General features: G+C 72.6%; 36 protein-coding genes, 1 tRNA gene, 1 pseudogene and 1 riboswitch. Of the genes and pseudogenes, 15 read left to right on the top strand and 23 right to left on the bottom strand.

Annotation, left to right across the window (positions count from 1 at the left end; all coding sequences use genetic code 11):
• The first annotated feature begins 606 nt into the window (after window positions 1-606).
• Complete coding sequence (gene glf, locus OERS_RS15225) at window positions 607-1,755, top strand: UDP-galactopyranose mutase (RefSeq protein ID WP_068626712.1); 1,149 nt, start codon at window positions 607-609, stop codon at window positions 1,753-1,755.
• A 15-nt stretch (window positions 1,756-1,770) separates the two neighbouring features.
• Here the strand turns inward: glf and OERS_RS15220 are convergent, their stop codons facing one another.
• The 6 genes from OERS_RS15220 to OERS_RS15195 all read right to left on the bottom strand — a co-directional run bounded on the left by OERS_RS15220 (window position 1,771) and on the right by OERS_RS15195 (window position 11,448).
• Entirely contained in the window at window positions 1,771-3,060 is a 1,290-nt protein-coding gene (locus OERS_RS15220) for a hypothetical protein (RefSeq protein WP_083201513.1), read from the bottom strand.
• A gap of 184 nt (window positions 3,061-3,244) precedes the next feature.
• The gene (locus OERS_RS15215; protein ID WP_068626710.1) at window positions 3,245-4,513 is read right to left on the bottom strand and encodes a hypothetical protein; all 1,269 of its coding nucleotides are present in this window, start codon (window positions 4,511-4,513) and stop codon (window positions 3,245-3,247) included.
• Window positions 4,514-4,539: 26 nt separating this feature from the next.
• A complete protein-coding gene (locus OERS_RS15210; protein WP_068626708.1) occupies window positions 4,540-5,544 on the bottom strand; it encodes a TIM barrel protein in 1,005 nt (334 codons plus the stop codon).
• Between the two features lie 59 nt (window positions 5,545-5,603).
• On the bottom strand, window positions 5,604-9,008 hold the full coding sequence (locus tag OERS_RS15205) for a PQQ-dependent sugar dehydrogenase (RefSeq protein ID WP_068626706.1): 3,405 nt from the start codon (window positions 9,006-9,008) through the stop codon (window positions 5,604-5,606).
• A gap of 458 nt (window positions 9,009-9,466) precedes the next feature.
• Window positions 9,467-10,132 (bottom strand): response regulator transcription factor, encoded by a 666-nt coding sequence (locus OERS_RS15200; protein WP_068626705.1) that lies wholly within the window; start codon window positions 10,130-10,132, stop codon window positions 9,467-9,469.
• The gene (locus OERS_RS15195) at window positions 10,129-11,448 is read right to left on the bottom strand and encodes a sensor histidine kinase (RefSeq protein ID WP_068626703.1); all 1,320 of its coding nucleotides are present in this window, start codon (window positions 11,446-11,448) and stop codon (window positions 10,129-10,131) included. Before OERS_RS15195 ends, OERS_RS15200 begins: the two co-directional genes overlap by 4 nt.
• A gap of 231 nt (window positions 11,449-11,679) precedes the next feature.
• Between OERS_RS15195 and OERS_RS15190 the strand changes: the two genes are divergently transcribed.
• The gene (locus tag OERS_RS15190; RefSeq protein WP_248948605.1) at window positions 11,680-12,828 is read left to right on the top strand and encodes a PrsW family glutamic-type intramembrane protease; all 1,149 of its coding nucleotides are present in this window, start codon (window positions 11,680-11,682) and stop codon (window positions 12,826-12,828) included.
• 30 nt (window positions 12,829-12,858) lie between these two features.
• Window positions 12,859-13,443 carry a P-loop NTPase family protein gene (locus OERS_RS15185; RefSeq protein WP_231907577.1) on the top strand — a complete coding sequence of 195 codons (585 nt, stop codon included), beginning with the start codon at window positions 12,859-12,861 and terminating at the stop codon, window positions 13,441-13,443.
• On the opposite strand, the gene OERS_RS15180 is transcribed toward OERS_RS15185, so the two are convergent.
• The 7 genes from OERS_RS15180 to OERS_RS15150 all read right to left on the bottom strand — a co-directional run bounded on the left by OERS_RS15180 (window position 13,412) and on the right by OERS_RS15150 (window position 23,300).
• A complete protein-coding gene (locus OERS_RS15180; RefSeq protein WP_056648005.1) occupies window positions 13,412-13,840 on the bottom strand; it encodes a (deoxy)nucleoside triphosphate pyrophosphohydrolase in 429 nt (142 codons plus the stop codon). The two genes, OERS_RS15185 and OERS_RS15180, sit on opposite strands and share 32 nt — an antisense overlap.
• Before the next feature lie 151 nt (window positions 13,841-13,991).
• Entirely contained in the window at window positions 13,992-14,234 is a 243-nt protein-coding gene (locus OERS_RS15175) for a helix-turn-helix domain-containing protein (protein ID WP_068626700.1), read from the bottom strand.
• A gap of 445 nt (window positions 14,235-14,679) precedes the next feature.
• Window positions 14,680-15,051 (bottom strand): glycine cleavage system protein GcvH, encoded by a 372-nt coding sequence (gcvH, locus tag OERS_RS15170; protein ID WP_056648015.1) that lies wholly within the window; start codon window positions 15,049-15,051, stop codon window positions 14,680-14,682.
• Between the two features lie 92 nt (window positions 15,052-15,143).
• A complete protein-coding gene (gene gcvT, locus OERS_RS15165) occupies window positions 15,144-16,316 on the bottom strand; it encodes a glycine cleavage system aminomethyltransferase GcvT (RefSeq protein WP_068626696.1) in 1,173 nt (390 codons plus the stop codon).
• A 134-nt stretch (window positions 16,317-16,450) separates the two neighbouring features.
• The gene (gene gcvP / locus OERS_RS15160; protein ID WP_083201510.1) at window positions 16,451-19,351 is read right to left on the bottom strand and encodes an aminomethyl-transferring glycine dehydrogenase; all 2,901 of its coding nucleotides are present in this window, start codon (window positions 19,349-19,351) and stop codon (window positions 16,451-16,453) included.
• Window positions 19,352-19,560: 209 nt separating this feature from the next.
• Window positions 19,561-19,661, bottom strand: a riboswitch (glycine riboswitch).
• A gap of 37 nt (window positions 19,662-19,698) precedes the next feature.
• Window positions 19,699-21,219 carry a lactate/malate family dehydrogenase gene (locus tag OERS_RS15155; RefSeq protein ID WP_068626694.1) on the bottom strand — a complete coding sequence of 507 codons (1,521 nt, stop codon included), beginning with the start codon at window positions 21,217-21,219 and terminating at the stop codon, window positions 19,699-19,701.
• 59 nt (window positions 21,220-21,278) lie between these two features.
• Entirely contained in the window at window positions 21,279-23,300 is a 2,022-nt protein-coding gene (locus OERS_RS15150; protein ID WP_068626692.1) for an MSCRAMM family protein, read from the bottom strand.
• 202 nt (window positions 23,301-23,502) lie between these two features.
• Here OERS_RS15150 and OERS_RS15145 point away from each other — a divergent pair, with 202 nt between their 5' ends.
• Complete coding sequence (locus OERS_RS15145; RefSeq protein WP_068626690.1) at window positions 23,503-23,706, top strand: hypothetical protein; 204 nt, start codon at window positions 23,503-23,505, stop codon at window positions 23,704-23,706.
• Between the two features lie 39 nt (window positions 23,707-23,745).
• Here OERS_RS15145 and OERS_RS15140 read toward each other — a convergent pair whose 3' ends face one another.
• Window positions 23,746-24,651: a LysR family transcriptional regulator gene (locus OERS_RS15140; protein WP_056648030.1), complete on the bottom strand. Its 906-nt coding sequence runs from the start codon at window positions 24,649-24,651 to the stop codon at window positions 23,746-23,748.
• A 195-nt stretch (window positions 24,652-24,846) separates the two neighbouring features.
• On the opposite strand from OERS_RS15140, the gene OERS_RS15135 reads away from it, so the two are divergent.
• Window positions 24,847-25,188 carry a CBU_0592 family membrane protein gene (locus OERS_RS15135; protein WP_068626688.1) on the top strand — a complete coding sequence of 114 codons (342 nt, stop codon included), beginning with the start codon at window positions 24,847-24,849 and terminating at the stop codon, window positions 25,186-25,188.
• Window positions 25,189-25,301: 113 nt separating this feature from the next.
• On the opposite strand, the gene OERS_RS15130 is transcribed toward OERS_RS15135, so the two are convergent.
• The gene (locus OERS_RS15130; RefSeq protein ID WP_068626685.1) at window positions 25,302-26,495 is read right to left on the bottom strand and encodes an aminotransferase class I/II-fold pyridoxal phosphate-dependent enzyme; all 1,194 of its coding nucleotides are present in this window, start codon (window positions 26,493-26,495) and stop codon (window positions 25,302-25,304) included.
• A 172-nt stretch (window positions 26,496-26,667) separates the two neighbouring features.
• Between OERS_RS15130 and OERS_RS15125 the strand changes: the two genes are divergently transcribed.
• The gene (locus OERS_RS15125; protein WP_231907579.1) at window positions 26,668-26,979 is read left to right on the top strand and encodes an STAS domain-containing protein; all 312 of its coding nucleotides are present in this window, start codon (window positions 26,668-26,670) and stop codon (window positions 26,977-26,979) included.
• 97 nt (window positions 26,980-27,076) lie between these two features.
• Window positions 27,077-27,547 carry an ATP-binding protein gene (locus OERS_RS15120; RefSeq protein WP_068626683.1) on the top strand — a complete coding sequence of 157 codons (471 nt, stop codon included), beginning with the start codon at window positions 27,077-27,079 and terminating at the stop codon, window positions 27,545-27,547.
• A 78-nt stretch (window positions 27,548-27,625) separates the two neighbouring features.
• Here OERS_RS15120 and OERS_RS15115 read toward each other — a convergent pair whose 3' ends face one another.
• The gene (locus OERS_RS15115; protein WP_068626682.1) at window positions 27,626-29,911 is read right to left on the bottom strand and encodes a SpoIIE family protein phosphatase; all 2,286 of its coding nucleotides are present in this window, start codon (window positions 29,909-29,911) and stop codon (window positions 27,626-27,628) included.
• A gap of 255 nt (window positions 29,912-30,166) precedes the next feature.
• On the opposite strand from OERS_RS15115, the gene OERS_RS15110 reads away from it, so the two are divergent.
• Window positions 30,167-30,820, top strand: coding sequence for a DnaJ family domain-containing protein (locus tag OERS_RS15110; RefSeq protein WP_083201509.1), 654 nt, complete (start codon window positions 30,167-30,169; stop codon window positions 30,818-30,820).
• Between the two features lie 50 nt (window positions 30,821-30,870).
• Complete coding sequence (locus tag OERS_RS15105; protein WP_068709465.1) at window positions 30,871-32,046, top strand: alpha/beta hydrolase; 1,176 nt, start codon at window positions 30,871-30,873, stop codon at window positions 32,044-32,046.
• On the opposite strand, the gene OERS_RS15100 is transcribed toward OERS_RS15105, so the two are convergent.
• Complete coding sequence (locus OERS_RS15100) at window positions 32,037-32,540, bottom strand: low molecular weight protein-tyrosine-phosphatase (RefSeq protein ID WP_068626714.1); 504 nt, start codon at window positions 32,538-32,540, stop codon at window positions 32,037-32,039. The genes OERS_RS15105 and OERS_RS15100 overlap by 10 nt on opposite strands.
• A gap of 170 nt (window positions 32,541-32,710) precedes the next feature.
• Between OERS_RS15100 and OERS_RS15095 the strand changes: the two genes are divergently transcribed.
• The gene (locus OERS_RS15095) at window positions 32,711-33,622 is read left to right on the top strand and encodes an SDR family oxidoreductase (RefSeq protein ID WP_068626676.1); all 912 of its coding nucleotides are present in this window, start codon (window positions 32,711-32,713) and stop codon (window positions 33,620-33,622) included.
• Between the two features lie 48 nt (window positions 33,623-33,670).
• Window positions 33,671-35,410, top strand: coding sequence for a DHA2 family efflux MFS transporter permease subunit (locus OERS_RS15090; RefSeq protein WP_083201508.1), 1,740 nt, complete (start codon window positions 33,671-33,673; stop codon window positions 35,408-35,410).
• Window positions 35,411-35,790: 380 nt separating this feature from the next.
• Here OERS_RS15090 and OERS_RS15085 read toward each other — a convergent pair whose 3' ends face one another.
• On the bottom strand, window positions 35,791-36,612 hold the full coding sequence (locus OERS_RS15085; RefSeq protein WP_056648045.1) for a class I SAM-dependent methyltransferase: 822 nt from the start codon (window positions 36,610-36,612) through the stop codon (window positions 35,791-35,793).
• Window positions 36,613-36,751: 139 nt separating this feature from the next.
• Here OERS_RS15085 and OERS_RS15080 point away from each other — a divergent pair, with 139 nt between their 5' ends.
• Window positions 36,752-37,507, top strand: coding sequence for a hypothetical protein (locus OERS_RS15080; RefSeq protein ID WP_068626674.1), 756 nt, complete (start codon window positions 36,752-36,754; stop codon window positions 37,505-37,507).
• Between the two features lie 76 nt (window positions 37,508-37,583).
• Here OERS_RS15080 and idi read toward each other — a convergent pair whose 3' ends face one another.
• The 4 genes from idi to OERS_RS15060 all read right to left on the bottom strand — a co-directional run bounded on the left by idi (window position 37,584) and on the right by OERS_RS15060 (window position 41,139).
• Window positions 37,584-38,183, bottom strand: a complete 600-nt coding sequence (gene idi, locus OERS_RS15075) for an isopentenyl-diphosphate Delta-isomerase (RefSeq protein WP_068626673.1) — start codon at window positions 38,181-38,183, stop codon at window positions 37,584-37,586.
• Between the two features lie 161 nt (window positions 38,184-38,344).
• Window positions 38,345-39,319, bottom strand: coding sequence for a squalene cyclase (locus OERS_RS15070; protein ID WP_068626671.1), 975 nt, complete (start codon window positions 39,317-39,319; stop codon window positions 38,345-38,347).
• A gap of 96 nt (window positions 39,320-39,415) precedes the next feature.
• Window positions 39,416-40,768, bottom strand: a complete 1,353-nt coding sequence (locus OERS_RS15065) for a permease prefix domain 1-containing protein (RefSeq protein WP_056648134.1) — start codon at window positions 40,766-40,768, stop codon at window positions 39,416-39,418.
• A complete protein-coding gene (locus OERS_RS15060; protein WP_068626669.1) occupies window positions 40,768-41,139 on the bottom strand; it encodes a PadR family transcriptional regulator in 372 nt (123 codons plus the stop codon). The genes OERS_RS15065 and OERS_RS15060 overlap by 1 nt, the downstream gene beginning before the upstream one ends.
• Window positions 41,140-41,230: 91 nt before the next feature.
• Between OERS_RS15060 and OERS_RS15055 the strand changes: the two genes are divergently transcribed.
• Window positions 41,231-41,869: a hypothetical protein gene (locus tag OERS_RS15055; RefSeq protein ID WP_139107867.1), complete on the top strand. Its 639-nt coding sequence runs from the start codon at window positions 41,231-41,233 to the stop codon at window positions 41,867-41,869.
• Window positions 41,870-41,893: 24 nt separating this feature from the next.
• Here the strand turns inward: OERS_RS15055 and OERS_RS15050 are convergent.
• Window positions 41,894-41,976, bottom strand: a tRNA-Leu gene (locus tag OERS_RS15050).
• A gap of 292 nt (window positions 41,977-42,268) precedes the next feature.
• Here OERS_RS15050 and OERS_RS15045 point away from each other — a divergent pair.
• Window positions 42,269-42,973, top strand: coding sequence for an FhaA domain-containing protein (locus OERS_RS15045; protein WP_056648059.1), 705 nt, complete (start codon window positions 42,269-42,271; stop codon window positions 42,971-42,973).
• Between the two features lie 10 nt (window positions 42,974-42,983).
• A pseudogene (locus tag OERS_RS22070) lies at window positions 42,984-43,194 on the top strand (FHA domain-containing protein FhaB/FipA); the annotation flags it as partial.

Here is a 43,194-nt window from a genome sequence, read left to right as displayed (position 1 = left end):
GAACGCCGGCATCAACGCCAGCTGCAACACCGTCACACCATTGCTCAACACGAAGAACACCACGAACTGAGCCAACCCCGGCCGACGCTCCGCGAACGACGACCACCCCACCCGCAACCGACCGAACGGGGACCGAGGGCTCGTGGTCGGCGATGGTGCCGTGGGGGGAGTGCTCACTGCGTTGTGCTCCTTGCTGACAGGACGCCGAGGACGAGTCGTCCGTGCGCCTGATCGGACACGAGGGCCGCGACTGCTGCGGTCGACCCCTCGACGTGGGGACTGCGGCGACACCCGTCCGCGGGGACGGGGCGTCGTCGGCAGTCAAGCACCGGATCACCGGGCCCTCACGGCCCTGTGCACAACCTGTCGCTCGGGGCGCATGATCTGTCGTCGGACGACCCCCGGTCCGGCCCGCGCGACGATCCCACCGCACCCTGCGGATCGTCCCGGACGGATGCTCAGAAGAGCGCTATATGCTGCAGTCCATTCGAGCTCGTCGGCGCCCGTGACCTCGATCCTGAGCCTGAGGTGGAGCACCCAGGCCCAGGGGCGCCCCTCGGCGCAGGTGCGCCGAGCGACGCGACGACCCGTGCAGCTGGGAGCAAGATGACGGACCTCGTGGTGGTGGGAGCAGGCCTCTTCGGTCTGACGGTGGCCGAGAGGATGGCGACGCAGCACGGCCTCGAGGTGCTCGTGATCGACCGGCGATCCCACATCGGAGGGAACGCCTACAGCGCCGTCGAGCCCGAGACCGGCATCGAGGTGCACCAGTACGGCGCTCATCTGTTCCACACCTCGAACGAACGCGTGTGGGAGTACGTCAACCGGTTCACCCGGTTCACGTCGTACGTGCACCGGGTCTACAGCACGCACCGGGGCGAGGTGTACCCGTTGCCGATCAACCTGGGCACGATCAACCAGTTCTTCCGCAGCGCCCTGGGACCCGCGGCTGCCCGCGCGCTCATCCGGGAGCAGGCGGCCGAGCTCGGGGGAAGGACCCCCCGGAACCTCGACGAGCAGGGGGTCAACCTCATCGGTCGTCCGCTCTACGAGGCGTTCGTGCGCGACTACACGGCCAAGCAGTGGCAGACGGACCCCCGCGAGCTGCCGGCGTCGATCATCTCCCGGCTCCCGGTCCGGTACACCTACGACAACCGCTACTTCTCCGACACGTACGAGGGCCTTCCCGTCGACGGGTACACGGCGTGGCTCGAGCGCATGGCCGATCACCCGAAGATCACGGTCCGGCTCGCCACCGACTTCTTCGACCCCTCGCAACCGGTCAGCAAGCAGGCGGTCGTGGGGCAGGTCCCGGTCGTGTACACGGGCCCGGTCGACCGGTACTTCGACCATTCCGAGGGTGAGCTCTCCTGGCGCACGCTCGACTTCGAGCAGGAGGTGCTGGCCGTGGGCGACTTCCAGGGAACGTCGGTCATGAACTACCCCGACGCCGACGTCCCGTACACCCGGATCCACGAGTTCCGGCACTTCCATCCGGAGCGCGACTACCCGGACGACCGGACCGTCATCATGCGGGAGTTCTCCCGCTTCGCCGGGCGGTCCGACGAGCCCTACTACCCGGTCAACACCGCGACCGACCGGGACCGCCTCGCCGCCTACCGACGCCTGGTCGAGGGCGAGCCGGGCGTCTTCTTCGGAGGGCGCCTGGGCACCTACCAGTACCTCGACATGCACATGGCGATCGCAGCGGCTCTCTCGACGGTCGACAACAGGCTCGGAGCGCTCTTCTCCTGACCGCTGCCGCCCGCCTCAGACGACGGGCTGCTCGTCGCGTTCCTTGAGCGCCTGGGCCACGGCCTCGGCGACCTTGCGCTCGTCGCTCGCGTGCCGTCGTCGGGCACCGCGCCGCTGCAGGACGACGCCCCCGACCACCAGGACGAGCAGCGCGAGCGCGGACCACGGCACGGCGATGGTGGACGCGGAACCCGTGGCGGGGGCGACCGGCAGGGGCGCGGCGTCGGCCGCGCCGATCGCTGTCACGACCTCCGCGGAGACCGTGACCGAGCCCTTGACCCGGCCCAGGGGCCAGACGCCGTCGACCGTCACGGTCCGCGTCAGCGACGTGCCGGGGAGCATCTCGGGGAGGTCGACGCGCGGTGCGCTCTGCGCGCCCGCACCCCACGGCCCGGCGACGCGCACGGACTGGCCCGGGGCCAGACGCGTGTTGCCGTCGTTCGTGACCGTGAACGTGACGACCGCGCTGCCCGCGGCGAAGGGGTTGAGGGTGCCGTCGTAGGTGACCGACACGTCGTCGACCACGACGGCCGGGACCAGGTCGCCCGCGACGCGCAGGTGCATGCGCGAGCCGAGGCGGCGGTCGACGCTCACGCCCTCGGCGTTCTCGACGAGCAGCGAGGACACGACGCCCGCCGCGTAGTCGCCCGGCGTCGCGTCGGCGGGGACGGTCACGGTGAAGGGCACGACCGCGGTGCCGCCGCCCTCGATCGTGACGTCCTCGGCCTCGAACGTGACCCACGAGCCGAGCGCCTGCGACTCCTCGCCCGCGGGCAGCAGGTCGAGCTCGCCGGCCTCGGTCATGTACCCGTCGGCCGCGTAGACGCGGAACGTCAGCGGCCCCTCGGTGTAGTTGGAGACGATGATCGCGTCGTCGAGGCTCGTCCCGGGGTCGAGGCCGTAGGCGTAGTTGGGGCGGTCGGTGCCGTGCACGGTGTCGGCGGGGCGCACGCCCCAGGTGACCGGGGTGGTCACCGCGGGGGCGTCGGGCTCGGCGGGGGCGTCCGGCGCGGGCGCGGCGGGATCCACCTGCCCGACGGCGGCGCTCACCGCGTGCGGGAGCGCGGCGGTCCGCGCGGGGGCGGACGAGACGACGGCCGAGGCGGTCGGGGCGACCAGCGAGACGAGCAGGCCCACGACCAGGGTCACGGCCAGCACGGCGAGGAGCCACAGGGCGTGGCTGTGGCCGTTCTCCCGCTGGTGGGCACGCGCGTTGCGCTGTGCCGAGCGCGGGTCCTGCGTCGCCTGCGCGGCCGGGCTCGCGCCGTCGCGCGCGCCCGGGAGGGAGAGGTGCTGGGTCGCCATGGTCGTGCCTGCTTTCGTGGGTTCCGACCGAGAGTAGCCGGACGGTCCGTCGCGTCGGGACGGCCGTCCGTGCCCCTCAGGAGAGCTGCCCGTCAGGAGGGCGGCCGGTCAGGAGAGCTGTCGAACGGTGGTGCCGGCCGGCCCGCGGAGAAACGGGCCGGCCGGCACCACGATCACTCCGCGACTAGCTGAGCGCCGTGAGCGTCAGCGTCGCGTTGTACGTCCCCTCGTTCACCGTGAGCGGGAGCTTCAGGTCGAGCTCCGCCCCGATGACCGCGGAGCCGCGGGCGTGCCCGGCCTCCGCGCTGCCCAGGGTGCGGGCGACGGACAGGCCGTCACCCTCGACGAAGCCCGAGGCGACGGCCGCACCCGCGACCGCTCCGCCGTCGTTCTCCTGGAGCGCGGGCGTCCAGCCGAGGTACTTGCCGGACACCGTCTCGCCGCCCGCGACGAAGTCGCCGACCTGTGCGGACACCGACCACGCCGGGGCGTTGATGCGGGTGTCCGTGACGCGGACCGGGACGAGGTCGCCCGAGGCCGCGAAGTGGTCGCCCTGCTCCTCGGCCACGCCCAGGTCGACGAGGCCCGAGGAACCCTCGAGGCTCCACGTGAGCTCGCCCGGACGGGGCTCGGGGATCACGACGGCGACCGACTGGTCGCCCGCCGCGAGCGCACCGGGTGCCGTGCCGGTGAGGTCGCCCTCGACCGAGCCCGCGGTGTTGCCCGGACCGAAGTTCGCGGCCGGCGCGTTGTCCGCGAGGCGCACGGCCCCGTGGACCGTGGTGCCCGCGACCTGGAGGTTCGCGGTGTTGCCGGTCAGGACGAGGTCCCCACCCACCGTGTTGCCCCACTGGTCTGCCGACCCGTCGCTCGTCGCGCCGACCAGCGCGTCGCGCGAGGTGCCCGTCACGGACAGGCTGCCCCCGACGACCGCTCCGCCGACGCTCACGCCGAAGTCGCTGTCACCGAGCGTCACGTCGCCGTTCACGCTCGTGCGCAGCAGGTCGACGTACGTCGCGGCCTGCGTCGAGAGGTTGCCCGCGATCTTCGAGTCCGAGATCTCGACGTCGACCCCGCCCGCCGCGACGCTGCCGGCCACGCGCAGGTCGTACAGGTAGAGGAACCCGACGCGCGAACCGGCGGTGTACGAGCTGATGTCGCCGCCCACGCTCGCCCCGTCGATCAGGACGCCGTACGCGTCGGTCGCGACGACGTCACCCTCGATGACTGCCTCGGTCGCGTCGAGCCACGCGTCGTCGCCGACCGTGATCGAGCCCTGGACCGTGGTCCCGCCGAGGACGCAGGTCGCTCCCGCGGGGACGACCAGGTCACCCGCGATGACCGTGTCGTCGAGCTCGGTCGTGCAGCTCGTGACGGCGGCGTGCGCTGCTGGTGCACCGACCGCGATCAGCGCGAACGCTGCGGCAGCGGCTGCTGAAACCTTCCACTTCATGGCGAATCTCCTGTTTTCTCGGTGGTTCAGCCGCGAAGGCCGTAGATGGAGGTGTAGCTGCGCCGTGCGTTGCCCAGGGAGTTCAGTGGGTTCGGCGGCGCGGCGACCGAGCTGGCGTTGTCCTGCTCGAACAGGCCGAAGTGCTGGCCGCGCGTGCGCAGCTGCGACAGGAAGGCCTGGTAGTCGATGTTGCCCTCGCCGAACTCGATGATGTCGTAGCCGTTGGCGCTGCCCGTGTTGGTCTTGCCGTCCTTGAGGTGGAGCATCGGGAAGCGGCGCGGGTCGCGCTTGATGTAGTCGATGGGCTCGAACCCGGGGTACTTGTGCTTGCCGACGTGCGCCCAGAAGACGTCCATCTCGAAGAAGACGAGCTCGGGGTCGAACTCGTCCCACAGCAGGTCGTACACGCGGCGCGTCGGGTCGTCCGTGGTGAAGCGGAACTCGCCGTCGTGGTTGTGCGCGTAGAGCTTGAGGCCTGCGGCCTTGGTCTTGACGCCCATCTGGTTCCACGTGTTCGCCGCGGCGGTCCACGCAGCGACGGTCGGGGTGTTGTTGATGGGGCCACCCTGGCCGATGTGCGGCATCCCGAGGATGAGCGCCTTCTCGATCTCGGCGTCGATGTTGCCCGGGTTGAGGGTCGCGTGCGTCCCGACGGCCCGCAGGCCGTTGTCGTCGAGCAGCTGGCGGATCTCCGGGATGGTGATCGGGCCGACGTTGCCCTGCGTGTAGCCCGCGAACTCGACCTCGGAGTAGCCGATGTCGGCGAGCTCCTCGAACACGGCCCGGAAGCCGAGCGAGCTGACCTTGTCGCGCACCGTGTAGAGCTGGATGCCGATGCGGTTGACGGGGACGAGGCGGTTGCGGCCGCTGCTCGGTGCTGCGGCGACGCCGCCCAGGGCGGACGCCGCGGTCGGGCCGATCGCCGCGCCCACACCGACGGCGACCGTCGAGGCCGCGAGGGCCTTGAGCAGGTTCCGCCGGCTCATCGGGCGAGCCGGGATGGACTCGTGGTGGTGCTCGTGTGAACTCATGTCTCTCCTTCGAGGTGAGGTTCGGTGGCCCGGGGCGCGAGCCCCGGGCCACCACGTGCCTAGTTGCGGACGGTGAGGTTGAGCGACGTCGCGCTCTTGGTGACGCCGGTCGAGCCCTGGTAGGCGATCTCGACCTTGTAGGTGCCGACCTCGGGGAGCTTCGGGAGCGTCACGACGACGTTGCCCTCGGCGTCGAGCGTCCCGGTGCGGGTAGCGACCGTGGCGTTGTTGCGCTTGACCGTGACCGTGACGTCGCCCGTGGCGACGACACCGGTCGAGCTCTCGACCGAGATGGTCGCCTTGGCGGCGATCGACGGCTTGACCGGGTTGGGCGAGACCGAGCCCGAGACGGTCGAGGACGCCGCGGCGACCGTGAGGCGCACGGTCGACGAGGACTTCTTGAAGACCTGGTCGGCCTGGTAGCTCGCCTTGAGGGTGTGCGTCCCGACGGCGAGCGACGGGTCGAGCGCGACCGTGGCCACGCCGTCGACGAGGGTCCCGCGACCGACCTCGGTGTCGCCCGAGGTGAGGACGACGTCGCCGGTCGGCGTGCCACCCTCGCCCGTGACGGTGACCGTGGCCTCGCCCGGTGCCCCGTACGAGACGCGGGCTGCCGGCACGGCGACCTTGGTGACCGACGAGACCGTGGGCTCGTTCGGCGCCGCGAGGTCGATCGTGAAGGAGACCGACCCGACCGTGGAGACGTTGCCGCCCGTGTCGGTCGCGCGGTACTGCAGGTTCCGCACGCCGTTGGTCGTGAAGTTGACGCTGTACGCGCCGCTGGCCGCGGCCACGTTCGTCCAGGACTGGCCGTTGTTGGTCGAGTACTGGACGCTCGCGAGAGCGCCGTCGTCCTTGACGTCGAGGTTCATGCGCACGGCCTTGTTGTAGACGCCGCCGACGCCCGTGGGCGCTGCCGGGTCGAGCGTGTGCTTGATCGTCGGCGCCTTGACGTCACCGACGCCCACGCCCTGGAAGTCGAACGAGTCGACGGCCAGCTCGTTGGCCGAGGTCACGAACAGCGTGCCCGAACCCTGCGGGGCGTTCGTGAACGGCACCGTGACCTCCTTCCAGCCTGCGCCTGCGGGGATCTGGGCCGTGGCGAACGGCGCGGCGTCGGCCGCACCCCAGCGGAGCTGGAGCTGTCCGCCACCGTTGGCGACGACCTTGACACCCGTGATCCCGGCGAAGTTCACCGGGCTGTAGGACAGGTGGTCGCCGTTGCCGAGGCCGCGGATCGCCTGACCGGCACCCGCCGTCTCGTCCTCGTACGCCACGACGCCCTTGCTCTTGGCGTGCTCGGCCTGCTGGACGAACGGGTTCAGCTGGACGGTCGCCTCACCGGGAGCGGCGGGCAGGCCGTTGTGGCCGTTGTCGGTGTAGGAGACGACGACGGCGCCGTAGATGTGCGCGCCCTCACCGTGCTGCGGCGAGTCGGGCGACGTCTTCCAGGCGCCCGTGCAGCCCGTGCCCGAGACCTCGGGGTGGGCGTGCTCGTCGTGGCCCAGACCGTAGGTCCATGCGACGCGGTTGCAGGCCGTCGCGGTGCCGTCCTCGGCGTCCTGCGTGGAGACCTTGAAGGGAACTGCCTGGCCCCAGCTGAAGAACGAGCCGTCACCGGGGTAGTCGACCGTGACCACGGGGGCCTGGTTGCCGACCGAGATGACCTTGGAGGTCAGCGTGAACTTGCCCTTGGCGTCGGTGACGCGCAGGCGGGCGTTGTACTGACCGAGGGTCGTGTAGGTGTGGCTCGCGGTGATCCCCGTGGCGTCGAACGTGCCGTTGCCGTCGAAGTCCCACTGGTAGGTGAGGGCGTCGCCGTCGGGGTCGCTCGAGGTGCTCGCGTCGAAGGCCGCGGTGAGCGGGGCCTCGGACGACGAGGTGGGGGTCGCGGTGAAGCGGGCCTGGGGCGCCTTGTTGCCCTCGGCGTAGGACACCTTGTAGAGGCCGGCGTCCGGGTTGGCGCGGAAGAAGCCGTCGCCGTAGTCGAGCACGTAGAGCGAGCCGTCGGGCCCGAACTCCATGTCGATCATGTTGTCGTTGAGCGGCTGCGCGTTCTTGGCGAGCTGGGCGTTGGGCGTGAAGTCCTCGATGTGCGTGACCTCGTAGGTCTCCCAGTCGACCGTGAAGGCCGCGAGGTAGTCCTGCGAGAACTCGCCGAAGAACGCCTTGTTGTCCCAGTACTCGGGGAGCTTGGACGTCGAGGGGTTCTCGGCGTCGTAGTGGTAGACGGGGGCTCCCATGGGGGCCTGGCCGCTGCCGGTGCCGAAGTTCACGAGCTCGTCCCACGGCTGGTCGCCGGGGCGGTCACCGTAGTAGAGCGTCGCGGCGCGGGCCGGGGGCAGGTCGACGAGGCCCGTGTTCCAGCGCGAGTTGTTCTTGAGCGCGGCCGGGTCGAAGAACGCCCCGGGGGTGCTCGTCGCGAAGTTCCACTCGTTGTAGGGCGCGTTGGGGCCGTGCACGTAGGGCCAACCCGCGTTGTGCGGGTCGTCGAGGCTCACGGTGTTCCACTCGACATAGCCCATGGGGCCACGGTTCGGGTCGGCGTTGGCCGCGTCGGGACCGTAGTCGCCCCACGAGAGGCTGTTCGTCTCGGGGTCCACGTCGATGCGGAAGGGGTTGCGGACGCCCATCACGAAGATCTCGGGGCGGGTCTTCTCGGTACCGACCGGGAAGAGGTTGCCCTCGGGGATCGTGTACGTGCCGTCGTCCTGGACCTTGATCCGGAGGATCTTGCCGCGCAGGTCGTTTGTGTTGCCCGCACCGCGACGCGAGTCCAGGCCGGGGTTCATCCCCGGAGCGTCGTTGTTGGGCGCGAAGCCGTTGGCCCCGGGCGCGCTCGCGGGGGTGTTGTCACCGCTCGACAGGTAGAGGTTGCCGTCGGCGTCCCAGTCCATGTCCGCGCCGACGTGGCAGCACTGACCGCGCTGGACCTCGATGTCGATGATCTTCTGCTCGGAGGCCAGGTCGAGACCCGTGCCCGTCCACTTGAACCGGGAGAGCCGGTTGACGCCCTTCCACTGGTCCCAGTAGCTCTCGTCGGCGCCTGCCGGGAGGGTGTTGGGAGCCGAGCCGGTCGGGGTCCCGCTGAGCGGTGCGTAGGAGAGGTAGACCCAGCCGTTCTCCGCGAAGCTCGGGTCGATCCCGATGCCCTGGAGACCGTCCTCCGAGTTCGCGTACACGGGGATCTTGTTGGTGACGGAGGTGATGCCGGTCTCGGGGTCGGTGAGCCGGACGTCGCCGTTGCGGGCGGTGTGCAGGATCTTGCCGTCAGGCAGGATCGCCAGGTCGATGGGCTCGCCGACGTCCTTGGTCAGCAGGATCTTCTCGTAGTTGGACCAGTCGAGCGCGGCCTCCGCGCCGGGCTCTGCGCCGTGGTCGACGCCGTCGTGTGCCGTCGCCGGGCCTGTTGCGGCCGCGAGCCCCGTCAGGGCCAGGACGCCCGCGAGAGACGCGGCGACCACCCTGGATCTCGCGGTCCTTCGTGCAGGAATAGACTTCACAGTGATGCAGCTCCTCATGGGGGTTCATCGCCGGACCGGGCCACCGCTCGCTGCTGAGACAGCGGGATCACGGGTGGTCCGGTCTTTTTGTGTCTCGTGGAGGTGGCTCCCCGGGCACTCCCGCCCTCGCCACCGTCGTCGTCCTCCCCTCGCCGTCGAGTGGTGGTGTTCTCCGTCATCGCTGACAGGTGGCACCGACTGGTCACCGGTCGCCCGGCAGGATGAGCGCTCACACTGCTCGAGCGATCCGGAAGATCCTGGAATGCGATGTATCTACCTGCTACTACGGCGGTCTTCCTCGACCACCTGGTAGGAATCTAGGCCGACTTCTATCGCCTGTCAATCAAAAGTTGAAACCTACCGCTCAGTAGTAGTGCACAGTTCCCCCCGGCCTGCACGCCGAGAAGGTCCGTTCGCTCTCAGGCCTCGCCCGTGACGAGCCCGGACCGGTACGCGAGGACCACGAGCTGGGCCCGGTCACGGGCCCCGAGCTTCGACATCGCACGGTTCACGTGCGTCTTGGCCGTGAGCGGCGTGACGTGCAGCCTCACCGAGATGTCGTCGTTGCTCATCCCCTCCGCGACCAGCAGGACGACCTCGCGCTCACGGTCGGTGAGCGACCGGAACGCCTCACCGTCGACGCTGGGACGCGGCTCGGTCGTGACCGCCCGCGCGATCAGGCTCCGGGTGGCCTGCGGGGACAGGAGCGAGTCACCCGCCGCGACGGTGCGCACCGCGTCCACGAGGACCTGCGGGCGCACGCCCTTGCCCAGGAACCCGGCAGCCCCGGCACGCAGCGCACCGATCACGTGCTCGTCGTCCTCGAACGTCGTCAGGACGAGCACGTGCACGCCAGCGAGCCCGGGGTCGCCGACGATCTGCGCGGTCGCGGAGATCCCGTCCGTCCCCGGCATCCGGAGGTCCATCACGACGACGTCGGGTCGCAGGTCTCGCGCCAGCTCGACCGCCCGGGCCCCGTCGGCCGCCTCCCCCACGACCTCGATCCCCTCGCTCACCCCGAGCAGCGCGGCGAAGCCCGCCCGGATGAGCTCCTGGTCGTCGACGACGAGCACACGGACGGTCACGGGGCCTCCTGGGTGGCGGGTCGCACGGCATCGGTGGCGCCTGCCCGAGCGGGTCGGTCTGCGGTCGCCGCAGGCACGGGCAGCGAGACCCGGACGATCCAGGAACCCTCGCGCGAGCCCGTCTCGACCGTGCCGCCGACCGCGGCGACCCGCTCGCGGAGCCCCACGAGCCCCAACCCGCTCCCGTGCGCGGCGACAGGGCCGGACGCGCCGGCCGCACGCTTCTGGCCGGCCGCGCCCTCGGAGCCGACCGCCGTCCGCGACGGCAGGGGGTTGACCACCTCGACGACGACCGAGTCCGCACCGTGCACCACGCTCAGCTCCGCCCGCCCGGTGCCGTACCGGTGCGCGTTGGTCAACGCCTCCTGGACCACCCGGAAGACCGTGAGGTCCAGCACCGGTGACAGACTGCGCGGGACACCGACGGTCCGCTCGACGACCTCGAGGCCCGTGGACCGCGCCTCGTCGAGGAGGCCCGGAAGGTCGGCCAGCCCGGGCGCGGAGGCGGAGGCACCTGGTTCGTCGGCGTCGCGCAGGAGGTGCAGGAGCGACGACATCTCGGACAGGACCCGCTCCCCCGCGTCGCGCGCGTGCCCGATCGCCTCCCGGGCCAGGTCGGGACGCTTGTCGAAGAGCGCCTCGGCCGCACCCGCCTGCACGCTGATGACGGCCGCGTGGTGCGCGACGACGTCGTGCAGCTCGCGGGCGATGCGCAGCCGTTCCTGGGTGACCCGCCGAGCGGCCTCGGCCTCCCGGGACTCCTCGGCGCGCACGGCACGGTCGCGCGCCGCCGCGACGACGGCGCGCTGCGCGCCGACCGCCGCGCCCAGCGCTGCCGCGAGGACGATCAGGGCCACGACGAGCACGACGTAGGACCCGAACGGGTCCTTGCCGCCCACGAGGACGAGCACGGCCGGGTAGGCCACGATCATGGCCAGCGTCGCGCAGGCCGCCTCGCGCCGCCCTGCGTACGCGGCGACCGAGTAGGTCGCGACGAGCCCGGGGGCGAACGCGAGCGACGAGTCGGCGTCGATCGCCGCCGATCCGACCATCGCGGCCAGGGCCACGCCGACCGCGACCGACGGGTGCGCCCGACGCCACACGAGCCCCGTGCACGCGACCACGAGCGCGACGGCCGAGGCCACGGTGCTCGCGTACCTCTCGGGGGCGACGACCTGGGGCACCGCGAGCACCAGGAGCAGGACCAGCGCCCCGACGGCGTCGCGCGCCGTCACGGGTAGGCCGCCCCAGCGCGCGGCCGGGCGGGCGAGCCGCGCACGGCGCGTGCCGGTCGGTCGCGCGCGGTCGGGTTCCACCGTCCGACGATAACTGCGGACCTGATCCGCACGGCGCATCGACGCAGGTCGGGGCGGCTGCTGCGGACGCAGTACGTGCCTCCCCAGGGATCGTCAGTGCGACCGACGTCCGACGCGCTCGTCCGGGAGAGACTCGGTTCATGGGGACGCGCGAACCGTCTCGGCCACCGGTCGACGGCGTGTCGCGCCCCACCAGCTCTTCTCGACGATTCCCAGTGATTGGCTGAAGCCATGATGGTGCTTCTTCTCAACGTTCTCGGCGCGGTCCTGCTCGCCGCAGGCTTCTACGCTGCCTGGCGGCTGGCTCCGCGGCGCCCCGACGCTCCCCCGGCCCGGTGGTACCCCGACCCGGCCTCGAAGGCCGCGCGCCGTCGCTTCTGGGACGGCCAGGCCTGGACGGCCCGCGTCACCGCGGGCACCGAGGCGGCGAACCGCGGCCACCACTTCCGCGGCCGCTTCTGGGGACAGTGGGTCTGGCCGCTCGTCGGCGCGGGCGTCGTGCTCCTCGCGGGAACCACGCTCTACCGGTCCACCGAGAACGTGCACGTCATCGCCGTCACGAGCTTCCTGGCCATGGCCCTGGTCTGCTGGGCCTTCTACGGGTTCGTGGCCCGACAGCTCGCGCTGCCCGAGGTGATCGGGCTCGGGCAGATCGTGGCGGTCGCGGTCGCCTCGGCCGGGGCGACGTTCCTCGTCGGCCTGAACCTCAACGACCTCACCGGCTCGATCGGTGGGATCTCGCTCGCGACGGCTCTGGTCGGCCTGACCGAGGAGACCTCCAAGCTCCTCGTCCCGATCGCCCTGTTCCTCCTCGGCACCTATCGCAACCCGCGGGCGGGCGTCGCGATCGGCCTGGCCTCCGGGTTCGGGTTCGCGATCGCCGAGACCACGCTCTACGCCTACCAGACCGCTGCGGCGTCCGGGCCGGCCTTCTGCGGAGGAGAGACTCCTGCCGCGACCACCGCGTCGGTCATCGCGGCACAGGTCGCTCGGATCTTCGGGGTCTCGCCGTTCCACTGGCTCTTCACGGGCATCGCGGTCGCCATCGCGTGGCGGGCCTGGCACCTGTACGGCCGCAAGGGGACGCCCGCCGCGCTCGGCGGGATCCTGCTGGTCATGGTGGTCCACTCGCTCAACGACACCTCGGCCACGCTCGGGTGCGGCGAGCCCACGGTCCAGTCGCTGCTCGCCATGCTGCGCTACGTCCTGGTGATCGTCATGTACCTCGTGTTCAAGGCCTGGGCCCGCAAGCACACTCCCCCGCAGATGATCGGGGCCGTCAGCACGGGATGGACCCCCAAGCACCTGGGCGAGCAGAGCGTCCCGGCCGACGAGGCGCCGGCCGAGGACTCCCCCGCCCGGGAGCCCGCCGACGGCTGAACCGCACGCGACGTCCGGTAGTGTCCCGGGGTGCACACGACCCTCGGACCCCTGGACGACGTCGTCGCGCACCTCGGGCACGTCCCTCGCCGCATCCTCGTGGCCGGCGTGTCCGGCTCGGGCAAGACGACGCTCGCACGACGGCTCGCCGCGCGCCTCGACCTGCCGTGCACCGAGATCGACGCGCTCTTCCACGGCCCCGCCTGGACACCCCGGGCGACGTTCGTCGAGGACGTGCGTGCCGTCGTCGGGCAGGAGGCGTTCGTCACGGAGTGGCAGTACCGCGCCGTGCGCCCGCTCCTGCTGGACGAGGCCGAGCTCGTCGTGTGGCTCGACCTGCCCACCGCGACCACCCTGCGTCAGGTCGTGGCACGCACGGTGCGCCGGGCCGTGCACCAGGAGGTGCTGTGGAACGGGAACGTCGAACCGCCGCTCTGGACGATCTTCACGGACCGTGACCACATCGTCCGGTGGGCATGGTCGACGCGCCGGTCGTTGCGCGACCTCCCGACGGTCGTGGCCCAGCAGGACCCGCCCGTCGCGCTCGTGCGGCTGCGGAGCCGGCAACAGGTCGAGACCTGGGTCAGACGGCTTCCTGCTCCACCCAGTCGCTGAGGGCCTCGACGATCCGGACGTCCCCGTCCAGCCAGTCGACGCTCCCCCACTCGCCCGCGGGAAGCCAGCGCAGGGCGTCGTGCTCGACCAGGGGCTCGGGCTCTCCGTCGACGATGCGCGCGAGCCACAGGCGCATGACGTGGCGGTCCGTGATGTTCCAGCCACCGTCGTCGGGACCGAGGAGCTCTGCACCGAGCTCGACCTGCACGCCCAGCTCCTCACGGAGCTCACGGTGCAGCCCGTCGACGGGCGTCTCCCCCGGGTCCACCTTGCCGCCGGGGAACTCCCAGCGCCCGGCCAGCTCCACAGGCCGCGAACGGCGTGCGGCGAGCAGGAGGCGGGGCGTGGCGAGGTCGTCGACGACGGCCGCAGCGACCACGAGTCGGCGGAGAGTCATACGCGGAGTGTTTCACGCCCGGTGTGACGGCACGTGACCCGGCACGTGTCCGGCTGGTCACACGGCGCGACGACGCGCCTCACGACCCTGCTGGACCCCGCTGCCCCGCCGACACGTGTCGGCGGGCTTCGATGCTGATCCTCGTCGAGGCTCAGCGGATCCCGGCAGCCTTGGCCCACTCGACCGCTTCTGCACGGGTCGAGACGCCGAGCTTGCGGTAGAGGCTGCGCACCTGCGACTTGACGGTGTTGCGCGTGACGAACAGCTTGGTGGCGATCTGCTCCAGGGTGATGTCCTCGGAGAGGTTCGACAGCACCACGTGCTCACGACGGGTGAGCGTGGCGGGGAGCTGGGTTGCCGGCGACTCGGTCCGGGCCAGTTCGATGATGCTCATGCTTCCTCCAGATGCTGACCGGTCTCTCCATCGCGTCATGGATCGATCCGGTGCCTTGCTGCTACTGGGAGAGATGGCCCAGCCGGTGATTCATGACGCGGTTTTTCACCCTCAATCTCGGACGCCTCGCTGAGCGACCTCTTCTCGCTCTCGCTAAGGTGCATTCCCGCAGGTCAGCGCGATATCTTTCCGGGACTGCCCGTAGCAGGTGATATCTCCGATGTGCCCTAGATCACCCTTCCTGCGTTGCGACAAGAAATGTGACCCGTCTCACAGTGTGTGCCGACCAGGGCCACGCCACAAGCCGAGCGGACCCTGGACAGCACGAAGGGCCGGTCCCGCGACGAGGTCGCAGACCGGCCCTCCGGGGCGCGTCCGAGGATGCGGGCACGCGGCACGGGCGGGGTCTCGCCCGGTGGTGGCCGCGTCGTCCGACGGCGGCGAGTCAGCCGCCGACGAGCGCGCTGTACTCCTCGGCGGTGAGCACGGGGCCCGTCTCGGTCACGTCGACCTTGATGAGCCAGCCCCCCGCGAAGGGCTCCGCGTTGACGAGCGACGGGTCGTCGATCGCTGCCTGGTTGACCTCGGCCACGGTGCCGGTGACCGGGGAGTAGAGCTCGGAGACCGACTTGGTCGACTCGACCTCGCCGATCACCGAACCGGCCGTGACGGTCGCCCCGACCTCGGGGAGCTCGAGGTAGACGATGTCGCCGAGGGCCTCGGCCGCGGTGCTCGTGATGCCGATGACGGCCGGGGTCGAGGCGTCGAGCCACTCGTGCTCGGCGGTGTACTGCAGGTTGCCGGGGAAGTCGGCCATGGGAGCTCCTGGTGTGCTGGTGCTGGTGCGGGTGCGGAAGAGGCGGGCCCGGGGGCCCGTCGAACGAGGTCGGTGCGCTGCGCGGGATCCGGTCAGGACGCCTGGGGACGACGGTAGAACGGCATGGGCACGATCACCACCGGCTCCTCGCGCCCACGGACGTCGACCGCGAGCTCGGTGCCCTCGGCACTGAACTCGGGGGTCACGTAGGCCATCGCGATCGGGTACCCGAGCGTGGGCGAGGGGGCCCCGGAGGTCACGAACCCGATCTGCACGTCGGGGTCCTTGCCCGGGATCACGACGGCGTACCCCGCGCGGGCGGGGCGCTTGCCGAGCCCGCGCAGGCCCACGAGCACGCGCGCCGGCTGTGCGCCCTTGCGCGACGCGAGCGCGGCGCGGCCGACGAACTCGAGCGGGTTGCCCTCGGCGTCGACCTTGTCGAGCTTGACGACGCGCCCGAGCCCCGCCTCGTAAGGCGTGGTCGTGGTGTCGAGCTCGTGGCCGTAGAGGGGCATGCCTGCCTCGAGCCGCAGCGAGTCGCGGGCCGAGAGCCCTGCCGGGACCAGCCCCAGGGGCTCCCCCGCCGCGAGCACGGCCCGCCACAGCTCACGCGCGCGCTCGGCCGGGACGAACAGCTCGAAGCCGTCCTCCCCCGTGTAGCCGGTGCGTGCCACGAGCGCGTCGATCCCGGCGACCTGGGCGGTGAGCGACGCGTAGTACTTCAGGCCCTTGACCACCTGTACGTCCTCGGCCGCCACGAGCGAGGTCACGATCTCCTCGGCGCGCGGGCCCTGTACCGCGATGAGCGCGGTCTCTGCGGCCTGGTCGGTGACGGTCGCCTCGAGGCCAGCGCAGCGACGGACCAGCTCCTGGGTCACCAACGGCGCGTTCCCGGCGTTGGCCACGACGAGGAACGTCTCCTCGGCCAGGCGGTAGACGACCAGGTCGTCCAGGACCGAGCCGTCCTCGGCGCAGATCATGGTGTAGCGCGCACGGCCCACGGCCACGGCCGAGAGGTTGCCGACGAGCGCCCGGTCCAGGGCTGCAGCGGCCTGCGGCCCGCTGACCTCGATCTCCCCCATGTGGGAGAGGTCGAACAGCCCGGCGGCCTCGCGCACCGCGCGGTGCTCGGCCAGGTCGCTCGTGTAGCGCAGCGGCATCTGCCAGCCGCCGAAGCTCGTGAGCGAGGCGCCCAGGGCGACGTGCTCGTCGTGGAGCGGGCTGAGGCGGTCAGCGACCGGGGTGTGCTGCTCGGACTCCGTCATGGTGATCCTCTCGGGGGAGCCGGAGCCTGCGTGACCTCTGCGTCACGCTCGCTCCGACAGGGCGGGGCAGGGCGGGGTGGGCCCGGGGTCGTCCGGACCGCCGCGACCCTGGGGTCGCCTCGGTCCGGTCGGCCTCAGGAGTACGACTCGATCGGAGGGCAGGAGCACACGAGGTTGCGGTCACCCCGGGCACCGTCGATGCGGCGCACGGGGGGCCAGTACTTGCCGGTGCGCAGCGAGGCCAGCGGGTAGGCGGCGACCTCGCGCGAGTACGGCTTGTCCCACGCGTCCGAGACGACCGCGGCGGCGGTGTGGGGCGCCCCGCGCAGCGGGGACTCCTCGATGCCCCAGGCGCCCGCGGCGACCTGGTCGATCTCGGCCTTGATCGCGACCATCGCGTCGACGAACCGGTCGAGCTCGGCGAGGTCCTCGCTCTCGGTCGGCTCGACCATGAGCGTGCCCGCGACGGGGAACGACAGCGTCGGGGCGTGGAAGCCGTAGTCCATGAGGCGCTTGGCCACGTCCTCTGCCGTGACTCCGGTCTGCGCCGTGATGCCGCGCAGGTCGAGGATGCACTCGTGCGCGACCAGGCCCGTCTCGCCCGTGTAGAGCACGGGGAAGTGCTCGGTCAGGCGGCTGGCCAGGTAGTTCGCGGCGAGCACGGCCGTCTTGGTCGCGGCCTCGAGCCCGTCGGGGCCCATGAGGGCGACGTACGCGTAGGAGATCGGCAGGATGCCCGCCGAGCCGAACGGAGCGGCCGAGACGGGCGAGGCCCCCTCGCCCGTGAGCGGGTCCCCCGGCAGGAACGGCACCAGGTGCTCGGCCACCGCGACGGGCCCGACGCCGGGGCCGCCTCCACCGTGCGGGATGCAGAAGGTCTTGTGCAGGTTCAGGTGCGAGACGTCGCCGCCGAACTCGCCCGGGCGGGCGAGCCCGACGAGCGCGTTGAGGTTCGCCCCGTCGATGTACACCTGTCCACCGGCAGAATGTACGAGGTCGCAGACCTCGCGCACGTGCTCCTCGTAGACGCCGTGCGTCGAGGGGTAGGTGATCATGATCGCCGCGACCTGGGGGCCGTGCTGCTCGAGCTTGGCGCGCAGGTCGTCGAGCTGGACCTCGCCCTTCTCGGACGTCGCCACGACCACGACCCGCATGCCCGCGAGGGCCGCCGAGGCCGCGTTGGTGCCGTGCGCCGACGCGGGGATGAGGCACACGTCGCGCCCGTCCTCGCCACGCGAGCGGTGGTAGTCGCGGATCGCGAGCAGGCCGGCGAACTCGCCCTGCGACCCGGCGTTGGGCTGGACCGAGACGCCGGCGTAGCCCGTGATCTCCGCGAGCTGCGCCTGGAGCCCGTCGATCAGCTCGGCGTACCCGAGGGCCTGCTCGGCCGGGACGAACGGGTGCATGTCCGCGAACTCGGGCCACGAGATGGCCTCCATCTCCGCGGTCGCGTTGAGCTTCATGGTGCACGAGCCGAGCGGGATCATGGTCCGGTCGAGCGCGAGGTCCTTGTCCGAGAGCGAGCGCAGGTAGCGCAGCATCGCGGTCTCGGAGCGGTGCCGGTGGAAGACCGGGTGCGTCAGGTAGTCGGTCGTGCGCAGCACGTCGGCCGGCAGCACGCTGCCGCCGCCCTCGAACTCGAGGTCCTGACCCGTGGCGAACACCTCGACCAGCGCGAGGACGTCGTCGGGCGTCGTCGTCTCGTCGCACGCGATCTGTACATGATCTGCGTCCGGGTTGTACACATTGATGCCGGCGTCGGCGGCAGCGGCGACGAGAGCCGCCGCGCGGCCCGGGACCACGGCCGAGACCGTGTCGAAGAAGACGTCGTGCCGGACCTCGACGTCCGCGGCGCGCAGGCCGTTGGCGAGCGCCACGGCGCGCGAGTGGACGCGCTCCGCGATCTCCCGGAGCCCCGCGGGCCCGTGGTACACGGCGTACATCGACGCGACGATCGCGAGCAGAGCCTGCGCGGTGCAGATGTTGCTCGTGGCCTTCTCGCGGCGGATGTGCTGCTCACGGGTCTGGAGCGCGAGCCGGTAGGCCTGGTCGCCGTCGGCGTCGACCGAGACGCCGACCAGGCGGCCCGGGAGCGAGCGCTCGAGGCCCTTGCGGACCGCCATGAACGCCGCGTGCGGGCCGCCGTAGAAGAGCGGGACGCCGAAGCGCTGGGCCGAGCCCACCGCGACGTCGGCGCCGAGCTCGCCGGGCGAGACGAGCAGCGTGAGGGCGAGCAGGTCGGCGGCGATCGTCACCAGACCACCCCGGGCCTTGGTCTCGGCGACGAGCGGCCGCAGGTCCCGGACCACGCCCGAGGCCCCGCTCTGCTGGAGCACCACGCCGATGAGCTTCTCGTCCCCGGCACCTGCCTCCGCGAGGCCTGCCGCGAGCCCCTGGGACAGGTCCACGACGACCACGGGCAGGCCGACCGACTCGGCCCGAGCGCGCGTCACCGCGACGGTCTGGGGGAACAGCTCGGCGTCGAGCGCCACGACGCCGGCCCCGCCCTTGGCCGCGCGCCACATGAGCGCGACGGCCTCGGCGACCGCGGTGGCCTCGTCGAGCAAGGACGCGTTCGCGACCTCGAGGCCCGTGAGGTCCAGGACCACGGTCTGGAAGTTGAGGAGCGCTTCGAGGCGACCCTGCGAGATCTCGGGCTGGTACGGCGTGTAGGCCGTGTACCAGGCGGGGGACTCGAGCACGTTGCGGCGGATCACCGGAGGAGTGATGGTCCCGTAGTAGCCGAGGCCGATCATCTGCGTCTTGACGACGTTCTTCGCCGCGATGGCCCGCAGGTCCGCGAGGACCTCGGACTCGGTGCGCGCGGCCGGCAGGTCGAGCGGGCGGTCGGTGCGGATCGAGTCCGGGACCGCCGCGTCGACCAGCGCGTCGAGCGAGTCGTAGCCCAGCTCTGCGAGCATCACCGCGACCTCGCCCGTGGGGACGTCGGCCGAGTCAGCAGCGACCGGTCGGGGGCCGATGTGGCGGAACGGGAAGTGCGCGCGGTCGAACGCGTCGCTGGACTGCTGGGTCACGGAGGTCTCCGGGGGTCGGCGAGGAAGACGGCGGCGGGCTCGGGAGCCCACCCGTTCCTCCCCGCTCTGTCATCGGACGCGCAGCGTCGACCTGAGAGTTTTGCCGGTCCGCCATGGTCCTCGCGGACCCGGGGCGCGCCGGCTTGCACCGTCGGTAGGGGACTCTCCCACCCGAGAGGGGAGGTGGAGTCACCGCTTTCCAGAGTTGCCTCGCCACCGCGGTACGTCGGCCTGAGAGTTTCTCGGGGAGGAGTTGCTCCTTCGGCGCCGACCTCACCCTGAGGTGGCCGGGCTCTCCCGCAGTGGTTCGAGCAGCAGTATGTGGTTGTGGTCGTACGGGTCCCAGCCTAGCGGTCGGCGTGGGCGTGCGGCGAGGCCGGTCGGTCGGTGGTCTCCTGCACGACGACGGAGCGCACCGTCGCGAGCCGGGTCACCGCGCGCTCGAGCGCCCTCGCCCGCCGCGGGGTCGCCCGGAAGGTCACCTGGATGGTCCCGGCGTCACCGTCGCCGTCGACAGCTCCCGTCGTGAGCGAGTCGAAGCTCACGCCACGCGTCGAGAACACGCCGGCGAGAGCCGTGAGCGTCCCTGGCCGGTGCAGTCCACGGACCTGGGCGGCCCACGAGGGCTCGGTCGCGGGGGAGCCGTCCCGGGCGCCGGTGTCGTCCCGAGCACCTCCGACGCCCGCAGCGTCCTCCGTGTTCCCGGCACCCTCAGGGTCCGCGGCGCCGCCCGCGCAACCAGCGCGCCCGGCCTCCCCGGGCTCCCCGGCCTCCCCGGGCTCCCCACCTCGAGAACCGCCCTCGACCCCCGCCGACCGCAAGGACGCCACCACGGCTGCCGCCGCTCCCTGCAGGCGGCGCGACTCGTCGTCGGGCAGGGGGTCCAGGAGGACGCGCGTCCAGCCCTCGGGGCCCAGCACGAGCGGTACCCCCAGGACGCCCCGCACGGGTTCGCCCGCGAGCGACACCTCGCCGTCGAGGGCGACCTGGCCCGCGACGACGGTCTCGCGCCCGTCGAGCACGACCTCGACCAGGTCCGCCGTCGCGGCAGCCGTCGCGGTCGCGGTCTTGGCACCGCTCTGGTGCGTCATCCACGGGCGGGCGACCAGCCGCAGGTCCGCGGGCCAGGTGTCGACGAGCCGGTAGGCCGCCCCGACGTCCACGGCCGCGACCTCGACGAGCTCGGCCTGGGCCGCGGCGACCTCGCGCGGGAAGCCGTCGAGCGTCCGGCCCCGACGCAGGTGGCGCAGGGTGCGTTCGCGCTCGGTCGGGTCCTGCCCGCTGATGCGGACGGTCGACCACAGCGGGACGGCGTCCTCGCCGTGCTGCCCTGCGACGAACCCGCCCACGCGGTGCCTCCGCACACCCAGCTCGGCGGCGATCTCGCGCCGGAAGCGCAGCGTGTCGAGCCACGCCCCCATCCCGACCACGCGGTGCGCGCCGAGGGTCCGGGCCATGACCGCGACGCCCACCTCGACGGGGTTCGACACGACGATCACGACCTCGTGCCCCGAGCCGTGCCGGGCGATCGCGTCGGCGTACCCAGCGAAGACCTCGCGGTTGCCGAGCGCGAGGCGGGTCCGGTCGAGCGAGGCTCCCGCCCGTGCGGGGGACGTGGCTCCCGCCGCGACGACGACCACGTCGGCCACGACGTCGTCGGGGGAGTGGGCCACGTCGATCAGGGGCGCGTGCTCGTCGTAGGCGTCCACGAGGTCCGCCCGCAGGCCGTGGACCGCGCGCCCGGACGCCCCGTCGGGGCGTCCGACGAGCTGGAGGCGGGAGGTCGCGGGCAGGATGCGCCGCTCGACGAGCTGCGTGCACACCTGCCGGCCGACGTCCCCGGTCGCGCCGAGCACTGCAACGTCCATCCGAGCAGGCTACGTCGCAGGCGTTTTGTGCGCAGGGCGGCACCGGGAGGTCGCAGCCCTCACGCCCGACGGCGCAGCTTCCGTCCGCCCGCCGCCACCAGGACCCCCGTGGCCGTCAGGGCGAGCCCGACCGCGAGCAGGGCGCCCGCGTCGAGGCCCGTGGCCGCGAGGTGCCGGGGCGCCGGACGCGGGGTGGAGGGTCCGTCGTCGGGCACGGTGCCCCCGCCGGGCGTGCCGCCCGGTTCGACGGGCGGTGTGACGGGCGGGTCGACGGGCTCGTCGACCGGGGTCACCGCGAAGTCCTGGTCGAGCCGGGACTCGCCCGCGCTCGTGAGCGTCACGGCGCTCTCGACCGGCCCGCCGGCCGTGTAGCCCTCGGGCACGGTCAGCGCGATCGTGTAGTCCCCCGGCGGCAGGCCGTCGACGAAGTAGGTCCCGGCGTCGTCGGTCGTCAGCGGGACGTCCCCGTCGGGGCCGCTCACGAGCACCTCGGCACCGGGGACGGGCGCCCCCTGGTCGTCGGTGACCGTGCCGCCGATCGCACCGGGGCGCGCGAGCGCGAAGTCGACACCGGTCACGTCGTCGGACCCGACGGTCACGGCACGAGACCCCGTCCCGTCGACCGTGAACCCCGCCGGGGGAGCGACCGTGACCGTGTAGGGGCCCGCAGGGAGCTGCTCGAACCGGTAGGTGCCGTCCGTGCCCGTGACGGCGCTGCCCGTCGCGCCGCCCGGACCCGTGAAGGTCACGACCGTCCCCGGAACCCCGGTGCCGCCCGCTGTCACGGTCCCGGTGAGGGACGGGAAGGTGGGAACGACGAAGTCCTGGTCCGTGATCGGCACCTCCGAGCCCGTGGGGACGTCGATCGTGAGGGGTGGAGGAGTCTCCGGGAACCCCGGGGGCGGCGTGAGCGTGATCGTGTGCGGCCCGGCGGGCACCCGGTCGATCAGGTAGGCCCCCTGGGAGTCCGTCGTGGTCGTGAGCGGCGGACCGCCGGGGACGTCGATCGTGACGGTCGCGCCGGGTACCGGCTCGCCCGTGTCGGTCCGGACCGTGCCGCTCACGGGGACAGGGACGATCTCTCGCACGAGGAAGTCCACGTCCGTCGCGTCCGCGTCCGCGAGGTCCGCGGGGAGCCGGAAGGGCCCCTCGACGACCAGCCCCGGCCCGTCCGGGTCCGGCGGCGGGGCCACCTCGACCGTGTAGCCGTCGGCCGCGGTGAACCCGAGGAACGAGTAGGTCCCGTCGACGCCCGAGGTCGTCGTCGCGAGCCGGGCGCCGTCGGGGGAGAGGAGCGTGAGCGTGGCACCGGCGAGCGGGCCGATGCCCTCCAGGGTGACCGTCCCCGACACGTCGCGAGCCAGCGACGCGAACCAGGTCTGGTAGACCGGGAAGCCGGACCGCTGCTGGAAGACGAACGTCAGCGACGTGACGGGCACGGTCGGCTCGAACCAGGCCGACGCGCCGGAGGTGTCGGTGGCCGTCGCGTTCCCGACGAGCACCCCCGTGGCGGGGTCCCAGGTGGGCACGTCGGTCCCCGTGCACGACGGGCTCGGCGTCACGGCGCAGTAGTTGAAGCTGCTCCGGTAGCCCAGCTCCGAGCCAGTGAGCAGCCGGCCACCCGACCCGCGGGCGGTGATCGTGACCTGGTCGGCGTCGATGTCGCCCAGCACGAACGTCCACCCGCTCGCAGGCGTCGGGCGCTCGAACGTGTAGGTCGTGGTCGAGGGCGCCGTCGGCGAGTCGGCACGCGGCCGGAGGTTCAGGTACGGCTGCCCCTGGCTCGACCCGTACTTCGCCCCCACGGGCGTCGTCGCGCTGAGCCACGAGCTCACGCCCGACTGGATGCCCACCTGGCCGGCCCGCGAGTCGCTCGAGACGGCCGCCGCGGGGAACCCTCCGGCGGGCAGGCGCATCGTCGTCGCGAAGCTCCCCCCGCTGCCCGTGAGCGGGTCCCAGGCGGCCCAGCCGGCCGTGGTCGCCGCTCCCGCCGGGGCAGCGGCGAGCAGGACGAAGGGCAGGCCGAGCAGCACGGCCAGGGCCGCAGCGAGGAGGGCGGTCGTGCTTCGCGAGAGGCGCACAGCAAAACGGTAGGAGACGGAGCCCGGCCGCGCGCGCCGACCGTTTCCCACACGATCTCCACGACTCTCCCCACTGACCCGCGCACGGTCGCGGGGCGCGCCTCCTCGGCCGCACAGGTCCGCCGGGAAGGATGAGGTGCTCACCTCGTCGTGCGCGTGCGGCGGGGATCGTCGCGAGCGCCCCGAGGGGGAATCACCCGGTATGGACAGCAGTACGCAGGCCCAGCAGTCGACCAGCACCTACGTCCCGCGGCACCTCGCCGAGCCCGACGCCGTCCCGGCCGGGGCGGACACCCCCGTCGACCCGCGGTCGAGCAGGTGGGACCGGTCGGTCAGCACCCTCACGCGCCTGCTCGACGAGCTGACGGTCCTCGACGACGGAGAGCTCGCCGTCGCAGTGCGGTGAGGTGCGGTGAGGCGATGTGCGCTGCGGTAGCGCCGTGCCTCAGCCCAGCTCGATCGCCGAGGCGCACGCGACCATCTCGTCGATGACCGCGTTCACGACAGGGCGCGGCTCGTGCCGGGTCGCCCGGTGGCGCGCGACGAGCCGCCGCGAACCCAGCCCCGGCAGCGGGACGACCGTGACGCCGTCGGGCATCTCTCCCTGCACCGCGAGCGCCGGGAGCATCGCGACGCCCTGCCCGGCCGCGACGAGCGCGAGGGCCACGTCGAAGTCGTAGTACGAGTGGCGCGTGCGCAGCGTCGTGCCGAGCGTGCGCGACAGGCGCCGCAGGGCGCGGGCCGCGGCCGTCGTGGGCTCGGGGCCCAGCCAGACGGCGTCGCGCACGTCGTCGAGGCGCGCGGGCGTGGGGAACGTCGCGGGCACCACGACGCGCCACGGCTCGTCCAGCAGCGGGACCTCGCGCATGCCGCGCGGCGCGGGGGAATCGGCGTCCTCGTCACGTTCGAGCAGGACCACGTCCAGGTCGCCCGTGCGCAGCAGCCGGAGCGCGTCGGCGGGCTCGACCTCCTGGACGTCGAGCTCGACGCCCGGGTAGCGCGACTCGAGCGACGCGAAGGTCGGGCCGACGACCGCCCGGATGGCCGTCTGGAACGAGCCGACCGTCACCGTGCCCGTCATCTCCTCGCTCATGGCGACGATGGCCTTGCGGGCCTCGACCATCTCTGCCTCGATGCGCTCGGCCGCGTCCGCGAGGATGCGACCCGCGGGCGTGAGGGTCACGCCGCGGGGCCCGCGGTCGAGGACCTGGATGCCTTCCTCGGCCTCCAGACGCGCTATTTGCTGAGACACGGCAGAAGGCGTCACGTGCAGCAGGTCGGCCGCTGCCAGAACCCCTCCGGCCCGGTGCACGGCAAGCAGGAAACCAAGTCTTCGTGGGTCCGTGGCCATGTAGAGATACTAAACGGCCACGTCAGAGTTCTTCAATTGTGCTGAATCATTTTCGGGGTCACACTTGTGACGTGGCGCCGGCCGGTCCTCCTCAAAAGGGGCTGGCGCCCACGATCCCCCTGGTCGCTGCAGCGTCGCAGCTCCCACCAGGTCCCCCCTCCCCGATCCCTTCGTGACCCCTGCCCGGAGACCGCCATGTCCGCTTCCCCCTCCCTCGTCGACATGGTCGTGACCCCGCTCGGATGGGTCGGTGCGATCGCCGCGGTCACCGCGTACGCGATGGTCACGCGTGGCCGCTGGTCGGGGGACTCGCTGAGGTTCCAGCTCACGAACTTCGTCGGTGCCGGGCTCATGTGCCTGGTCGCCGCGGTCAACGGCGTGTGGCCGTCTGCGGTCGCGAACGTGGTGTGGATCGTGATCGGCGGCCAGGCCATCGTGGTGCTCGTCAAGGCCCGACGGCGTCGCGAGGCCCAGGCCGTCGTCGTGCCTCTCGAGGTGCCCGCGACCCAGGTGCGCGCGGTCGACCTGGCGGCCTGAGGGTCGCTCGGTCCCTGCCACGGCCTGGTTGTCAGAACGTGGCCGGTCCATACCCCGGGCCACCTCTGACAGCTCGACGGTGACGGCTCAGACCGCTCTGCGGCGCACGGGAGTCACACCCGCCGGTACCCCGCCGCGCGCCACGCCACGATCCGGTCGACCGCCTCGGCCACGACCTCGGGCGCGGCCGCGAACGACAGCCGCACCCACTCGCCCCCGCGCACGCCGTCGAAGTCCGTGCCGGGCGTGAGCGCGACCCCCGTGTCGGCGAGCAGCCGCTCGCACCACGTGACCGAGTCGAGCCCCGACGCCGCGACGTTCGCGTACACGTAGAACGCACCGTCGGCCGGGGCGACCGGGTCCCACCCCAGGTCGTCGAGCCGGTCCAGAACGAGCGCACGCGAGTCCGCGTACCGGGCGACGTTCTCCGCCGCGGCCGCGTACCCCTCGGGCGAGAACGCCGCGACACCCGCGTGCTGGGCGAGCGCGGGCGGGCTCAGCGCGATGTTGCCCGCGAGCGCGTCGACCGCGCCCACGAGGTCCTCGGGCAGCAGCAGCCACCCGAGCCGCCAGCCCGTCATGGCCCAGTACTTCGAGAAGGAGTTGACGACGACCGCACCGTCGTCGAGGTACTGCGCCGCGGTCGCGGTCTCCCCGGCCGGCGAGGCCGGGTCGGCGTAGACGATGCCGTGGTAGATCTCGTCGCTGACGAGACGGACGTCGTGGTCGGTGCACCACGCCGAGAGCGCCGCCAGCTCGGCCGGCGGGATCATGGTCCCCGTCGGGTTGGCCGGGCTCGCGATCACGAGCCCGTCGAGCCCGCCCTCGTAGTAGGCCTCCATGAGCTGGGAGACCGTGGGCTGGTAGCGGGTCTCGGGGCCGCAGTCGAGCTCGACGACCTCGCACCCGAGGGCCGCGAGGATGTTCCGGTAGGCGGGGTACCCCGGCCGGGCGAGCGCGACGCGGTCCCCGGCGTCGAACGCCGCGAGGAACGCGAGCATGAACCCGCCCGACGACCCGGTCGTCACCGCGACCTGCGCCGGGTCGACGACCACGCCGTACGTCCGTTCGTAGTGGTCGGCGATGGCCTGGCGCAGCGCGGGCACGCCCATGGCCTCGGTGTAGCCCAGGTCCCCCGACTCGAGGAGGTCGATCGCGCGGCGTCGCACCACGTCCGAGGCCCCCGTCGCGGGCTCCCCGGCGCACAGGTTGAGGACGGACTCGCCCGCGTCGCGGCGCGCGTTGGCCGCGGCGAGCACCTCCATGACGGCGAACGGTGGGACGTGCGACCTGCGCGAGACCTTCATGAGGCCATCATGCCCGGGATCACGCGCCTGACGACGCCTCCCGCGGTGTGCAGGTCCCGTGACGAGACGTGTCCCGGGAGGAACCTCGGCCCGGAGTTCCGTAACCTGGCACGGGTCCCCGTCCGTCGCGCGGCGGGTGACACGGCCGCACGAGACGAGCGAGAGGCGATCAGTGCCCGATCAGACGATGCAAGGCGGTGTCCGTATCGACGACTCCGGTCCTCGGTGGACCATGTGGGGAGAGGTCGACGCCGCGGTCCAGGACCGCTCCGAGGGCGACCTCGCCCGCTCGGTCCAGCGCGCGGAGGGTCCCGTCACGATCGACCTGACCGAGGTCACCTTCATGGACTCGGGGGGTCTGCGCCTGCTGTACCTCTCGGTGCTCGGAGGTGGCGAACCTCCCGTCCTGGTCGGGGTACCGGATCGCATCCGGGACCTGCTGGAGATCAGCGGCGTCATCTCGCAGTTCACTCTCGTCGACTGACCGTCCCGACGCCACGGGCCACCACCCCCGGCCACGGCGTCGCACCCGCACACCCCGCACGAACGCACGCACGCTGTGAACCCACGGAGGAACGCCCATGGACATCACGATCCCCTCGTCCCGTCCGCCCGAGACCTTCCACGTGGTCCGCGTCTGGCAGCTCGACTCGCTCGACGAGCTCTCGATCCTGCGCACGTCGCTGCACCAGGAGCTGACAGGGCGTCCGCTGGCCCCCGACGGTGCGATGGCCGAGGTCTCGGAGAAGATCGTCCTGGTCGCGAGCGAGCTCGCCACGAACGCGCTGCGGCACGGACGTCCGCCGACGACCGTCCAGCTCCTCACCGACGGCGAGGAGTACATCGTCGACGTGATCGACCAGGACACGAGCCGAGCCCCCGTGGTGGCCGCCCCGCGACTCCCGGGCGACGGCGGGTTCGGGCTCGTCCTGGCGCAGCGGCTCGCGCTCGACGTGGGCTGGTTCGTCGCCGAGGGCAAGCACGTCTGGGCGCGCCTCGGCGCAGCACGGGACGCCGCGTCGCCGGCCGTGCCGGCAGCGGCGGCGCCCTGACCGGCGGAGCGCGCGTGCCCTCGGGGGCACGGCCGGCGCAGCCGGCACGCTAGGCGCAGCCGGCGCGCGAGGAGTGCGTCAGCCGCGCGCGTCCCGGGCCCGACGGCGGAGCACCAGCAGGGTCGCGTCGTCCTCGGACTCGGGGTCCCGGGTCGAGCGCAGCACCGCGTCGACGTCGCCCACGTGCTCGGCGAACGTCCCCGCGAGCCGCCGCAGCCCGGCCTTGAGGGACTCGTCGCGACGTTCGAAGAGCCCGTCGCTGTAGAGCACGAGCGCACCTCCGGGTCCGATCGTGGTGGTCCCGGCGACGACGCCCTGGCTGGGCAGCCCGAGCGGCGGGCTGCCCAGCAGCCGCCCCCAGACGACGCCCTCGCCCGGGACCAGGAAGAAGGGCGGCGGGTGCCCGGCCGTGACGTACTCGACCGTGCCGGTCTCGAGGTCCACGACCGCGACCACGAGCGTCGCGATCTGCCCGGGCATGGTCCACTGCACCGTCTCGGCGAGCTGCTCGACGGCCCCTTGCGCGGTCCCTGCGCGCACGAGCGCTGCGCGCAGCGTGTTGCGGATCTGCCCCATCGAGGCGGCGGCCTGGAGCCCGTGGCCCGTGACGTCGCCGACGACGAGCGCGAGCGCCCCCGAGGGCAGCAGCAACGCGTCGTACCAGTCCCCGCCGACGAACCCGCCGCCGGCCGGCTCGTAGCGCGCGGTCACGTCCCAGCCCGGCACGTCGGGCAGCGTCGCGGGGAGCAGGCTGCGCTGGAGCGCCTCCGCGGCCCGCACGTCCCGTCGTCCACGGAGGTAGAGCGCCTCGACCAGGTGGCTGCGCAGGGCGCCCGCGCTCTCGACCGCGTCCTCGGCCCACGGTTCGCTGTGGCCGCTGACGACCTCGCGCCACCGGTCGAACGACCTGCGGGGGCTGAGCCGGACCGTGTCGCCCTCGCTCAGCGCGATGGCCTTGTTGTGGGGGTCGCCGCCCCAGTCGACGCTGCGCAGCACCTCGTCCCGGAGCCAGACCACGGCCTGCCCGTCGCTCAGGAGCACGCCCAGGACGCCCGCGACGTCGGGCAGCAGGTCGGCGATCTCGGGGGCCGCGACGCGCAGCGAGTCGACCGCCACCACCTCGTCGGCGGTCTCGGCGAGCCGGCCCGTGAGCCACCCGACGAGCAGCGCGACGCCCTCCTCCTCGGGTACCCGTCCGAGCGACGCCGAACGCCCCTCGGCGAGCACGACGACGCCGTCGGCGTCCACGAGGTCGAGGAGACGCCCGTCGGCCGTCATGGCCTCGACGAGCGAGGTGTCCTCGTCGCGGCTGTCGGCGACGAGCCCGGCGAGCAGCCTCGACGAGGCCCGCGACGCGACGAGCCGGTCCTCCTCGCTCTGTGCCACGAGCAGCACCGAGAGCGCCGACCCCAGGAACTCCGCCGCGGCCCGCACGGCGTAGGACGGATGGTGCGGGCCGGAGTAGTGGTGGCACGCGATGAGGCCCCACAGCCTCCCGTCGCGCAGCAGCGAGATCGACATCGAGGCTCCCACGCCCATGTTCCGCAGGTACTCGAGATGGATGGGGGAGACGCTGCGCAGGGTCGAGTACGTGAGGTCGAGCGGTTCGCCCGTCGTCGGGAGGGCCGTGGGGACGACGTCGCTCGGGACGTAGTCCACGTCGTCGATCAGCCGGATCCAGTTCTTCTCGTACAGCGCCCGGGCCTGGCGGGGGATGTCCGTCGCGGGGTAGTGCAGCCCGTAGAACGAGTTGAGGTCCTCTCGCTTGGCCTCGGCGACGACCTCGCCGTTGTGGTCGGCGTCGAACCGGTAGATCATCACGCGGTCGAAGCCCGTCAGGCGGCGCACGTGCTCGGCCGCCGTCGTGAACAGCGCGTCGAGCGTCGACGCCCGGTCGAGGTCCGCGAGCGCCGTGCGCACGGCCTGGTACGTGTTGGGGAAGCTCAGCGGCCGCACGACGGCCTGCTCGAGCTCGATCACGACGACGGGCTCGGCGCCGTCCGGGAGCGGCGGGCGGTGCAGGATCGCGTCGGTCTCGACCGTGCGCCCGTGCCCCGTGCGGATCTCGACCGGGTTGTGGGGGGCCAGGTCCTGGTGCCGCGCGGCATGGTCGAGCAGCCTGGTGGCGTCCTGGGGGCCGAGGACCTCGGTCAGCCCGGCACCGATCACGTCCTGCGGCGCGAGCCCCAGGACGTCGCGCACGTTCGTGGAGCACTGCACCACCCGGCCGTCACCCTCGCGGACCACCAGCAGGACCCCGCGCGGTTGGATCCGGCCCGGGATGTGGATGGGTTCCCGGGCGCAGTTCTCGAGGTCGATCGCCTCGGCCGGTCCGAGCAGTCCTTCGTCAGTGCTCTGTGTCATTGCAGCTCCACCTCCCGCAGATGCGGGCCGTTCACGGCAGCACGCTGCCGGGCCTGTCCCGGCGGCTTCATCACCGGGCACGAGCACACCGCCTGTCCGAGCGCGGCGGCCCAGCGTACAACCTCGATCGCACGGGGCGCCCCCGTGCCGGTCTCGTCGGGTGCCAGTCTCCGTGGTCGAGCCTCTTCTCCGCGAGCGGGAGGACCAGGAAGGATGGGACCAGCACGCTCGCGAGACGGCCGCAGGGAGGCACCCATGAGCGAGGACGACCCGGTGCGCCGGGCCGCGCAGTACCGCGTCGACCGCGAGGCGGCGCGCGAGGCGGCGGAGGACCCCCAGGAGGACGGTGCCGAGGACGAGGCGACGGAGCCCCCGCGGACCGCGGGGCCCCGGCTGCCGCTCGAGAACCGCGGCCAGTGGGTCGACGAGCTCGTGCGCCAGGCCATGGCCCGCGGCGAGTTCGACGACCTGCCGCTCGCGGGCAAGCCCATCCCCGGGCTGGGTTCCCACCACGACCCCGACTGGTGGCTCAAGAGCCTCGTCGAGCGCGAGCAGATCACGGGCGTCCTGCCCCCGGCCCAGCTCCGGGCCGACGACGCCCGGCTGCGCGACCAGCTCGACCGCCAGTTCTCCGAGGACTCGGTGCGCGAGGTCGTCGAGGAGTTCAACGCCCGCGTCGTCGACGCACGGCGCCAGCTCCTGGGCGGCCCTCCGGTGGTCACGCCCCTGCGCGACGTCGAGGAGGAGGTGGCTCTGTGGCGCGAGCGTCGCGCGCCCGGCGGCGCACCCGGCCCGACGGCGTCCCGCACCGCTGCGGACCGCTCGCCCCGCGCGAGCCGCACCCAGGGCGCGACGGGGACCCGACGGTGGTGGCGCCGTCGGGCACGGCGGGACGACGACGGGACCTGACTCACCCCTCCCACCGCGCGCCCCCGCACCCCGGCTCCTACCCTCGGGACATGCCCGAACCCACCGCCCGACCCGCCGAGACCCCGAGGTGGCAGCCGGACGTGCTCGACGGGTTCGAGCAGCTGACCCTGCCCCTCACGCCCGACGACGAGGGCGAGGTGGTCGCGACGCTCGTGCGACGCCGTCGGGCGGGCGGCGGCTCCGCGGCCGACGCCCGGGAGTCCCGCGACCCGCTGGTCGCCGACCGCGGGATCGACGTCCTGTACGTGCACGGGTGGTCCGACTACTTCTTCCAGACCGAGCTCGCGGACTTCTGGGAGGCGCGCGGCGCACGCTTCTTCGCGCTCGACCTGCGCAAGTACGGGCGCAGCCTCCGCCCGGGGCAGACCCCCGGGTTCGTGACCGACCTCGCGACGTACGACGAGGACATCGAGGCCGCGCTCACCACCATGGGCCACGGCATCCTGACCGCGGACCGCCCCAAGCACGAGCGCAGCCTGGTCCTCATGGCGCACTCGACGGGAGGCCTGACCATGAGCCTGTGGACCGCGCGCCACCAGGACCGCGTCGCCGCGCTCGTGCTCAACAGCCCGTGGCTCGAGTTCCAGGCCCGGGGGATCGGGCGCAAGGTCCTCGCGCCCGCGCTCGAGCTCCAGGCGCGCCTCGACCCGCGAGCGCCGCTGCCCCAGGTCGACCTCGGCTTCTACACGCGCTCGGTGTCCCGCACGCTCGACGGCGAGTGGGACTACGACCTCGCGTGGCGCCCCGTGCGCGGGTTCCCGACGCACCCGGCCTGGCTGACCGCGATCCTGCGCGGGCAGGGGACGGTCGAGCGCGGCCTCGGGATCACGGTCCCCGTGCTCGTGCTGCTCTCGGCGCGCAGCACCCTGCTGCCCACGTGGTCGCCCGAGATGATGCGCAGCGACACCGCGCTCGACGTCGTCGGGATCGCGCGCCGCTCGACCGACCTGGGCAGCCAGGTCACGCTCGTGCGGATCGACGGGGCGCTGCACGACGTCGTCCTCTCGGCCCCGCCGGTGCGGGCCGTGGCGTACGACGACATCGCGACGTGGGTGCGGGGCTACGTGCCCGAGCGTCCCCCCGCGCCCGAGGAGGACCCGACGCCGGACGGCCGGGCGCCCGGGTGGGTCGGGCGCACCGCCGGGGCGGTGCGCGACGCCGTGCGCGGGTGGTTCGGCAGGTCGGGCGCGCGCGCTCAGGCCTGACGCCTGGCCAGCTCCTGACGCACGTGCTCGACGATCCCGTCGGCCGCGGCCTCGACCTGCGCCAGGCAGTCCTCGAAGTCCTGCATGCCCCCGTACCAGGGGTCGTCGATGTCGAGCAGGTGCTCGTCGCGCTCGACCCGCTCGGGTGCGACGACGGGCGCCGCCGGGTCGAACGACCGGTACATGCGCACGTTCCCGTCGCCGTGCAGGCGCCGCAGCGCGCGGGCGTGCTGCGAGGTCATGGGGAGCACGAGGTCGCGCGAGACCACGTCGCTCGGGCGGACCTGCCGGGCGTGGTGGCCCTCGCCCGTGTCGTACCCGTGCTCGGCCAGGACGCGCCGGGCGCGACGGTCCACGGGGTTGCCGTGCTCCTCCGAGCTGATGCCCGTCGAGTCCACCACGACCCTCCCGCCGAGGCCCGCAGCCTCGAAGCGGTCGCGCAGCACGATCTCGGCCATGGGGGAGCGACAGATGTTGCCCGTGCAGACCGTCATCACGCGGTAGGGCCGGCGGGAGGGGTCGGGGGTCGCGGTACGAGGGGCGTCGTCGGGGGTCGGTGTCGTCACGCCTCCAGTGTGCCGGAGCAGCCGTTCCCGCAGGCCGCGACCGGGCGGACACTGACCGCCCCCAGGCGGTTCCCCTCCGCCCGGCCTACCGTGGACGCATGACCATCAGGACCGACTCGGGGCTCGTCGCCGTGACCGGGGCGAGCGGACGGCTGGGCTCCAAGCTCGCGCTGCGGCTGGCCGCCGAGGGCGCGCGGCAGCGCCTCGTCGTGCGCGACACGACGCGCGCACCCCGCCTGCTCGACGGCGAGCCGCTGCCCGAGTCCGAGGTCGCCGTCGCGGCCGGCTACACCGACACCCCGAACATGGTCCGTGCCTTCCAGGGCGCGAGCTCGGTCTTCCTGGTCTCGGCCCGCGAGGCCCCGAACCGGGTCGAGGAGCACCGGGCCGCCGTCGACGCGGCCGTGGCTGCCGGGGTCGAGCGCATCGTCTACGTGTCGTTCCTCGGCGCGGCCCCGGAGGCCACGTTCACGTTCGCGCGCGACCACTGGTACACCGAGGAGTACATCAAGGGCACGGGCCTCAAGCACACGTTCCTGCGCGACAACCTCTACCACCAGGGTCTGGTCCACATGGTCGGGGACGACGGTGTGATCCGCGGCCCCGGGGGCGACGGGCGCCTGTCCTCGGTCTCGCACGACGACATCGCCGACGTCGCGACCGCAATCCTCCTCGACGAGCGCCCCGCGCAGCACGACGGCAAGGCCTACGACCTCACAGGTCCCGAGGCGCTGACGCTCACCGAGGTCGCCGCGCTGCTGTCCCAGGTCACGGGCCGGAGCATCACGTACCACCCGGAGACCGTCGAGGAGGCGTACGCGTCCCGGGCCGTCTACGCCGCGCCGCCGTTCGCGGTCGACGGCTGGGTCTCGTCCTACACCGCGATCGCCGCGGGCGACCTGGCGGTGGTGAGCGACGTCGTCGAGCGCTTCGCCGGGCGGCCCGCCCAGTCCCTCGCGTCGTGGCTCGACGACTACCCCGAGGAGTGGGACCACCTCCTCCCGGCCTGACCCCACCCCCCAGGGGCACCGCATCGCCCCCTACTCGAAGGAGCGTCCATGAGCGCGCAGTCGGACGAGTCGGGCACGGCGCCCGCCGCACCGGGAGGGTCGTCGACCACGGCGGCGAAGCGCGACCACCGCTGGGCGGGGCTGTTCGTCCTGGCGACCGCGCTGTCGATGATCGTGCTCGACGGGACGATCGTGGGCGTCGCGCTCCCGACGATCATCGAGGACCTGCACCTCGACCTCAACGACGCGCAGTGGGTCAACGCGTCCTACTCGGTCGTGTTCGCGGCGCTGCTGCTGACCGCGGGCCGCCTGGGCGACCGGCTCGGGCGACGCAACCTGCTCCTCGTGGGTGTCGTGGTCTTCCTCGGCGGCAGCATCCTGGCCTCCCAGGCCGACGACGCCGGGACCCTCATCGTCGCGCGCCTGATCCAGGGGGTCGGCGGCGCGTTCGTCCTCCCCGCGACCCTGTCGACCGTCAACGCGACGTTCCGCGGCAAGGACCGGGCGGTCGCGTTCGGCATCTGGGGTGCGGTGATCTCGGGCATGGCCGCGGTCGGGCCGCTCCTCGGTGGTTGGCTCACGACGTCGTTCACGTGGCCGTGGATCTTCCTCGTCAACATCCCGATCGGGATCGCGGTCATCATCGGGGCGATCCTCGTGGTTCCCGAGACACGTGCGCACATCACGGTGCCGGGGCTCGACGTCGTCGGCCTGCTGACGAGCGCGCTAGGGTTCGGTGCGGTCGTGTTCGCGCTGATCGAGGGGCAGTCCCTCGGCTGGTGGACGCCCAAGGCGGAGCTCAAGCTCTTCGGGGCGGTCTGGGGGACCGACGCCCCCGTCTCGCCCGTGCCCGTGATCGGGGCGATCGGCGTGCTCTTCCTCGTCCTGTTCGCGTTCTGGGAGCGGCACCGCGCGCGGATCGCGCGCTCGGCCCTGCTCGACCTCACGCTCTTCCGCGTCGCGACGTTCCGCTGGGGCAACCTCACCGCGATGCTCGTCGCGATCGGCGAGTTCGGCCTGATCTTCGTGCTGCCGCTCTACCTCGTGAACATCCTGGGACTGACGAGCCTGGGCGCGGGCGTGGTCCTCGCGACCATGGCTGCCGGGGCGTTCGTCTCGGGGGCCATGGCGCGGCACCTCGCGGCCGCGATCGGGTCGCCGCGCACGATCGTCCTGGGCCTCGTGCTCGAGGTCGTCGGGGTGCTCGCGGTCGCGCTCGTCGTGACGCCGACCGTGTCGTCGTGGCTCATCGCGGCCCTGCTCGTGATCTACGGCCTCGGCCTGGGGCTCGCGTCCGCGCAGCTCACGGGCACGACGCTCGTCGACGTCCCCGAGGAGGAGTCCGGCCAGGCGTCCGCGACGCAGTCCACGGCACGCCAGCTCGGCTCGGCGCTGGGCACCGCGTTCATCGGTGCCGCGCTCGCGATCGGCCTCTCGACCGCGGTCCCGCCCGCGCTCGAGAAGGTCGACGGCGTCCCGCCCGCGGTCGCGACGCAGGTCGCGGACGCGACCCAGCAGTCCGCGGGCGGGACCATCCCGCAGCTGCGCGCCGAGGGCACCACGAGCCAGTTCGGCGAGAAGACGCCCGAGGTCGTCGACGCGCTGTCCGACGGTTTCAGCGACGGCACCCGCATCTCGCTGTACGTCGCGGGGGGCTTCCTGCTCCTGGGTCTGCTGTGCTCGTTGCGGGTCGTCGCGGCCTCCCGGCGCGAGGGCGTCGACCAGGGTGGACCGAGGCCAGGCACGTCCGCGGCGCCGGCTCCCGAGCCCGACGCCACGGCCCGCTGAGCCGTGGGAGAAATACCCTTGGCAGCCGTCGTGGGCCAGGCGTAGCGTCGTCGGCACATGGGAAAGGAGGTGGTCCACGAAGTGAAGAATCTTCGGACACATGAGGTGGTTGCACGCTAGTCGTGCCATCGAGCGACGGACCTTGCGAGGAACCCGCGGCCGACCGGTGACCGTCAGGTCACCCACGACCAGCGAGAACCGAGCAACCACCGGAGCCCGCGGGTGTCGCGCCCTCGTCCAGCGCGACGGGTGGAGAGATCCACCAGCCCGCGGGCCTCTTCATGCCCAGCGAGCCCGACGGCGGAGCCCGGGTCGAGCGCGTCCGTCACCGCGGGCGCCGCGCACCTCCACCGCCGGCGCGGCGCGCCGTCGCCCCCGGCTCAGAACGGCTTGCGCGCCACCACGAGGAAGCGGGGAGCCTCGTCGACGAACTCGTTGCCCGCCGCGAAGTGCATGTGCAGCGCCCTCAGCGGCGCCTCGAACCTCGCGACCGCCTCGGGGGACAGGCTCGCGATCTCCGGGACCTGCCACGCGATGACCTTGAGGTACCAGAGCAGCGAGCTCAGGTCGTGGAAGTGCCGCGTCCCCACGTGCTCGCGCGCCACGTCGATCACGAACCCGGCCTCGGCCAGCTCGGCCGTCACGCCCTCGATCGTCACGTCGTCCGGGTCCCACGGCAGGTCCGCACCGAGCGCGGTGTTGACCCGGATCCCGTCGCGGCTGTCGACCTGCTGCGTGATGAACACGCCCCCGGGTTCGAGGACGCGCAGCACCTCCGTGGCCTCGAACTCCTCGTGCCGGTCCAGGACGACCGCGAACCGGCCGTCGAGGAACGGGAGCATGAGGCCCTCGCCCTTGCTGCTCCCCACCTGCCGGACGTCCACGCCCAGGGGTTCGAGGCGCCGTCGGGCCACGGGGACGTTCGGGGGCCAGCCCTCCGTCGCGGCCGACCCCTCGGGCAGGGGCGCGAGCGACGAGAACGCCTCCCCGCCGCCCGTGCCCAGGTCCAGGACCGGTCCCCGGCCGCTCCCGACGAGCTCGCGCGCGAGCACCAGGTAGTCCCAGGGCAACGGGTCCTCGACGCAGCGGTCGTCGATCGGCGTCAGGTCGAACCCCTCGACCGGCGTCGCCCGCGCCCACTCGACGTGCGCCTCGAACGACGCTGCGGGGTCGGGGACGGGAAGGGATCCGGCTGCTGACATGCGTCGATTGTCACCCGCTGGCGCGGGCACAGTCGAAACGGCACGCCCGGTAGGGAATCCTCCCTCTCGGATAGCATCGGCGCGGCTGCGGGACCGCAGCACGACCCCGCCCCGCACGAGCCCTCGGAGAGCCCCGCCGATGCCCCACCTCTCGCCGTCGAGCCACCGCGCGACCCGCAAGGTCCGCGACGTCGCCGAACGGCACCGTGCCACCCTCGGCGAGCTGCGCCACGTCGAGTCGTGCACCCTGTCGGCACGCGCGATCGGGATCGTGGCCGGGGTCTTCGCCCTCGTCGTCGCCGTCATGGCGTTCAACGGGAGCGTCCTGCAGGTCGCGATCTTCGCGGTGGGCATGGGGCTCGTCCTGGCCGTGATCCTGCGGTTCGTCGCGAGCGAGAAGCTCCTCGTGCTCGAGCGAGGGCTCGTGGTCGGATCGTTCGGTCCGTTCCTGAGCCCGTACGCCGTGCCCTATGCGGACGTCGTGGCGCCGAGCGTGGCCGCGATCGTCGGGACCCAGCGACCCGTCTCGTTGCTCAAGGCCGACCAGGGGGCGTCCGCGACCAACCGCACGGCGCTGTGGTCGCTGCGCTCGGTCACGTTCGTCGGGCCCACGGCCGAGGTCTCGCGCACCTTCACGCGGACCGGGACCTGGCAGCCGCAGCCCGACCGGCAGGACCTGTGGGTGTTCTCGGTGCGCGACGCCCACCGCCAGGAGGTCCTGGTGCACGAGCTCGCCGCCGCGCTGCGGCTCTCGGGCCAGCCGGGAGCCGACCTCGTCCTGCCGCACGCGCTGCCCGCCCGGCGGTTGCGCGTGAGCGTCGCGGACGCCGACCACCTGCACCTGCCCGAGCGCCTGCGCTCCACGAGCCTGCAGGTCCGGGCCGGGGCGCACTGAGCTCCCTCGCACGGCGCGTCGGACTGCCGGGCGGGCCGGGCGCCCGACGCGCCCGGCCGCTCGGCCGCTCGGCCGCTCAGCCCAGGGCCGAGGCGACCTCTGCCAGCAGGGGTGAGACGGCGCCGTCGGGCCCGCTCGCCGCGTCGCGCAGCGCCGCGACCTGCAGGACCATCCACGGGCTGAACGCCCACGGCGTGGCGTCGACCGCGCGCCCCAGCGTGCCGGGCTCGGCCCACGCGAGCTCGGCGACCTCGTCCGGGTTGGCCGTGAGGTCGCTCGCGGCGCGCGCGACGTACACGGGGCAGATCTCGTTCTCGACGACGCCCGACGCGTCCACGGCCCGGTAGCGGAAGCCGGGCACGGCGACCTCGAGCCCCGTGATCTCGAGGCCCAGCTCGTGCGCGGCGTGGCGCACGATCGACTGCTCGGTCGTCTCGGTCCAGCGCGGGTGCCCGCAGAACGAGTTGGTCCACACCCCGGGCCACGTGCGCTTGGACAGCGCCCGGCGGGACACCAGGAGGCGACCGGCGTCGTCGACCACGTAGCAGGAGAACGCGAGGTGCAGCGGCGTCTCGGTGGTGTGGACGGCGCTGCGCGCGAAGGTCCCGGTGCGGGTCCCCTCGTCGTCGACGGTCACGACATGGTCGGCGGCGACGGGCACGTGCACGTCGGTCATGGTTCCTCCAGGGGTCCTGCGGTGCGATCGGGGGGTGTGCACCGGAGCATCCGGCCCACTGTCACACACCGGGGGAGAGGAAGGAAGTCCGTCCGTGGGACGAGCGGCCGGGCGTCTCGGCTGCCCGGCGGGCACGGCGAGCCCGACGACGGAGCGCGGCGCTAGCGTCCGTCCCACCAGGCGAGCACGAGCGTCGCGTCGAGGGTCAGCCACCTCGAGGCCTCACCTGCCGGCGCGTCGACCTCGAACCACACCGTGCCCGGGTGCCGCGGCGACTGGAGCCAGGTCCCGTCCGGCTGCCGAGCTGCCCGGATCATCCCGATCGCCTCGGCCATGCGAGGGTCCGGGGGCGTACCGTCGAGCAGCGACGCCTCGCGGAAGTGGACGGCCGCGTTGAGCACGCTGTAGAACGCGCGGTACGGGTAGGTGAAGTACCGCACCCAGGACGCGACGGGCTCTCCCGTCGACTCGCGGCGGAACAGGCCTCGACGCAGGAGGTACTCCTCGGCCGAGCGCCGTGCCTCGCGCGACTCGTCGGTACCGCCCGTCGCGGCCTGGTGCGCCAGGAGTCCCTTGATGACGTTGAGGGTCGAGTGGAACGAGGACCGGACCGAGCCCTCGACCCACTCGCAGTTCCAGCCGCCGTCGGCCATGCGCACCGCGAGCATCGCGTCGAGGAGGGGCGCGACGTCGGCACCGAGCCACGCGCCGTTCGCCAGGGTCCACGCGTTGATGCAGCAGTCGACCTCCCCGCCCCAGTAGGGCAGGTCGTCGTACTCCCAGCGGCTGTGCTGCGCCAGGAGCTCGGCGGTCCGGCGCTCGCGCAGGACCGCCGGGTCGAGCCCCCACTCCCGCAGCGCGTTCAACGACCAGGTCGTCGCGGTCCAGGGCTGACCGGCGCCGGACCGGGCTTCGGGGCCGTCCATGTCGAAGTCGGCGGGGAAGAACGCACCACCCGCCCACTGCCCGTCCGGGTCCTGCAGCGAGAGCAGACGAGCACCGAAGCCCTCGATCGCGACGCGGGACCGTGTCTGCTGCCAGACCTCGTCGGGGGCTCGGACGAGGTCGCGCTCGACCCGCCACCGCAGTGCGGGGTCCGCGTCGAGGAGCCAGTCGACCAGAGCGTCGTCGGTCATCCTCCGAGACTACGACGCGGGCCGGAGCGGGCCGCCGCCGGGCCGCCGCCGGGCCGCTGCCGAGGCGACGGCGACGGCGACGACGACGGCGACGGGTCAGACGAACCCGAACACGGGCGGGAAGACCACGACGACGACCGCTGCCCACACCGCGTAGACCGGCAGGAACTGCGTCTGCCACCGGCCGAGGGCCGCGAACGGGCGCCGCCCCCGCAGGAACCCGGTCAGCAGGAGGGCCGAGCCCACGAGGTGCACGAGCAGCAGCACGTTGAGGCCCAGGGCCACGACCTTGTTGGGGCTGAACCCGAACTCGGCGATGCGGGTCAGCATCGCGGTGAGCGCGACGGCGTCGACCGCGAGCGCCGCGACGACCAGGACGAGCAGCAGCCCGTCGAACAGGTGCGGCGGGCCGAGGGGGTCGCGGGCCGAGACCGAGTAGAGCAGCAGGCACAGGACGAGGACCAGGATCGCGTCCATGAGGATGAGGAGGCCGCGGTCGGTGTCGAGCAGGGAGCCGGCGGTCGCGAGCACGACGAAGAGCACGAGCAGCATGACGACGGTCAGCGGGGTGAAGACGCGCGTGAGGACGGGGGCGATGTTCTCGACGACGTTCTGCTTGGCCTCGACGAGCCAGGCGGCGACGACGAGCGCGCCCGGGACGGCGAACGGCAGGACCCAGCCCTCGAAGAACGGCTCGGGGTCGATCCCCACGAGGTTCAGCGTCCCGAACGTGAGGCCGAGCAGCACGCCGCCGCCCAGGGCGAGGAGCGTGAAGTAGATCGCGAGCTCGCCTGTGAACCGGGCGAAGTCCATGCGACCGCTGTCGGAGCGCCAGCGCCCGCCGACGTACGCGACCCCGACGAGGGCCCACAGGACGACCGGGGCGTGCAGGGCCGCGAGCAGCAGGGTCGACCCCTCGGGCGCGAAGGGGTAGACGTTGAGGACGACCGCGAGCACCGCGAACGGGATCGCGAGCATGGCGCCCACACCCCAGGTGAGGCGGCGCTTCCACGCGAAGTACCCGGCGAGGAAGGGGAAGACGAGCAGGCTGACGTTGCGCAGCAGGACCGTCTCGTCGCTGATGGTCTCCGCGGCGACCTTGACCGCGAGCCCCGCGCCGACGGCGAGCGCAAGCACGACCGCGAGCTCGCGCCACCGCGGTGAGCCGCCACCGGCCGCGGCCGCGTCGGGGACCAGGACGAGCTGCTTCCACAGGCGGTCGGAGTGCTCGCGGGCGAACTCGCGCGAGACCTCGTCGAGGTTGCCCATGCGCTTGACCGCGACGAGGAACGCCTCGTCGTCGTCGAGGCCGGTCGAGGTCAGGTCGGCGACCTGCTCGCGCAGGTGGTCCTCCATCTCGTCGACGTCGGCCGTGGAGATCGCCTGGCGGCGTTGGACGTAGCCGCGCCACTGGTCGATCTGCGCCTCGAGCTCGGGGTGCGTGCTCATCAGGCCCACCCTTCGGCGACGGTCCGCGGGGCCTGTGTGTCGCGTGCGTCGCTCCACACCTTCTGGAGCGCGTCGGCGACGACGCTCCACTGCGCCTGCCGCTCGGCGAGGGCCTCGCGCCCGGCGGGGGTGATCGCGTAGTGCTTCCTCCTGCGCCCGACGTCGGACACTCCCCACGACGCCTCGACGTGCCCGAGGCGCTCGAGCCGGTGGAGCAGGGGGTAGAGCATCCCGTCGGTCCACTGCATGCGGCCGTCCGAGATCTCGTTGACGCGCTTGACGATCGCGTAGCCGTACGACTCGCCGTCGGCGAGGATGCCGAGGACGAGCGGTGTGGCCGAGGCCGCGACCAGGTCCTTGTCGATGTGCATGACACTCCTATGCCTAGTGCTGCTAGGTGTTCTAACCTAGCAGGTCTAGGTATGGTCGCCGAGCGGAGCCTCGCTTTGGCAGACTCCCCGGATGAGACCAGGCCGAGCCCGTACCGAGCGGCAGGACCTCGAGGTGAGCGCCTGGCACGTCGTCCACGGCATCGCGACCCTCGAGACGACCGCACTCCGGATGCGCCACGCGACCCTCGTCACCCTTCTCCTCGCACTCGGCGTCGTCGTGATCGGGGCGACCTTCGCCGTGCTGGCCGGCCTGGGGATCGACCTGGACGACGTCATGTCCTCGATCAACGGGCGCGGCGCGCCCTGGTGGCTGCTCGCCCCGCTCGCGATGGTGTCGGTGACCGTGGCGCTGGGCGTGGGGTCACGGTCTCGCCCCTACCGGATCAGCATCACCGCACAGCACCTCTCGATCACCGACGGCGGATCGTTCGTGCACGAGCAGCCGCTCGCCACCCTCCGGAGCGTCGTCTACCGGCCCGGACCCGCGAGCGCCACGTTCGTCGTCACGGGCGACGCGGGCACCGTGAGCCTGCTGCCGCGCACGGCGGGCTCGCCGCGACCGACCGTGCTCGCAGACCTGCCGCCCCAGGTCGTGGAGCACCTGCGCAGCGCGGGGCTCGTCCAGCGTCTGCGCGGGAAGCGCGCACGGTGGACCCGTCGGGCGACACCTCGAGCCGACCCCGGGAACGACGAAAGGCCCCGGATCTGAGATCCGGGGCCTTCGTACATCACGTGCGCGAGGGGGGACTTGAACCCCCACGCCCTTTCGGACACTAGCACCTGAAGCTAGCGCGTCTGCCATTCCGCCACTCGCGCGTGCCGCAGAAGATTATCACGAGAGCGGACCCAACCGTGCATCGGTCGGACGGCCGTCCTCGTGCGCTCTTCCACCTGCGCCCCGACCGGGCCAGAGCCCGGTGGTGCACCAGAGAGAACAGTAGCCGCTCCGCAGAGCGCCTCACGCCCGAGTCACCCGATCTCCCCGCGATCTCCCCCTCGATTCCGGGAGATTCCCGGCCCGTCGAGGCCCCGGGTCGTTACGATCTAGGTAGTCTGCCCGGGGACCGTGTACCCCGGTCGTGGGAACGTCGATGAGGGAGGAGGTGGCATGGGAGTCCTGGATCGTTTCGAGAAGGGCGTCGAACGCGTCGTCAACAACGCCTTCAAGGTCGGACGCAGCGAGGTCAAGCCTGTCGAGCTCGCGAGCGCTCTGCGTCGTGAGGTCGACGACCGGGCCGCGGTCGTGGACCGCGACCGGACCGTGGTGCCCAACCAGTTCACCATCGAGCTGTCACCGGACGACTACGCGCAGGTCGACGGCTGGGGGGCCGAGTCGCTCGCCGACGAGCTCGCAGCCAATGTCACCGAGCACGCGGCGTCGCAGCACTACGCGTTCGTCGGCCCGGTCAGCGTGTCCTTCGAGCAGAACGACTCGCTCGACACGGGCCGCTTCCAGCTGCGCTCCGCGAGCGTGCGCGGGAACGTCGCGCCGGCGACGGCGTCGGCCCCGAGCGCGCGCCACCCCCTGGTGGACATCGACGGCCAGCGCTACCTGCTGACCGGTCCCGTGACCGTGATCGGCCGCGGTTCGGAGGCGGACATCGTCGTCGACGACCCCGGGGTCTCACGCCGTCACCTCGAGATCCGGGTGACGCAGGACGGGGTCATCGCGACGGACCTCGGTTCCACGAACGGACTCTTCGTCGAGGGCCACCAGGTCCCGGCCGCTACCCTGCTCGACGGGAACAGCCTGACCATCGGGCGGACCCGCATCATGTTCTGGACGGGTGCGCCCGAGAACGAGGAATGGTGATCCACCCCGCATGACCGAGCTGACGTTCACCCTGCTGCGGCTGGGGTACCTGGTCCTGCTGTGGGTGTTCGTGTTCGCCGCGATCGGCGTGCTGCGACGCGACCTGTACGGCACCAAGATCACGGCACGCAAGGGCAAGACGCGCGAGGACGGGCACCGTCCCGCGCCCACCGCCGGGCGCGGTGCGGCGGCGTCGGCCCCCTCGGCCCCGTCCCCCGCTG

Origin of the sequence: Oerskovia enterophila, from assembly GCF_001692445.1 — a bacterium.
GTDB lineage: Bacteria > Actinomycetota > Actinomycetes > Actinomycetales > Cellulomonadaceae > Oerskovia > Oerskovia enterophila.
Note: the sequence above shows the minus strand (reverse complement) of the source record. Positions and strands in the feature narration are given on the sequence as shown.

Excerpts from the sequence above, each read along its gene's own strand:
- glf (WP_068626712.1), top strand. The coding sequence starts at position 607 with ATGACGGACCTCGTGGTGGTGGGAGCAGGCCTCTTCGGTCTGACGGTG.
- OERS_RS15220 (WP_083201513.1), bottom strand. The coding sequence starts at position 3,060 with ATGGCGACCCAGCACCTCTCCCTCCCGGGCGCGCGCGACGGCGCGAGC.
- OERS_RS15215 (WP_068626710.1), bottom strand. The coding sequence starts at position 4,513 with ATGAAGTGGAAGGTTTCAGCAGCCGCTGCCGCAGCGTTCGCGCTGATC.
- OERS_RS15210 (WP_068626708.1), bottom strand. The coding sequence starts at position 5,544 with ATGAGTTCACACGAGCACCACCACGAGTCCATCCCGGCTCGCCCGATG.
- OERS_RS15190 (WP_248948605.1), top strand. The coding sequence starts at position 11,680 with ATGATGGTGCTTCTTCTCAACGTTCTCGGCGCGGTCCTGCTCGCCGCA.
- OERS_RS15180 (WP_056648005.1), bottom strand. The coding sequence starts at position 13,840 with ATGACTCTCCGCCGACTCGTGGTCGCTGCGGCCGTCGTCGACGACCTC.
- OERS_RS15175 (WP_068626700.1), bottom strand. The coding sequence starts at position 14,234 with ATGAGCATCATCGAACTGGCCCGGACCGAGTCGCCGGCAACCCAGCTC.
- gcvH (WP_056648015.1), bottom strand. The coding sequence starts at position 15,051 with ATGGCCGACTTCCCCGGCAACCTGCAGTACACCGCCGAGCACGAGTGG.
- gcvT (WP_068626696.1), bottom strand. The coding sequence starts at position 16,316 with ATGACGGAGTCCGAGCAGCACACCCCGGTCGCTGACCGCCTCAGCCCG.
- OERS_RS15155 (WP_068626694.1), bottom strand. The coding sequence starts at position 21,219 with ATGGACGTTGCAGTGCTCGGCGCGACCGGGGACGTCGGCCGGCAGGTG.
- OERS_RS15145 (WP_068626690.1), top strand. The coding sequence starts at position 23,503 with ATGGACAGCAGTACGCAGGCCCAGCAGTCGACCAGCACCTACGTCCCG.
- OERS_RS15140 (WP_056648030.1), bottom strand. The coding sequence starts at position 24,651 with ATGGCCACGGACCCACGAAGACTTGGTTTCCTGCTTGCCGTGCACCGG.
- OERS_RS15135 (WP_068626688.1), top strand. The coding sequence starts at position 24,847 with ATGTCCGCTTCCCCCTCCCTCGTCGACATGGTCGTGACCCCGCTCGGA.
- OERS_RS15130 (WP_068626685.1), bottom strand. The coding sequence starts at position 26,495 with ATGAAGGTCTCGCGCAGGTCGCACGTCCCACCGTTCGCCGTCATGGAG.
- OERS_RS15120 (WP_068626683.1), top strand. The coding sequence starts at position 27,077 with ATGGACATCACGATCCCCTCGTCCCGTCCGCCCGAGACCTTCCACGTG.
- OERS_RS15115 (WP_068626682.1), bottom strand. The coding sequence starts at position 29,911 with ATGACACAGAGCACTGACGAAGGACTGCTCGGACCGGCCGAGGCGATC.
- OERS_RS15110 (WP_083201509.1), top strand. The coding sequence starts at position 30,167 with ATGAGCGAGGACGACCCGGTGCGCCGGGCCGCGCAGTACCGCGTCGAC.
- OERS_RS15105 (WP_068709465.1), top strand. The coding sequence starts at position 30,871 with ATGCCCGAACCCACCGCCCGACCCGCCGAGACCCCGAGGTGGCAGCCG.
- OERS_RS15100 (WP_068626714.1), bottom strand. The coding sequence starts at position 32,540 with ATGACGGTCTGCACGGGCAACATCTGTCGCTCCCCCATGGCCGAGATC.
- OERS_RS15095 (WP_068626676.1), top strand. The coding sequence starts at position 32,711 with ATGACCATCAGGACCGACTCGGGGCTCGTCGCCGTGACCGGGGCGAGC.
- OERS_RS15090 (WP_083201508.1), top strand. The coding sequence starts at position 33,671 with ATGAGCGCGCAGTCGGACGAGTCGGGCACGGCGCCCGCCGCACCGGGA.
- OERS_RS15085 (WP_056648045.1), bottom strand. The coding sequence starts at position 36,612 with ATGTCAGCAGCCGGATCCCTTCCCGTCCCCGACCCCGCAGCGTCGTTC.
- OERS_RS15080 (WP_068626674.1), top strand. The coding sequence starts at position 36,752 with ATGCCCCACCTCTCGCCGTCGAGCCACCGCGCGACCCGCAAGGTCCGC.
- idi (WP_068626673.1), bottom strand. The coding sequence starts at position 38,183 with ATGACCGACGTGCACGTGCCCGTCGCCGCCGACCATGTCGTGACCGTC.
- OERS_RS15070 (WP_068626671.1), bottom strand. The coding sequence starts at position 39,319 with ATGACCGACGACGCTCTGGTCGACTGGCTCCTCGACGCGGACCCCGCA.
- OERS_RS15065 (WP_056648134.1), bottom strand. The coding sequence starts at position 40,768 with ATGAGCACGCACCCCGAGCTCGAGGCGCAGATCGACCAGTGGCGCGGC.
- OERS_RS15060 (WP_068626669.1), bottom strand. The coding sequence starts at position 41,139 with ATGCACATCGACAAGGACCTGGTCGCGGCCTCGGCCACACCGCTCGTC.
- OERS_RS15055 (WP_139107867.1), top strand. The coding sequence starts at position 41,231 with ATGAGACCAGGCCGAGCCCGTACCGAGCGGCAGGACCTCGAGGTGAGC.
- OERS_RS15045 (WP_056648059.1), top strand. The coding sequence starts at position 42,269 with ATGGGAGTCCTGGATCGTTTCGAGAAGGGCGTCGAACGCGTCGTCAAC.